This is a genomic window from Streptomyces sp. NPDC020362 (assembly GCF_040642095.1).
In the GTDB taxonomy this organism is placed as follows: Bacteria; Actinomycetota; Actinomycetes; order Streptomycetales; family Streptomycetaceae; genus Streptomyces.
In genome coordinates, this window is record NZ_JBFAET010000009.1 from 1 (window position 1) to 55113 (window position 55113).

The 55113-nt window shown below is 72.0% G+C and carries 53 protein-coding genes (1 of these 53 only partly in view); 21 read left to right on the forward strand and 32 right to left on the reverse strand.

Annotated features, from left to right (window positions below):
• Positions 1 to 89 precede the first annotated feature (89 nt).
• A complete protein-coding gene (locus AB0H32_RS06285) occupies positions 90 to 935 on the reverse strand; it encodes a hypothetical protein (protein WP_361115055.1) in 846 nt (281 codons plus the stop codon).
• Here AB0H32_RS06285 and AB0H32_RS06290 point away from each other — a divergent pair.
• A complete protein-coding gene (locus AB0H32_RS06290) occupies positions 934 to 1125 on the forward strand; it encodes a hypothetical protein (RefSeq protein ID WP_361115058.1) in 192 nt (63 codons plus the stop codon). The two genes, AB0H32_RS06285 and AB0H32_RS06290, sit on opposite strands and share 2 nt — an antisense overlap.
• A gap of 474 nt (positions 1126 to 1599) precedes the next feature.
• On the opposite strand, the gene AB0H32_RS06295 is transcribed toward AB0H32_RS06290, so the two are convergent.
• A complete protein-coding gene (locus AB0H32_RS06295; protein WP_361115061.1) occupies positions 1600 to 2340 on the reverse strand; it encodes a TetR/AcrR family transcriptional regulator C-terminal domain-containing protein in 741 nt (246 codons plus the stop codon).
• A 106-nt stretch (positions 2341 to 2446) separates the two neighbouring features.
• Here AB0H32_RS06295 and AB0H32_RS06300 point away from each other — a divergent pair, with 106 nt between their 5' ends.
• A complete protein-coding gene (locus AB0H32_RS06300; RefSeq protein ID WP_361115064.1) occupies positions 2447 to 3472 on the forward strand; it encodes an alpha/beta hydrolase in 1026 nt (341 codons plus the stop codon).
• A gap of 45 nt (positions 3473 to 3517) precedes the next feature.
• Here AB0H32_RS06300 and AB0H32_RS06305 read toward each other — a convergent pair whose 3' ends face one another.
• Positions 3518 to 4318 carry a helix-turn-helix domain-containing protein gene (locus AB0H32_RS06305; RefSeq protein WP_361115067.1) on the reverse strand — a complete coding sequence of 267 codons (801 nt, stop codon included), beginning with the start codon at positions 4316 to 4318 and terminating at the stop codon, positions 3518 to 3520.
• A gap of 24 nt (positions 4319 to 4342) precedes the next feature.
• Positions 4343 to 4978, reverse strand: coding sequence for a hypothetical protein (locus AB0H32_RS06310; protein ID WP_361115070.1), 636 nt, complete (start codon positions 4976 to 4978; stop codon positions 4343 to 4345).
• A gap of 87 nt (positions 4979 to 5065) precedes the next feature.
• On the opposite strand from AB0H32_RS06310, the gene AB0H32_RS06315 reads away from it, so the two are divergent.
• Positions 5066 to 5245: a DUF397 domain-containing protein gene (locus AB0H32_RS06315; RefSeq protein ID WP_361115073.1), complete on the forward strand. Its 180-nt coding sequence runs from the start codon at positions 5066 to 5068 to the stop codon at positions 5243 to 5245.
• Here AB0H32_RS06315 and AB0H32_RS06320 read toward each other — a convergent pair.
• A complete protein-coding gene (locus AB0H32_RS06320; protein ID WP_361115076.1) occupies positions 5223 to 7622 on the reverse strand; it encodes a tetratricopeptide repeat protein in 2400 nt (799 codons plus the stop codon). The genes AB0H32_RS06315 and AB0H32_RS06320 overlap by 23 nt on opposite strands.
• A gap of 87 nt (positions 7623 to 7709) precedes the next feature.
• Here AB0H32_RS06320 and AB0H32_RS06325 point away from each other — a divergent pair, with 87 nt between their 5' ends.
• The gene (locus tag AB0H32_RS06325; RefSeq protein WP_361115079.1) at positions 7710 to 8222 is read left to right on the forward strand and encodes a DUF2165 domain-containing protein; all 513 of its coding nucleotides are present in this window, start codon (positions 7710 to 7712) and stop codon (positions 8220 to 8222) included.
• Here AB0H32_RS06325 and AB0H32_RS06330 read toward each other — a convergent pair.
• The 3 genes from AB0H32_RS06330 to AB0H32_RS06340 form a co-directional block, all read right to left on the reverse strand.
• On the reverse strand, positions 8215 to 8781 hold the full coding sequence (locus AB0H32_RS06330) for a hypothetical protein (RefSeq protein WP_361115082.1): 567 nt from the start codon (positions 8779 to 8781) through the stop codon (positions 8215 to 8217). The genes AB0H32_RS06325 and AB0H32_RS06330 overlap by 8 nt on opposite strands.
• A gap of 69 nt (positions 8782 to 8850) precedes the next feature.
• Complete coding sequence (locus AB0H32_RS06335; RefSeq protein WP_361115085.1) at positions 8851 to 11436, reverse strand: bifunctional FO biosynthesis protein CofGH; 2586 nt, start codon at positions 11434 to 11436, stop codon at positions 8851 to 8853.
• A gap of 141 nt (positions 11437 to 11577) precedes the next feature.
• Positions 11578 to 12423, reverse strand: coding sequence for an LLM class F420-dependent oxidoreductase (locus AB0H32_RS06340; protein ID WP_361115088.1), 846 nt, complete (start codon positions 12421 to 12423; stop codon positions 11578 to 11580).
• Positions 12424 to 12603: 180 nt separating this feature from the next.
• Here AB0H32_RS06340 and AB0H32_RS06345 point away from each other — a divergent pair, with 180 nt between their 5' ends.
• Positions 12604 to 13995: a CehA/McbA family metallohydrolase gene (locus tag AB0H32_RS06345; RefSeq protein WP_361115091.1), complete on the forward strand. Its 1392-nt coding sequence runs from the start codon at positions 12604 to 12606 to the stop codon at positions 13993 to 13995.
• On the opposite strand, the gene AB0H32_RS06350 is transcribed toward AB0H32_RS06345, so the two are convergent.
• Positions 13988 to 14500, reverse strand: a complete 513-nt coding sequence (locus tag AB0H32_RS06350; RefSeq protein ID WP_361115094.1) for a PadR family transcriptional regulator — start codon at positions 14498 to 14500, stop codon at positions 13988 to 13990. The two genes, AB0H32_RS06345 and AB0H32_RS06350, sit on opposite strands and share 8 nt — an antisense overlap.
• 99 nt (positions 14501 to 14599) lie before the next feature.
• On the opposite strand from AB0H32_RS06350, the gene AB0H32_RS06355 reads away from it, so the two are divergent.
• Both AB0H32_RS06355 and AB0H32_RS06360 read left to right on the forward strand, forming a co-directional pair.
• The gene (locus tag AB0H32_RS06355; protein WP_361115097.1) at positions 14600 to 15160 is read left to right on the forward strand and encodes a hypothetical protein; all 561 of its coding nucleotides are present in this window, start codon (positions 14600 to 14602) and stop codon (positions 15158 to 15160) included.
• Positions 15157 to 16464 carry a carotenoid oxygenase family protein gene (locus tag AB0H32_RS06360; protein ID WP_361115100.1) on the forward strand — a complete coding sequence of 436 codons (1308 nt, stop codon included), beginning with the start codon at positions 15157 to 15159 and terminating at the stop codon, positions 16462 to 16464. Before AB0H32_RS06355 ends, AB0H32_RS06360 begins: the two co-directional genes overlap by 4 nt.
• On the opposite strand, the gene AB0H32_RS06365 is transcribed toward AB0H32_RS06360, so the two are convergent.
• From AB0H32_RS06365 to AB0H32_RS06380, 4 genes are read right to left on the reverse strand one after another with little or no spacing between them, the layout of a single operon-like run.
• The gene (locus AB0H32_RS06365) at positions 16461 to 16856 is read right to left on the reverse strand and encodes a hypothetical protein (protein ID WP_361115103.1); all 396 of its coding nucleotides are present in this window, start codon (positions 16854 to 16856) and stop codon (positions 16461 to 16463) included. The two genes, AB0H32_RS06360 and AB0H32_RS06365, sit on opposite strands and share 4 nt — an antisense overlap.
• Before the next feature lie 22 nt (positions 16857 to 16878).
• Positions 16879 to 17469: a protease inhibitor I42 family protein gene (locus AB0H32_RS06370; protein ID WP_361115106.1), complete on the reverse strand. Its 591-nt coding sequence runs from the start codon at positions 17467 to 17469 to the stop codon at positions 16879 to 16881.
• Between the two features lie 20 nt (positions 17470 to 17489).
• On the reverse strand, positions 17490 to 19121 hold the full coding sequence (locus AB0H32_RS06375; protein ID WP_361115109.1) for a peptidoglycan-binding protein: 1632 nt from the start codon (positions 19119 to 19121) through the stop codon (positions 17490 to 17492).
• Positions 19122 to 19131: 10 nt separating this feature from the next.
• Complete coding sequence (locus tag AB0H32_RS06380; protein ID WP_361115112.1) at positions 19132 to 19572, reverse strand: hypothetical protein; 441 nt, start codon at positions 19570 to 19572, stop codon at positions 19132 to 19134.
• 164 nt (positions 19573 to 19736) lie between these two features.
• On the opposite strand from AB0H32_RS06380, the gene AB0H32_RS06385 reads away from it, so the two are divergent.
• Complete coding sequence (locus AB0H32_RS06385) at positions 19737 to 20132, forward strand: nitroreductase family deazaflavin-dependent oxidoreductase (RefSeq protein WP_361115115.1); 396 nt, start codon at positions 19737 to 19739, stop codon at positions 20130 to 20132.
• Between the two features lie 6 nt (positions 20133 to 20138).
• On the opposite strand, the gene AB0H32_RS06390 is transcribed toward AB0H32_RS06385, so the two are convergent.
• The 6 genes from AB0H32_RS06390 to AB0H32_RS06415 form a co-directional block, all read right to left on the reverse strand.
• Positions 20139 to 21590, reverse strand: coding sequence for an aldehyde dehydrogenase family protein (locus AB0H32_RS06390; protein WP_361115119.1), 1452 nt, complete (start codon positions 21588 to 21590; stop codon positions 20139 to 20141).
• Positions 21587 to 23317 (reverse strand): D-aminoacylase, encoded by a 1731-nt coding sequence (locus AB0H32_RS06395; protein ID WP_361115122.1) that lies wholly within the window; start codon positions 23315 to 23317, stop codon positions 21587 to 21589. Before AB0H32_RS06395 ends, AB0H32_RS06390 begins: the two co-directional genes overlap by 4 nt.
• A 118-nt stretch (positions 23318 to 23435) precedes the next feature.
• On the reverse strand, positions 23436 to 24554 hold the full coding sequence (locus tag AB0H32_RS06400; RefSeq protein WP_361115125.1) for an LLM class flavin-dependent oxidoreductase: 1119 nt from the start codon (positions 24552 to 24554) through the stop codon (positions 23436 to 23438).
• Between the two features lie 101 nt (positions 24555 to 24655).
• The gene (locus AB0H32_RS06405) at positions 24656 to 25426 is read right to left on the reverse strand and encodes an SDR family oxidoreductase (RefSeq protein WP_361115128.1); all 771 of its coding nucleotides are present in this window, start codon (positions 25424 to 25426) and stop codon (positions 24656 to 24658) included.
• Between the two features lie 9 nt (positions 25427 to 25435).
• Complete coding sequence (locus tag AB0H32_RS06410) at positions 25436 to 26353, reverse strand: LLM class F420-dependent oxidoreductase (protein ID WP_361115357.1); 918 nt, start codon at positions 26351 to 26353, stop codon at positions 25436 to 25438.
• A 5-nt stretch (positions 26354 to 26358) separates the two neighbouring features.
• Complete coding sequence (locus tag AB0H32_RS06415) at positions 26359 to 27591, reverse strand: amidohydrolase family protein (RefSeq protein ID WP_361115131.1); 1233 nt, start codon at positions 27589 to 27591, stop codon at positions 26359 to 26361.
• A 189-nt stretch (positions 27592 to 27780) separates the two neighbouring features.
• Here AB0H32_RS06415 and AB0H32_RS06420 point away from each other — a divergent pair, with 189 nt between their 5' ends.
• The gene (locus AB0H32_RS06420) at positions 27781 to 30753 is read left to right on the forward strand and encodes a BTAD domain-containing putative transcriptional regulator (protein WP_361115134.1); all 2973 of its coding nucleotides are present in this window, start codon (positions 27781 to 27783) and stop codon (positions 30751 to 30753) included.
• Positions 30754 to 30959: 206 nt separating this feature from the next.
• Complete coding sequence (locus AB0H32_RS06425) at positions 30960 to 31184, forward strand: hypothetical protein (RefSeq protein ID WP_361115137.1); 225 nt, start codon at positions 30960 to 30962, stop codon at positions 31182 to 31184.
• Positions 31185 to 31268: 84 nt separating this feature from the next.
• Here AB0H32_RS06425 and AB0H32_RS06430 read toward each other — a convergent pair whose 3' ends face one another.
• The gene (locus tag AB0H32_RS06430) at positions 31269 to 32861 is read right to left on the reverse strand and encodes a FadD3 family acyl-CoA ligase (protein ID WP_361115140.1); all 1593 of its coding nucleotides are present in this window, start codon (positions 32859 to 32861) and stop codon (positions 31269 to 31271) included.
• Between the two features lie 98 nt (positions 32862 to 32959).
• Between AB0H32_RS06430 and AB0H32_RS06435 the strand changes: the two genes are divergently transcribed.
• The 3 genes from AB0H32_RS06435 to AB0H32_RS06445 are packed head-to-tail and all read left to right on the forward strand — an operon-like array spanning position 32960 to position 35301.
• The gene (locus tag AB0H32_RS06435; RefSeq protein ID WP_361115142.1) at positions 32960 to 34114 is read left to right on the forward strand and encodes a lipid-transfer protein; all 1155 of its coding nucleotides are present in this window, start codon (positions 32960 to 32962) and stop codon (positions 34112 to 34114) included.
• Positions 34115 to 34123: 9 nt separating this feature from the next.
• Positions 34124 to 34531, forward strand: coding sequence for an OB-fold domain-containing protein (locus tag AB0H32_RS06440; protein WP_361115145.1), 408 nt, complete (start codon positions 34124 to 34126; stop codon positions 34529 to 34531).
• Positions 34516 to 35301, forward strand: coding sequence for an enoyl-CoA hydratase/isomerase family protein (locus tag AB0H32_RS06445; protein WP_361115148.1), 786 nt, complete (start codon positions 34516 to 34518; stop codon positions 35299 to 35301). Before AB0H32_RS06440 ends, AB0H32_RS06445 begins: the two co-directional genes overlap by 16 nt.
• Here AB0H32_RS06445 and AB0H32_RS06450 read toward each other — a convergent pair.
• The 3 genes from AB0H32_RS06450 to AB0H32_RS06460 all read right to left on the reverse strand — a co-directional run bounded on the left by AB0H32_RS06450 (position 35298) and on the right by AB0H32_RS06460 (position 39372).
• Positions 35298 to 35933, reverse strand: coding sequence for a hypothetical protein (locus tag AB0H32_RS06450; protein ID WP_361115151.1), 636 nt, complete (start codon positions 35931 to 35933; stop codon positions 35298 to 35300). The two genes, AB0H32_RS06445 and AB0H32_RS06450, sit on opposite strands and share 4 nt — an antisense overlap.
• Positions 35934 to 36076: 143 nt before the next feature.
• A complete protein-coding gene (locus AB0H32_RS06455; protein WP_361115154.1) occupies positions 36077 to 38428 on the reverse strand; it encodes a PQQ-binding-like beta-propeller repeat protein in 2352 nt (783 codons plus the stop codon).
• Between the two features lie 212 nt (positions 38429 to 38640).
• Complete coding sequence (locus tag AB0H32_RS06460; protein WP_361115157.1) at positions 38641 to 39372, reverse strand: VOC family protein; 732 nt, start codon at positions 39370 to 39372, stop codon at positions 38641 to 38643.
• A gap of 122 nt (positions 39373 to 39494) precedes the next feature.
• Between AB0H32_RS06460 and AB0H32_RS06465 the strand changes: the two genes are divergently transcribed.
• Positions 39495 to 40142: a TetR family transcriptional regulator gene (locus AB0H32_RS06465; RefSeq protein ID WP_361115160.1), complete on the forward strand. Its 648-nt coding sequence runs from the start codon at positions 39495 to 39497 to the stop codon at positions 40140 to 40142.
• 151 nt (positions 40143 to 40293) lie between these two features.
• On the opposite strand, the gene AB0H32_RS06470 is transcribed toward AB0H32_RS06465, so the two are convergent.
• Positions 40294 to 40746, reverse strand: a complete 453-nt coding sequence (locus tag AB0H32_RS06470) for an Lrp/AsnC family transcriptional regulator (RefSeq protein WP_361115163.1) — start codon at positions 40744 to 40746, stop codon at positions 40294 to 40296.
• Between the two features lie 82 nt (positions 40747 to 40828).
• Between AB0H32_RS06470 and AB0H32_RS06475 the strand changes: the two genes are divergently transcribed.
• On the forward strand, positions 40829 to 41449 hold the full coding sequence (locus tag AB0H32_RS06475) for a LysE family translocator (RefSeq protein WP_361115166.1): 621 nt from the start codon (positions 40829 to 40831) through the stop codon (positions 41447 to 41449).
• A gap of 214 nt (positions 41450 to 41663) precedes the next feature.
• Here AB0H32_RS06475 and AB0H32_RS06480 read toward each other — a convergent pair whose 3' ends face one another.
• Entirely contained in the window at positions 41664 to 42140 is a 477-nt protein-coding gene (locus AB0H32_RS06480; RefSeq protein WP_361115169.1) for a nitroreductase family deazaflavin-dependent oxidoreductase, read from the reverse strand.
• The gene (locus AB0H32_RS06485; protein ID WP_361115172.1) at positions 42140 to 43324 is read right to left on the reverse strand and encodes an acyl-CoA dehydrogenase family protein; all 1185 of its coding nucleotides are present in this window, start codon (positions 43322 to 43324) and stop codon (positions 42140 to 42142) included. Before AB0H32_RS06485 ends, AB0H32_RS06480 begins: the two co-directional genes overlap by 1 nt.
• A 118-nt stretch (positions 43325 to 43442) precedes the next feature.
• Between AB0H32_RS06485 and AB0H32_RS06490 the strand changes: the two genes are divergently transcribed.
• The gene (locus AB0H32_RS06490; RefSeq protein WP_361115175.1) at positions 43443 to 44612 is read left to right on the forward strand and encodes an acetyl-CoA acetyltransferase; all 1170 of its coding nucleotides are present in this window, start codon (positions 43443 to 43445) and stop codon (positions 44610 to 44612) included.
• 10 nt (positions 44613 to 44622) lie between these two features.
• Here the strand turns inward: AB0H32_RS06490 and AB0H32_RS06495 are convergent, their stop codons facing one another.
• Entirely contained in the window at positions 44623 to 45615 is a 993-nt protein-coding gene (locus tag AB0H32_RS06495; protein ID WP_361115177.1) for a CorA family divalent cation transporter, read from the reverse strand.
• Between the two features lie 177 nt (positions 45616 to 45792).
• On the opposite strand from AB0H32_RS06495, the gene AB0H32_RS06500 reads away from it, so the two are divergent.
• On the forward strand, positions 45793 to 46461 hold the full coding sequence (locus AB0H32_RS06500; protein WP_361115180.1) for a pyridoxal 5'-phosphate synthase: 669 nt from the start codon (positions 45793 to 45795) through the stop codon (positions 46459 to 46461).
• A 134-nt stretch (positions 46462 to 46595) separates the two neighbouring features.
• On the opposite strand, the gene AB0H32_RS06505 is transcribed toward AB0H32_RS06500, so the two are convergent.
• The 3 genes from AB0H32_RS06505 to AB0H32_RS06515 form a co-directional block, all read right to left on the reverse strand.
• Entirely contained in the window at positions 46596 to 47459 is an 864-nt protein-coding gene (locus AB0H32_RS06505) for a GNAT family N-acetyltransferase (protein WP_361115183.1), read from the reverse strand.
• A gap of 16 nt (positions 47460 to 47475) precedes the next feature.
• Positions 47476 to 47871 (reverse strand): Zn-ribbon domain-containing OB-fold protein, encoded by a 396-nt coding sequence (locus tag AB0H32_RS06510; protein ID WP_361115186.1) that lies wholly within the window; start codon positions 47869 to 47871, stop codon positions 47476 to 47478.
• 67 nt (positions 47872 to 47938) lie between these two features.
• Positions 47939 to 48388, reverse strand: a complete 450-nt coding sequence (locus AB0H32_RS06515) for a DoxX family membrane protein (protein WP_361115189.1) — start codon at positions 48386 to 48388, stop codon at positions 47939 to 47941.
• Between the two features lie 285 nt (positions 48389 to 48673).
• Here AB0H32_RS06515 and AB0H32_RS06520 point away from each other — a divergent pair, with 285 nt between their 5' ends.
• The 4 genes from AB0H32_RS06520 to AB0H32_RS06535 all read left to right on the forward strand — a co-directional run bounded on the left by AB0H32_RS06520 (position 48674) and on the right by AB0H32_RS06535 (position 53844).
• Entirely contained in the window at positions 48674 to 49852 is a 1179-nt protein-coding gene (locus tag AB0H32_RS06520) for an NAD(P)/FAD-dependent oxidoreductase (RefSeq protein ID WP_361115192.1), read from the forward strand.
• 154 nt (positions 49853 to 50006) lie between these two features.
• The gene (locus AB0H32_RS06525; protein ID WP_361115195.1) at positions 50007 to 52253 is read left to right on the forward strand and encodes an acetate--CoA ligase family protein; all 2247 of its coding nucleotides are present in this window, start codon (positions 50007 to 50009) and stop codon (positions 52251 to 52253) included.
• Complete coding sequence (locus tag AB0H32_RS06530) at positions 52250 to 53194, forward strand: enoyl-CoA hydratase-related protein (RefSeq protein ID WP_361115198.1); 945 nt, start codon at positions 52250 to 52252, stop codon at positions 53192 to 53194. The genes AB0H32_RS06525 and AB0H32_RS06530 overlap by 4 nt, the downstream gene beginning before the upstream one ends.
• 41 nt (positions 53195 to 53235) lie before the next feature.
• The gene (locus AB0H32_RS06535) at positions 53236 to 53844 is read left to right on the forward strand and encodes a flavin reductase family protein (protein WP_361115200.1); all 609 of its coding nucleotides are present in this window, start codon (positions 53236 to 53238) and stop codon (positions 53842 to 53844) included.
• 347 nt (positions 53845 to 54191) lie between these two features.
• Here the strand turns inward: AB0H32_RS06535 and AB0H32_RS06540 are convergent, their stop codons facing one another.
• Both AB0H32_RS06540 and AB0H32_RS06545 read right to left on the reverse strand, forming a co-directional pair.
• Positions 54192 to 54491, reverse strand: a complete 300-nt coding sequence (locus tag AB0H32_RS06540; RefSeq protein WP_361115203.1) for a hypothetical protein — start codon at positions 54489 to 54491, stop codon at positions 54192 to 54194.
• 76 nt (positions 54492 to 54567) lie between these two features.
• Positions 54568 to 55113, reverse strand: partial view of an MFS transporter gene (locus tag AB0H32_RS06545; protein WP_361115205.1) — the final stretch only. 759 nt of this gene lie beyond the right edge of the window; only the last 546 of its 1305 coding nucleotides appear in the window; the start codon falls outside the window, past its right edge; it ends in the stop codon at positions 54568 to 54570.

Here is a 55113-nt window from a genome sequence, read left to right on the forward strand (position 1 = left end):
CCCGCGCGTTTTGCCGGCCCGGGCCCGCCGCCCTCGCCCGCGGGGCGGCGCCAGGCCCGGTGCTACGAGCAGCGCCTCCAGGCCCGGTGCTACGAGCAGCGCTTCCAGGTCTGGTAGAACGCGCTGGCGCTGGAGCGGGTGTCGGTGAACAGGGCGGCACCGGACGAGGAGCCGTTGCTCGTCAGCCGCACCTCGGTGTTCGGCAAGTTGAAGAGGTCCTTGAAGGTGCTGCCGTACCGGGCACCGGTGGCGCTGAACGTCTGCCGGCTGAACTTACGCAGCTTGACGCCGTACACGCGCTCGTTGATGTAGTCCGCGGTCGTCCCGTCGTAGTAGCCCGACAGACCGGACACGTTGACGGGTGACCAGCCGGAGCCGGCGGTCCGGTCGTACCAGTGGAACCCGACCTTTCCGGAGCTGTAGGTCATGTACTGCGAGATGACGTGACCGGTCTTCGTCGTGTGCCCGATGTAGACGGGCGGGTTCGGGTGCTGCGGGTTGAGGTACTCGTACCACAGCGACGCGCCCTGGAGGGTGCCGCCCACCGATGAGCCCGAGGCGAAGCCCTGCTGGATCAGCCTGCCGGAGTGGTAACCGCCGAGGCCGATCCACGGGGCCGCCAGCGTGCTGTTCGTGGCCCCGCAATTCCCGTAGTAGGTGGGGATGTTCTGGTCGTCGTAGACCTCGTTGTAGTTGGAGTGGCCGGTGGCCATGTAGCCGCCCCAGTTGCCGCTGTAGACGGCGAAGCGCGGTGACGACAAGGGGGACGAACCCAGGCACGGCACCGAGGGGACTGTCTCGCGGTATCCCTTGTACTTCGCCCGCCACGCCGTCAGCGCCTTCGGGCTGTCCGGGGCGTCGAAGCCGAACGCCCGTGCCGTCGCGGGAGCCGCTGTCTGCGGCCGGAAACCCTGGGGCGGGACGGTCGTCGTCATGGTCGCACCGCCCGGCAGACGGTACGTCAACTCCTTCCCCGCCGCGGCGCGGACGACTGCCGCGGCCGACGGCGACACGGTCTTCCCGTCGGCCCCGACCAGACGAGTCTGCGCGGGGCTGAGGGTTCTGCATCCCTTGGCCGGCGCGGAACGGGCCACCGGTGCGGCGTTCGCGGGCGTCGCCACGTAGGCGGCAGCCGCCACCACCATCGAGCTTGCGACGATCAGGACTTTCCGTGTACGAGAGCCTGCAGTTACCCGAGTGGGCCTCATGCTTCTCCTTCGGAACGGGAAGAGGACACCGGCAACCACGGCGCGTCCGCGCCGCAGCCGCTCGCTGATGTCGACAGGGACCAGGCGGCCCGACCGCCGATGGCGGTCAGGACCTCGTGGCCCGAACCCCTGCGGTTCCGAAGCCCATACCGACGATGAACAGACTGTTCACGCCACCCAACCCCCGTCGTGCGCATGAAACTTCCCCGCACGCCTGTGACTGGCCGGAACCGTGCGGTGAGCGCATCCTACGGAGCGTCAGGTAAAGCATGGGGCCACTTGTAGAAAACTTGTTCCCATCTCTCCGCGGGCAGCGAGAACCGGCGTCAGACCGAGCCGGAAGCCCCTGCCCCTGACGCCGAACCTGCCGTTCGGTACGGCGTCGGCGGGGTCATTCCGGCGCAGCCATGAGCGCTTCGACTCCGTCCAGGATCCGGCCGAGGCCGAAGTCGAGCGGATCGATGCCGGCCGGCTCGAAGGCGCCCTCGGCGATCGCCTTGGTGAGCGCCGGGAAGCGGTCCGCGTGCCGGGCGAGCAGTTCGCCGGTGAGGCGGTTCCACTCCCGGTCCCGCTCCTCGTCGTGGTCGGACATCTGCTGGGCGAGGTTGCGGACGAGACCGACGAGGAGCAGGAAGACCTGGTGGCGCCGGGCGGCGCCGAGGCCGGTCGGCTCCAGGGCGGCGAGCGCCGCATCCAGCCAGCGCAGCTGCTGCGGCCCCATGACCTGGCGGCGCATCGCGGTGGCGGCGAGCAGCCAGGGATGGGCGGCGTAGACCCGCGCGCACTGCCGCGTCCATTCCTCCACCCCCGCCCGCCAGTCCCCGCCCGGTACGCCCGACAGATCCGGGCCCTCGGCAAGCACGGCCTCCACCATCAACTCGACGAGTTCACTCTTCCCCGGGACGTACCGGTACAGCGCCATGGCGGACACCCCGAATCCGCCGGCCACCTTGCTCATGGAAACGGCGTCCAGGCCTTCGCCGTCGGCCAGTTCGACGGCGGCCGCGGCGATCTGCTGCGGGGACAGTTTCGGCTTGGGCCCGCGGGTGGGCTGCCCCTGTTCACCCCACAGCAGCGCGAGGCTCGCCCGCGGGTCACGCGCTTTGTCCTGCTCCTTGCCCCGGGCGGCCATGCGGTTCCTCCTCTTCGACTCCGGCGAAGCCCGTTGACTCCGCCCGCCAACTGTATATACCGTAAACACAACTGCTGATGACATAAACAGTTTAGGGGGAACACTCATGCTGCTCACCTATCGGGCCCTCAAGCGCGCATCGCTCGCGAAGAAGCTGCGCATCACCGCACCGAACGGCATCGACGAGGGGTCGTACGTCCGCATCGGCGGCATCGACCAGTGGATCTCCATCCGCGGCGATGATCTGTCGAACCCCGTCATCCTGGAGATCCACGGCGGCCCCGGCGCCTCCAACCTGATCTACATCCCGAGGACCCGCGCCTGGGAGCGGCACTTCACGATCGTCCGCTGGGACATGCGGGGTGCGGGCCGGACGTTCGCGGCGGGCGGCCCGTCCGGCCAGGGCGAGATGACGCTCGACCGCCTCTACGCCGACGCCCTCGAGGTGACGGAGTACGTCCGCGCCCGCCTGGGCGTCCCCCGGCTCCTCCTCGTCGCCAACAGCTTCGGCACGGTCACCGGCCTGCGCCTGGCCCGCAACCACCCCGAGCTGTACTCGGCCTACGTCGGCACCGACCAGAACGTCATCGGCGGCGGCCGCGACACCTCGTCCTACGAGGCGCTGCTGGCCCGGCTGGAGAAGGCGGGAAAGAAGAAGGAGCGGGCGAACGTGGCGGCCATGGGCCCGGACCGGGCGGCCTGGAGCGCCGAGCAGTGGTCGCAGTACGCGAAGACGGTGGTGACCACCGATCCGCTCACCTACGACACGATGAAGACGGTGGTGATCCGCTCACTCTGGTTCTCCCCGCTCCACACCCTGCGCGGAGTGCGCTCGTACCTGAAGGGCATGAACTTCTCCGAGCAGCTGGGCCCGCAGGCGATGACGATCGACGAACGAGCCGAGGGCACCACCTTCCGCCTCCCCTTCTTCCTCTTCCAGGGCGACAGCGACGTCCTGACCCCACCGGAGCCGGCCCGCCGCTTCTTCGAGGACGTCACGGCCCCGGTGAAGGACTTCGCCCTCATCAAGGGGGCCAGCCACTTCGCCTCGTTCCGGCACCCGGACCAGTTCCTGGAGCTGATGCTGGGCAGGGTGCGGCCGGTGGTGACGGGGGAGGCGGTGGATCGCTGAAAGGAGGTCAGGGAGGGGTCAGCCCTCGCGTGACGCACTCGGCGCTCAGGCAGCCGCCGTGGATGACACACGGCAATCGCGGCATCGGCCCGGGTGAGGTGCCCGGAAGGCGCGGTCGCAGCCGTCGCAGGTCTGGAGTGGGGATGGGCGGTGGTGTGTGGTGCGGGGTGGGGCGGCCGGAAGGTGCGGCGGCAGTTGGGTGGTGAGGCGGTGTTGCAGGAAGGCCGCCGGGTGCTTGATCGACCCCTGAGGCAGCCCGGCGGTGAGCGTACGTACGACGGCTGTGGGCGGCACGCCGCGCTCCAGCCACTTCGCGACAGCTGCTGCCAGGCGCTGTACGTCCCGCTCGGTGAGGAGCAGACGGGAGTCGGACGCGCGAAGCCCCGCGAGCAGGTCGGCGGTCTTGCGGGGCGGAGCGGGAGCCTTCGGCGGAGCGGGAGCCTTCGGCGGGGCATCGGCCGGCTCGGGGCCTCGGGCGGCTTCGGCCACTGCGAGACGCGGCCGGTTGTACGAGATCGAACGGGTCACCACCCGGCCCGATGGAAGACGCTCCTTCGGGCGGGCGTAGAACCCGTACTTCTCCAGCTCACGCAGGGCGGAGGCGATCCTGATCTCTCCCTCGGGCAACGCCTCCGCCAGCGCCTTGATGCCGACCGGGGTGCCCTCGGGCAGCGACTGGATGTAGCTCCCGATGCCCTTCGCCAGCGTGGACAACTCCGGGTGCTGGAGCAGTTCGTTGCTGATCACGGTGAAGTTGCGCTCGAGAGGTTCCTTCACATGGGTGACACCGGAGTGGGAATGCCGGGTCTTGGCACGCGGGGGCGCGCTAGGCTGCTCGTCAGTCACAGGGAAGCTTCTCTTCCTCGGTGATCAGGCCCTCGCACTGGGATGCCAGTCCCGGCGAGGGCCGATGCATGTCTGGGGGTTGCCTTCGCCGACGTTGCACCACAACTGTCCCGCCACGCCAGCTGCGTTGGGCATATTCACTCCGGCGAGTGATCGACGGGGGCGGTGGGGGTGGGTTCGGTTCTTTCCCCGGTTCTTTGGTCTTTTGCGTCGGGAGCCACCGGGTCCCGCCCCGCCGCGTCCCGGTGTGAGTTCTGCCCAGATCGTCTTGGTGTTGGCGGGGGTCAAGTCCACGCCCCAGCGGTGGGCGTGGGCCGCGACGATCAGTAGTCCCCGGCCGGTCTCCGAGTCCTGAGCGGCCGGGTCCTGGGCGCACGGGATCCGGTCGCCCAGGGCGTCGGTCACCTCGATACGGAGCGTGCCGTCGTCGCGCAGCTTCAGACCGAGCCGGAAGTCCCTTCCCCTGACCCGGCCGTGCAGCACTGCGTCGGCGGCCAGCTCCGCCACCACCTGCACCGCCTCCTCGAACGGCACACCCCGGTCGGCCAGATGGCGCTCCGTGAGGAGGTGGGCGAGGCGGGCGCCTCTGCGGGTCGCGGGACACACTGAAGGCCAGCCGTACAGCCGGGTGATCAGTGATCCCTGGGAAGCCCAGATCATGGAGATGCGCCATGGAATGGTCCGGGCCCAGGCGCTCGCGCCCCGGGAGTCACTGGCCTTCATCGAGAAAGTACTGGAGTGGAAGACATGACTGCCCTGGAGTGGTTCAAGAGCACCTACAGCGGCAACGACGGTCCTGAATGCGTCGAAGTAGCCATAACCCCCACCACCATCCACATCCGCGACTCCAAGGACAAGGACGGCGCCCGACTCGCCGTTACCGGCGCCACCTGGACGGAGTTCCTCACGTTCGCCGTGGAGAGTTGAGCACCGTGAACACCTCCGTGTGGCGGTCCATGGCCCACGGATAGTCCGGGACGAGTTCCAGCGCGCGGTCCAGTGCCACGAGTGCCTCGCGGTGGCGGCCCAGGTTGGCCAGGGAGGCGCCTCGGCTGGCGTGGGCGGAGGCGTAGTCGGGGTTGGCGCGCAGGGCGCGGTCGTACTCGGCGAGTGCCTCCTCGTCGCGGCCCGCGTTCCTGAGCGCGTCGCCCCGCACGCAGGCGATCCAGGGCGAGTCCGGAACGAGTTGCAGCGCGCGGTCCAGATCCGCGAGCTGCCGGTCGTGTTCGCCCCGGTCGCGCCACACCCGGGACCTGCTCGCCAGGGCCCATACGTCGTCGGGATCGATGTCCAGGGCCCGGTCCAGGTCGGAGAGCGCTTGGTCGAGGCGGCCCAGCGCGTACCGCGTGACGCCTCGGGACGCCCACGCCCCGCCGTAGCCCGGCTGCAGGGCCACGGCACGGTCCAGGTCGCCGAGCGCCGCGTCGTAGCGGCCCTGCTCGCGTCGGTACTCGCCGCGCGCGTAGAGGACCCTGGGGTTGTCCGGCGAGAGTTCCTCGGCGCGGTCCAGGTCCGCGACCGCGGACTCGTGCTCGCCGAGGTCGACGCGGACCAACGCCCGCCAGTAGTACGCTTGCCAGCTGTCCGCGTCGACCGCCATGGCCCGTTCGCACTCGGCGACGGCGCTCTCGTAGTCGGAGCGCTGCCTCAGCTCCCGGGCCCGCAGCACCCGCGCGAGCACCTGTGCCGATATGTCGAGACCGCCCCGGCCCAGGAGCAGGCCGAGCGCCTCGAAGATCCCCTCCCCCAGCGCGCCGAGCAGGTCGCGTCCCCAGGCGCGTACGGTTTCGTCGTCCGCGTCCTCGCCCGCCTCCACCAGGGTCTGCGCCCACCGGCGGGCCACCACCTCGCCCTCCTTGCAGGCGCCGGGCATGTCGTCCAGCACCAAGGGCAGTGCCTCCCGGGCCGGTACCGCGCACAGCATGTGATACGCCTCCGCCAGCCTCAGTTCCCGCCACTGCGCGTCCGCCCACAGGTCATTGACGGGCCGTCCCGCCGCCGTCTCCTCCCGCCACCGGCCGAACTCCTCCGCCAGCCGCCGCTGCCGCTGTGCCCAGCCCCGCGGCGACCGCCGGCGCTGCAGGCGGAGCATCGAGGCGCGTACGACGTCGTGGTACTGCGCCCGATCGCCGCGCTCGCTGACGAACGGCAAGCCCCGCAGCCAGTCGTACAGGGCCTCGGTCTCGGCCTCCGGTCGCTCCACCGCCGCCCGGAAGATGTCGGCGTCCAGTCTCCGGGGCAGCGCACAGGCCAGTGCCACGCCCCGCCGGACCGGATCCGGCTCCCACTTCAGGAAGCGCTCGACGGCCGTGGCGCTGGGGTCGCCGATGTCGTCCGGGTCGGCGGGGCGCTGTTCGGCCAGGGTGGACACCAGCAGGGGGAGCCCGCCCGTCAGGCGCAGTACCTCCGCGACGACCGGCTCGGCCACCACTCCCCGGTCCGCCAGCAGGCCCCGCGCCTCCGCCTCCGTGAACGGACTCAGCGGTACGTCCGTCATGAAATCCGCGAAGCCGGCCCAGCGGGCGGTGTCGAAGGGGCGCTGGCCGGCGGTCACCACGACCACGTTGGCGGGCAGTGCGCCGTGCCGGTCGCTCGTCATCGCCTCGTAGAGCCAGGTGTCCACGAAGGGCCCGATCCGCTCGTAGGTGTCGAAGAAGAGGACGATCCATGGCAGGGCGGTCGCCAGGTCCGCCAGTTCGTCCAGCAGCTTGGGGGTCAGCACCTGTTCCGGTGACAGCACGAGTTGCACGTCGTCCTGGCTGGCGAAGCGGGCGCTGAGGCCTCGTCTCAATCTGTCCGCGTACTGGGCGAGTTGAGCCGGGTCGACCGCGCCCACGAACGGTCCGGCGCCCGGTATCAGGCCCAGGCCCGCGAGTCCGGCCCGTACGGCGGTGGCCGTCGCCGGTGAAGAGCCCTCCGGCTCCAGCCCCGCCACCACCGCCTCGGCCTCGTGGCGCCGCTCCCGGTAGGCGGCCAGCGCGCGGTCGAACTTCTTCAACGCATGGCCCTGCCCGGCGAATTCGCGGCTCATCGCCGCCATCGCCTCCGGCACGCTCCCCACGCTCTCGTCCACGTACGCCGTGAGCGCGCCCCGCTCCCGGGCGATCTGTTCCAGCTCCCGGACCAGGAACGTCTTTCCGACACCGGCGTTGCCGTGGATGTGGAAGAGGAAACGGTGGCGTTCATCCTCGGGCGGAAGGTCCAAGTTCTGCCGGAAGGCGGCCCGTTCATCACCGCGCCCGACGAAACCGGCCCGCCTGCGCCGACCGATCAGCTCCTGCATCGACCGCCGTGCCTGCGCCATCCGTACGCCCTTCCCCCGACGCTCGCTTCTTCATTCTGGCGCAATGCCCACGCGATAACTCGCTCTCGGGCAGGGGAGAATTCAGCCATGACCACCACCCCCACCCGTAACTCGAGCCTCAGGCTTGCCGCCGGTGTGCTCACCGGCATACTCGCCCTCTACATCGCCCTGGTGGCCCTCGGGAACATCACCGACTTCGGGACCAACCAGCAGTTCGTACAGCATGTGCTGGCGATGGACACGACGTTCAAGGACGACGACCTGATGTGGCGGGCCATCACCAGCAAGGGCCTGCAGGACACCGCCTATGTCGCGATCATCGCGTGGGAGACGGTGGCGGCCCTGGTCCTGATCTGGGGGACGTATCTCTGGGCGCGGCAGCGGGACGACCTCGCCCGCCGTTTCTCCACCTACGGTCTGCTGATGCTGCTGCTCCTCTTCGGTGCCGGGTTCATCGCGATCGGCGGTGAGTGGTTCTCGATGTGGCAGTCGAAGACGTGGAACGGGCTGGACGCGGCGACCCGGGTGTTCCTGCTGAGCGGGGTGGCGTTGATCGTCAACCAGCTGCCGGGGCAGCGCGCGCAGGACCCGACTACTTGACGACCGTGACCTTGGTCCCCTGATCACCGAACGCCCACAGCGCGGCTCCGTCCTCCTTGTGGAGGCGGATGCCGCCCCGCTTCTGCCCGTCCGCCGGTGGCGGCGAAGCGCCGTCGAGGGCGTTGGAGAACGCTATGTTCACGCCGGAGACCTTGGTGAAGTACATGACGTGCTCGATCTGCACGCCGTCCGAGCCCTTGAGGGACTGGATGCGCAGCGTGACCGAGTAGCGACCGGGCTGCGGGCCCACCGTGCCCGGCCACACCGTGAACGTACGGTTCGCCTTCCCGGTCGCGTCCACCAGCCACACGCGCTTCTCGCCGAGCGAGTAGACGACCCGGCGGCCCGCGCCGGACTCCTCCGGGAGCTCGGGCGGCCCCGACGGCTCCTTCGGCCTGGCGGGCGCGTGGGCGCCCGCGGACGCCGACGCGCTGGGTTTGACCGTCGCGGCCGTGGGGTGCGGACCGTGGTCCGCCTGGACGGCGAGGGCGACGACGGCCGCGGTCGCCCCCGCGGTCAGACCGGAGACCCAGGCCCACGAGGGCAGTCGGGCAGCCACGGGTACGCATCTCCTCCGCTACGGGTCCCCTCTCGGCACGAGGGTCGGATCATCGTACTCAGTCCGGGCTCAGTCCAGGACAGGCAGCAGGTCGGGCAGGTGCCCGTCGGAGGCCTCCGCCGCCCGCTGCCGCTCCTCGGACACCTCGCCGTACAGGGTCGTACGCGGCTTGGCCGGGCGGCCGGCCGCCTCCGCCACCGCCACGAGGTCCCGGATCGACTTGTAGGAGCCGTAGGACGAGCCCGCCATCCGGGAGATCGTCTCCTCCATCAGCGTGCCGCCCAGGTCGTTCGCCCCGGAGCGGAGCATCTCCGCAGCACCCTCGGCGCCCAGTTTGACCCAGCTTGTCTGGATGTTGGGGATGTAGGGGTGCAGGAGGAGACGGGCCATCGCCGTCACCGCCCGGTTGTCCCGCGTGGAGGGGCCGGGGCGTGCGATGCCCGCCAGGTACACCGGCGCGTTCGTGTGGATGAAGGGGAGCGTCACGAACTCGGTGAAGCCGCCCGTGCGCTGCTGGATCCCGGCCAGTGTGCGCAGATGCCCGAGCCAGTGGCGGGGCTGGTCGACATGCCCGTACATCATCGTGGAGGAGGACCGGATGCCCAGCTCGTGGGCGGTGGTGATCACCTCGATCCAGGTGGCCGTGGGCAGCTTGCCCTTGGTCAGCACCCAGCGGACCTCGTCGTCCAGGATCTCCGCCGCCGTCCCCGGGATGGAGTCCAGCCCCGCCTCCTTGGCCGCGGACAGCCACTCACGGATCGACATGCCGGTGCGCGTCGCGCCGTTCACCACCTCCATCGGCGAGAAGGCGTGGACGTGCATCCCGGGGACGCGCTCCTTCACCGCCTTCGCGATGTCGAAGTACGCGGTGCCCGGCAGGTCGGGGTGGATCCCGCCCTGCATGCAGACCTCGACCGCGCCCACGTCCCACGCCTGCTGCGCGCGGTCCGCGACCTGCTCCAGGGAGAGGGTGTACGCGTCCGCGTCCGTGCGGCGCTGGGCGAAGGCGCAGAAGCGGCAGCCCGTGTAGCAGACGTTGGTGAAGTTGATGTTGCGCGTGACGATGTAGGTGACGTCCTCGCCCACCGCCGACCTGCGCACGTCGTCCGCCACCCGGCACAGCGCGTCCAGCGCCGGGCCGTCCGCGTGCAGCAGGGCCAGGGCCTCGGCGTCCGTGAGCCGCGTGGGGTCGTCGGCCGCCGTGCGCAGCGCCTGGCGTACGTCCGTGTCGATGCGCTCGGGTGTCATGCCGGGGGCGGCGGCCTCGCGCAGCGCCTCCCAGTCGCCGTAGACCTCGTCGAAGTCGTCGCGCCGGTCGGAGGTCCGGCCCTCGGTGTCGATCGTGCGGTGCAGGTCCGTGCGGCCGGCGGGCACGAAGACCTCCTCCGGCTCCTGCCACGGGTGCCCCTCGACCACTGCGTCCGGCAGGGCGAGGCCGGTCTGAGGGTCGGTCAGCGCGGCGACGTGCGGGCGCAGCCGCGGATCCAGCCAGGGCTCGCCGCGGCGGACGAACTCCGGGTAGACACAGAGACGTTCACGCAGCTCGAAGCCGGCGGCCCGGGAGCGCTCGGTGAGTTCCTCGATCTGCGGCCAGGGGCGCTCGGGGTTGACGTGGTCGATGGTCAGGGGCGACACCCCGCCCCAGTCGTCGATACCGGCACCGATCAGCCGCTCGTACTCGCTGTCCACGAGGTTCGGCGGGGCCTGGAGGCAGGCGCTCGGGCCCATGATGTGCCGGGCGACGGCCACCGTGGCGACCAGGTCGTCCAGTTCGGCGTCCGGCATGCCGCGCATCGCCGTGTCCGGCTTGGCGCGGAAGTTCTGGATGATCAGTTCCTGGATGCCGTGGTAGGACCGGGAGACCTTGCGGAGGGCGAAGAGGGACTCCGCGCGCTCCTCGTACGTCTCACCGATGCCGATCAGCAGGCCGGAGGTGAAGGGGACCGAGGAACGGCCCGCGTCCTCCAGCACCCTGAGCCGTACGGCCGGTTCCTTGTCCGGGGAGCCGTGGTGGGGGCCACCGGGCTCCGACCACAGGCGGGTGGCCGTGGTCTCCAGCATCATGCCCATGGACGGGGCGACGGGCTTGAGGCGCTGGAAGTCCGTCCAGGTCATGACGCCCGGGTTGAGGTGGGGCAGCAGGCCCGTCTCCTCCAGGATGCGGATGGAGATGGCACGGACGTAGGCGATGGTGTCGTCGTAGCCGTGCGCGTCCAGCCACTCGCGCGCTTCCGGCCAGCGGTCCTCGGGCTTGTCGCCGAGGGTGATGAGGGCTTCCTTGCAGCCGAGAGCGGCGCCCTTGCGCGCGATGTCCAGCACCTCGTCCGGGGACATGAACATCCCGTGGCCCGCCCGGCGCAGCTTGCCGGGGACGGTCACGAAGGTGCAGTAGTGGCACTTGTCCCGGCACAGTCGGGTGAGGGGGATGAAGACGCTCTTCGAGTAGGTGATGACGCCGGGCCTGCCCGCCGCCGCCAGGCCCGCGTCCCGCACCCGGGCGGCGGAGGCGACGAGATCGGTCAGGGCCTCGCCGCGGGCCTGGAGGAGCACCGCCGCCTCGGCGACGTCGAGGGCGACGCCGTCCCGGGCACGTTTGAGGGCGCGACGCATGGAGTTCTCGGTCGGGCCGGTTCCGGAGGTCGCGGAAGTCGTCATCCCTTGAGCATACGTTCGGGCTGATCACGGCGTGGGGCTCCGCCGAAGCCGCCGGGTCCGGGCAGGTGCGGTGCACGGTCACGTGCGGATTGCGGTGGCTTGTCGCGCAGTTCCCCGCGCCCCTGCCGGACGCGCCCCCGCCTACAGAAAGCTCGCGCAGTCGTCCAGCATGCGCAGCACCTCCGCCTCCCCCGCCGACGGCAGCTGGACCACCGTCTCCTCGATGCCCAGTTCGGCATGGTGGGCGAGCTTGCCGGGGGTGGGCAGCACGGCGTAGGGGACCACCTGAAGGGCGGACGGGTCGCGGCCCGCGTCCGCCCACACCGAGCGCAGCACCGGCAGCGATTCGGACAGCCCGCCGCCGCCGATCGGCAGCCAGCCGTCGGCGTACTCGGCGATGTGCGCGAACAGCTTGGGCCCTGCCGCCCCGCCGACGAGGGTGCGGGGGCCGACGACCGGCCCGCGCGGCTTCTGCACGGGTTTGGGGAACGCGAAGCTGGGCCGCACGCCGCCGAACTCCCCGTCGTGGCCCACCGGCTCCTCGGACCACAGCGCGCGCATGAGGCCCATCCGGTCCCGGACCAGCTCCCGGCGGGTGCGCCACTCCACCCCGTGGTCGGCGGCCTCCTCCACGTTCCAGCCGTAGCCGAGGCCGAGGGTGAAGCGGCCGCCGGAGAGGTGGTCGAGGGTCGCGATCTGCTTGGCCAGATCGATCGGGTCGTGCTGGGCGACGAGCGTGATGCCGGTGCCGAGGCCCAGTCGCTCGGTCACGGCGGCGGCCTGGCCGAGCGCGACGAAGGGGTCGAGGGTGCGGCCGTACTCGCGGGGCAGGTCGCCGCCGGCCGGGTACGGAGTCGTTCGCTCCACGGGGATGTGGGTGTGCTCGGGGAGGTACAGGCCGCTGTAACCCCGGACTTCCAGCTCGCGGGCCAGGCGCGTGGGGGTGATGGTCTCGTCCGTGAGGAAAATCGTGACGGCGATGCGCATGGGTCTTCTGTACCCGGTGCGGCTTCACATGTCGATACCGACTGGTCGGCACTGGCGCATGTGCAGGTGCCGACCGATCACCGTCGGCGGGTGCGGCTCGTACGTGGCTGGTCGCGCCCACGCGGCGGAGGCGCAAATTGATACTGTCCCGCGCCCCTCGGGGTGGCTTACGTTGGCGGTGTGACGACGTTGCGCGGCACTCTTGTACCGGGGTCACCGGACTATGTCTACGTACCCTTCGAAGTACCCTCCGGCACCCGTGAGTTGCACGTCTCCTACACCTACGACAAGCCCGCCGTCCCGGTCGGCACCCCCGGCAACGCCCTCGACATCGGTCTCTTCGACCCGCGCGGGACCGAGCTGGGCGGGCGGGGGTTTCGTGGCTGGTCGGGTGGGGCCCGGACCGAGTTCTTCGTGCGGGCCGACGACGCGACACCCGGGTATCTGCCCGGCCCGCTCACCCCCGGGACCTGGCACATCGCGCTCGGTCCGTACACCGTGGCGCCGCAGGGGCTGTCGTACGAGCTGACGGTCACGCTCACCGCGGGCGGGCCGGGTGAGACTCCGCGGCCCGTGTATCCGCCCGACCGGGCGGCCGGGCGGGGCCGTGCCTGGTACCGGGGTGACTGCCATCTGCACTCCTGGCACTCCGACGGGCGCCGCACCCCGGCCGAGATCGCGGCGCTGGCCCGTGCGGCCGGTCTGGACTTCATCAACAGCTCCGAGCACAACACGACCTCCTCGCACGCCCACTGGGCCGACGCGGCGGGCGAGGACCTGCTCGTGATGCTGGGCGAGGAGGTCACCACGCGCAACGGGCACGTGCTGGCCCTCGGGACCGGGCCGGGCACCTTCGTCGACTGGCGCTACCGGGCCCGGGACGGCCGCTTCGGGCACTTCGCGCGCCGGATCCGGGAGGCCGGGGGGCTGGTCGTACCGGCCCACCCGTTTGCCACCTGCGTCGGGTGCGCCTGGAAGTTCGGGTTCGGGGAGGCCGACGCGGTCGAGGTGTGGAACGGGCCGTACACGCCCGACGACGAGGTCGCGCTGGCCGCCTGGGACGCCCGGCTCGTCGCCTCGGTGCGGGAGAACCGGCGGTGGCTGCCCGCGATGGGCAACAGCGACGCCCACCGCGACCCGGACGTGGTCGGCATGCCGCAGACGGTCGTCCTCGCCGACGACCTCACCCGCGAGGCGATCCAGGAGGGCATCCGCGCGGGCCGCTCGTACGTGGCCGAGTCGCGGCAGGTGGCACTGGCCTTCACCGCCACCGCCGCGGAGGGCGGGCAGGCGGGTGTCGGCGAGCGGCTGGCGGTGCCCGCCGACACCCCGGTCACGGTCCGGCTGGAGGTGTCCGGGGCGCCGCGCTGCTCGGTCCGCTTCGTCACCGACCAGGGCGTGCTGTTCACCGGCGATCCGCTGCCGGTGGCGGGCCAGGGGGTCGTCGAATGGCGTACGACCCCGGCGTACGCGGCCTACGTACGGGCGGAGGTGCGCCACGAGACGGCCCTGGGCCCGGTCCCGGGAGCGCTGGCCGCGTTCACCAACCCCGTCTTTCTCGGCGCTACTTGATCTGGGCCGCGGCCCACTCGGCCCACTCCCGGCGCATCGCGTTGAAGCGCAGCCCGTACTCCAGGGCGATACGGCCGTGGACCGAGAGGTTGTCGTCGTCCCAGTCGATGGCGGCGTCGAGCTGCTTCAGCTGCTCGTACTCCTGCTCGGACATGTCGGCGAGGTCGGCCAGATAGCCGCGGGCCCGCTCGGGCGGCAGCACACCGAGGAAGAAGACGCGCAGCAGGAGGTCGCTGCGGGTGTTGCGCTGGGGCTTGGTCTCGGTCAGCCAGTGGCGCAGCTCGGCCATGCCCTCGTCGGCGAGGGCGTACTCCTTGCGGCCGCGCGGTCCCTGAGCCGCGACGGTGATCAGTCCGGAGCCCGCCAGCTTGGTCAGCTCGGTGTAGATCTGGCTCTGGGTCGCCGGCCAGACGTTGGCCAGGGAGGTCTCGAACCGCTTCAGCAGGTCGTACCCGCTGGCGGGGCGCTCCGAGAGCAGGCCGAGCAGTGCGTGTTTGAGGCTCATGGTTCCACCCTACCTTCCACATTCCACTGTTGACATGTCATGGTGCGACCTTCTACTTTTGACATGTCGGAACAGACACCTGAGACCGGGGGAAACCCAATGTCGTACCTGCGCACCTTCCTGCCATGGATCGTCTTCGCCGTCGTCCCCTCGGGGCAGTGGCAGTGGGGAGCCCTGGCCGCCCTGGCGATCGCCGTGGGGCTCATCGCCCAGGAGAAGCGGTCCGGCACCGGATTCGACGCACTGATCATCGAGACCGGCTCGGCCGCCTTCTTCGCCGTCCTCGCGGCCATCGCCTTCGCCGACCCGCACTCGGGCGTGCACAACTACTCCGCGGCTCTGTCCTCCGGCACCCTCGCCGTCGTCGCCGGAGTCTCGCTGGCCGTCCGGCGGCCGTTCACCCTGGGCATCGCCAAGCGCACCACCCCGCGCGAGTACTGGAACCTGAAGCCGTTCATCCGGGTCAACACCGTCATCACCGCCGTCTGGACCGCCGCCTTCGTACTGACCGCCGCCGTCCTCGCCGTGCTGGCCCACTCCGGTCACGCCCACTCGACGCCCGCGACCGTCGTCCAGATCGCCGGCTTCGCCGTCCCGATGGTCTTCACCGTGCGCTACGTCGCCCACGTCCAGGCCAAGGCCGGGCAGGTGGCCCGATGAGCTCGAAGCACCTCTCCGGCAACTACGCCCCGGTCACCGAGGAACTCACCGCGCACGACCTGCCGGTGACCGGCACCCTCCCGCCCGAACTGGCCGGCTGGTACCTGCGCAACGGCCCCAACCCGGCCGACGCGGCATCCGGGCACTGGTTCTTCGGCGACGGCATGGTGCACGGTGTCCGGCTCGAAGGCGGGCGGGCCGTCTCCTACCGCAACCGCTGGGTGCGCACCACCCGGTTCACCGACGGGGCGCGGATGTACGACGACCAGGGCAACCGGGACCTCACCGCCGGCCCGGCCAACACCCACGTCGTCCGGCACGCCGGCCGCACCCTCGCCCTGGTCGAGAGCGCCCTGCCCTACGAGCTGACCTGCGACCTCGGCACCGTGGGCCCCTACGACTTCGGCGGTCGGCTGCGGACCGCGATGACGGCCCACCCGAAGACCTGCCCGACCACCGGCGAACTGCACTTCTTCGGCTACGGCATGCTGGAGCCCGACCGCCTCACCTACCACCGGGCCGACGCCACGGGCGAGTTGGCGATCAGCAGGCCCGTGGAGGTGCCCGGGCCGACCATGCTGCACGACTTCGCGCTCACCGCCGGACACGTCGTCTTCATGGACCTGCCCGTCGTCTTCGACGTCGAACTCGCCCTGGCCGGCGGGACCATGCCCTACAGCTGGGACGACGGATACGGTGCCCGGCTCGGCGTCCTGCGCCGCGACGACCCGTACGGCGAGGTCCGCTGGTTCACGGTGGACCCCTGCTACGTCTTCCACTCGCTCAACGCCTACGACGCGCCGGACGGCACGATCGTGCTGCACGTCATGCGCTACCCGGAGATGTACCGGCGCACCGCCGGCGCCGGCACCGCGCCGCAGCAGGCCGTGCTGTGGAAGTGGACCATCGACCCGGTCCGCGGGACGGTGCGCGAGGAGCAGGCCGACGACCGTCCGGGCGAGTTCCCCCGCGTCGACGACCGGCTGACCGGCCTCGGCTCCCGCCACGGACACATGACGTCCGGCACCTCACTGGTCCGCTACGACCTGACGACCGGCTCCGCCACCGCGCACGACTTCGGTCCGGGCCGCACACCCGGCGAGGCCGCGTTCGCCCCCGCCGACGACGTGCCCGGCGGCCCCGGCTGGCTGGTGACCTACGTCCACGACGCCGCCACCGACCGCAGCGACCTGGTCGTCCTGGACGCCGGCGACCTCGCCGCCGAGCCGGTCGCCACGGTCCATCTGCCCGCCCGTGTCCCCTTCGGGTTCCACGGCAACTGGCTCGCCGACCGGGATGCCTAGGCCGTGCCCCCGCGGGTGGCCCGGCGCAGAGCGATGATCTCGGCGACCGCGTCCAGCCAGCGGGCGGCGCGCGTCTCGGCCTCCGGGGTGGTGGCGGTCTGCGCGGCGCCGGTCAGCCAGTCCCCAAGGATCTCGGCCGGCTCCCGGGACGGCAGCGGCTCGGGCAGCCCGGCCGCATACGCGAGGCCGCCGGAGCGGACGATCTCGGCGACGAACACCAGCGAGCGCGGCACTACGCCGAGCCGGTCCAGGGTCACCGCCGCCGCGACGGCACCGTCGCCGAACAGGGCCGTGCGGAAGGCGTCCTGGGTCAGGCCGTAGCGCAGCAGCATGGTGACGTCGGTGGCGGCCAGGACCTCGTCGTCGGTGCGGCTGTCGGGAGCAGGGGACATGAGGGCCTCGGTTCCGGTCCGGTCAGCGGACGGTGATCGTGAAGACGTAGAAGGCGGCGTGGGCGTCCGGAGTGCCGGTGGCGGTGGGGTACGGGGACGGGGACGCCGTGTCGTCGGGGGTGGGGCCCAGGGTCGAACGGTCGTGGGGGCCGGGGCCGGTGCACGTGCCCAGCGGGCAGTGCAGCAGTCGTACCGTGGTCCTGCCCTTGGCCAGGGCGGTGAAGTCGAAGGAGTGGGTGCCGCCGGTGCTGCCGTCGGCGCCGCTGCCGTCGCCGGTCTCCCGGTCGCCCCGGTACTTCAGCACGGCCGCGTCCGGCTCGGGACCGGCGAGGTACCAGTGCTCGCCCAGGGTCACCGCCGACGGGACGGTGAGGGAGAACTTCCCGCCCGGCTCGACGGTGACGGCCCGGTGCTCGATGCCGTACTCGGCGGCCTTGCCTGTCCCGCCGGTTGTGCCGGTCGCGCTGGGCTTGCCGGTCGATCCGGGCCCGGCGCTCCGGGCGGGCGTACCGGTGGGGCCGGGGTGGCCGGTCCCGCCGCCGTGGCCGCAGCCGGTGAGGGCGAGGAGACAGGCCAGGGCGGCCGTGCCGAGGAGCGGTGTGCGTGCAGTCATGGTCGGTCCTGAGCTGTTCTTCAGTCCTGGGGAAGGTGTACGGCGTACGCGTTGGGCAGCTGGTAGTCGCTGGCCTTGCCCATGCCGCCGTTGACGAAGTCGTCCTCGCTGACCCATGTGGTCCTGCCCCACGGGTTGTAGATCTCCAGCTTGTCACCCTCCTGGCCGATGATCATCATGGCGTGGCCGGACCGCTTGCCGTCCGTGTATCCCTCGACGCCGATGGGCACCGGCTTGCCCTCCGCCACCGCCTTCTCGATGTCCGGCAGGACGTTGCGCCGGGAGTCGGCGTCCCGGACCTCGTGCAGCTCGTAGGAGCTTCCGGTCTCCGGGCTGATCTCCTTGTTGACGACGTCGGTCTTGCCGGTCAGGTCCATGCCGTTCCAGTTGGCGCCGCCGTGGCCCTCCTGGTGCACCCGGTGCTGTTCGTCCACCAGGCGCCGCCGGAAGGCTGCCGGGTCGTCCTCCTGGCCGCTGGGGCCGCCGGTGAGCCCGAGGGCGAAAACCGGGTCGACCATGGCGCGGGCGGTGACGGTGGACGAGGCGACGCAGGTGCCCTCACTGCCGTCGCCGCCCTGGGCCCATTGCTGGCCGTCGAAACTCTGCAGGTCGGTGTTGACGTTGGCGCCGTTGCCGTCCGTCCCCTCGTCCTTGAGGCTGTCGCCCTTGGTGACGATCGGCGACAGGTGCCGCTGTAGCCAGGCCGGGTCCTTGCCGTGGATCTTGCCGTCGAACGTCTCGATGTCGGCGACACCGTGGCCCGCGGCGAGCGCCTTCATCAGGTACGCCTTCTCCTGCGGGGACTTCGCGTTCGCAAGGAGCTGGTCCATCCGGGTCCGGTCGGCCGGCGAGAGCTTGTCCATGGCCCGGCCGGAGCGCTCCAGGTCGCCCGCGGTGAGGATCTCGTTGTAGTCGGGCGCGCCGTCCTTGCCGCTGGTGTCGGCGAGCATCAGCCGGTCCACCGCGGTCAGCCGACCGGTGTGCATCTTCCCGGCGCGTGCCTCGGCCGCCCACTTGTTCAGGTCCCGGGCCGCTGCGCGCACGGCGTCGTCCGCGGCGACGGCGGCCTTGTGCATCAGCCCGACCCCGTCCGTGGCGACGGTCCGGGCCGTGTCGAGGGCCTTCTTCTTCTCGGCCTTCTCCTCGTCGGTCTCGATCAGGCGGCCGAGGTCGAAGAAGCTGTCCTTGGGGCCGAGTTGCTGCTTGGCCTGCTGCATCTTGGCGCGGCCGTCGGCGTCCTGTTTCTGCGCGTGCCCGAGTGCGTCGGCCAGCGCGAGCAGGGCCTTGGCGCCGCCCTCGAACGCGTCGGACATCTTGGTCGCGGCCCGGGCGGAGGCGCCCACCGCGTCGGAGGCGAGCACGCTCGTGTCGCCGACCCAGACCTCCGGCAGCCCCTTGCGGGCCACCTTGTTCGCCCGGTCGTGCACGTCCCCGGCCTTGTCGACCTGGCCGCGGTAGCGCTTGCCCAGCGATTCGAGGGTGGCTGTGTCGCCCACCGGCGCGACGACGAAGAGGGCGCCGTCGATCTGGTCCAGCAGATCGTTCTTGGACGCGGCCTTGGGGATGCTCCCACACAGATCGGCCAGCCAGGAACGGCGGCCGGCCGGGGTGCCCAGGGCGCCGAAGGGGTTCAGGTTCAGGAATCCCGTCATCGGCCGGCTCTCAGTAACCCGTCAGGGCCGACGGCCGCCCGCCGGGCGTCGGCATCGTGGTGACGGTGTTCGCACCGGTCGGCATCGTGGTGACACCGCTGCCCCCGGCGGACACGGGCATCGTGGTCATGCCGTCGCCGCCGACGGTCACGGCCTCGGTCCGGGTCGCCGCCGCGTGGTCGGCTCCCCCGTACGCACCCTTGGACAGGCGGACCTTGTCCGCGAGTTCGTGGAGTGCCGACTCCAGCGTGGACGCGTCGTCCAGCCAGGCCGCGGCGAACGCGTTGAACGCCTCCGCCGACTCGGCGCCGCCCAGGGCGTCCTGCGTGTAGCAGAGATCGGGGACGATCGCCTCGTGTATGTGTCCCGCGTCGTCGCCGGCGCCGTCCAGTTCCTTCGCCTGCCCGGACATGCCGGACTTGACCGTGTAGCCGTCCGAAGACGCGCCCATCACGTTCCCCCGTTGCGATAGTTCATGACCGCGGGGGAGGCTAACACGCGCCAGTCCTACGGACGTCCGCGCATCACCGCGTCCGCACGGGGCCTGCACAGCACCCACGCGGCCCCGGACAGGAACCGGACGCCACCCGCCCAGGAGAACAGGAAGCACGAGAGATGTCCCGCAACGCCGACCGCAAGCACCGCATCGTGACCCGCTTCCAGCGATACCTCGCCAACCCGCTCAACCGGCGCCTGCCCTTCCAGACCCTCCTGGAGACCACCGGCCGCAGCTCCGGCCTGCCCCGGCCCACGCCGGTGGGCGGGCGCCGGGTCGGGGACTCCTTCTGGATCGTCTCGGAGTTCGGGTTCAAGTCCCAGTACGTGCGCAACATCCAGGCCGACCCGAAGGTCCGCGTCCGCATCGGCGGCCGCTGGCACCACGGCACCGCCCACCTGCTGCCGGAGGACGACGCCGTGGCCCGTCTGCGCGCCCTGCCCCGCTTCAACAGCGCGGCCGTACGGGCCTTCGGCACCGACCTGCTGACGGTGCGGGTGGATCTCACGGACTGAGCCCGCTCACCCCGGCCACACGATCGCCTGCACCTCGCTGTACGCATGCAGGGCGTAGGAGCCCACGTCCCGGCCGACCCCGCTCTTCTTGAACCCGCCGAAGGGCGCCTCCATGTTGCGGCCGACCGTGTTGACCCCCACACCGCCGGCCCGCAGCCGCCGGGCCACCCGGAAGGCGCGGGCCACATCGCCCGACCAGACGTAGTCGATCAGGCCGTAGTCGGAGTCGTTGGCGAGGGCCACGCCCTCGTCCTCCTCGTCGAAGGGGATGACCGACACGACGGGCCCGAAGATCTCCTCCCGCGCCACCCGCATGTCGTTCGTGCAGTCGGCCAGCACGGCCGGGGCGACATGGAAACCCCGCTCCAGCGGCGGGCGTTCACCGCCGACGACCACCGTCGCGCCCTCCTTGCGCCCCAGCTCGACGTACGACTCCACCCGCGCCCGGTGCTCGGCGGAGATCAGCGGCCCCACGACCGTGCCGGACTCCCGCGGGTCGCCCACCTTCAACCGGCTTGCGTAGGCGGCGAGTTGTTCGACCAGCCGCTCGTACACCCCCCGCTGGGCCAGCACCCGGGTGGGCGCCGTGCAGATCTGCCCGCTGTAGAAGGAGAACGTCGTCCCGATCCCGGCCACCGCCGAGGCGAGGTCGGCATCGTCGAAGACGAGGGCCGCCCCCTTCCCTCCCAGCTCCATCAGCTGGCGTTTCATGTCCCGCCCGCACACCTCGGCGATGCGCTGCCCGACGGCCGTGGAACCGGTGAAGCTCACCATGTCGACGTCGGCCGAGGCGACGGCGGCCGCACCGACCTCCGTGGCGCGCCCCGAGACCACGTTCACCACACCCGCCGGTGCACCCGCCTCCTGCAGCGCCTCGGCCATCCGGTAGACGGACAGCGGGTCCTGCGGGGCCGGCTTCACGACCACCGTGTTGCCCATGGCCAGGGCCGGGGCGATCTTGCCGGCCGGGTTGGCCCACGGGTTGTTGTAGGAGGTGATGCAGGTGACGACCCCCACGGGCTGCCGCACCGCCAGCGCCCCCATCACCCCCGCCCTTCCCATCGGCCCCGCCTCGTTGATCTGCGGGGCCACGGCCCACTCGGCGGGCTCCACGGTGGCGTACCGGCGGAACCGGGCGGCGGCCACCCCGACCTGCATCGCCCGGGCCGTTCCCGTCGTCGCCCCGGTCTCGGCCTGCGCCAGGTCGGCGTACGGGACGAGCCGGCCGCGGATGATCTCCGCGGCCCGCCCCAGCACCGCCGCCCGCTCCTCGGGCCCGGTCCGCGACCAGGTCCCGAACGCCTCCCGGGCCGCCGCGCAGGCCTCCTCCACCTGCGCCACGGAGGCCTCCGGCGCCTGCCCGGCCGTCTCCTCGGTGGCCGGGTCGGTCACCGGGTAGTACCCGCCGTCCGGCTCGGCCCACGCACCTGCGATGAAGAGCCGCTGTCCGTCGCTCAATTCGTGCTCACCGTCCCGGTGTCGCGCCCGGACCGCAGCACCCTGCCCGGCACCGCGCCGCTCACGACGTCGTCCCGGATCGCCTCGACGCCGTTGACCCACACGGCCCGCACGCCGAGCGCCCTGGAGTCCAGCCGTGGGCTGTCGCCCGGCAGGTCGTGCACCAGGGTGGCTCGGCCCGCGTCGATCCGCTCCGGGTCGAAGAGGACCAGGTCCGCATGCCAGCCCTCCCGGATCCGGCCGCGCTCGCGCAGCCCGAAGAGCCGCGCCGGATCGTCGGTCAGCATCTTCACCGCCTGCTCCAGGCCGACCAGTTTGCGGCCCCGCAGACAGTCCCCGAGGAACCGGGTGGTGTACGGCGCCCCGCACATCCGGTCCAGGTGCGCGCCCGCGTCCGAGCCGCCGAGCAGCACGTCCTCGTGCTGCCAGGTCTCGGCGCGCAGGGCCCAGGAGGCCGGGTCGTTGTCGGTGGGCATCGGCCACAGGACCGTACGGAGATCGTCGTCGGCGCAGATCTCCACCAGGCAGTGGAAGGGCTCCTGCCCGCGCTCGGCGGCAATGTCCCGGACCACCCGGCCGGTGAGCCCTCGGTTGGCCTCGCTGTAGGTGTCCCCGATGACGTACCGCCCGAAGTTCGCGAGCCGCCGGAAGACACCCGCCTCCTTCGACCGGGCCCGCCGCAGCATCTCGCTCCTGACCGCGGGGTCACGGAGCCTGGCGATCCGCTCGGGCACGGGCAGTGCGAGGACCGGCCCCCACCCGGGGATGAGGTTCAGGGCGCAGAAGGTGCCCAGGGACATGTTCATCGGGGTGAGGATCGGCATGGTGAGCGCCACCACGCGCCCGCCCGCCTTCCGAGCCCGCTCACTGGCGCTCAGCTGCCGGGGCACCCGCTCCGGAACGCCCGCGTCGATGGTCAGGACGTTCCAGTTCAGGGGCCGTCCCGCCGCCGCGCTCATCTCCACGAACAGATCGATCTCGGCGTCGCTGAACTGGTCCAGGCACCCGGCGACGATCGCCTCGATCTGCGTGCCCTCGTGCTCGCCGACGGCCCGGGCCAGGGCGAGCAGCTCCTGCGGCTGGGCGTGCCGGGAGGCCACGGGCTGCCCGTCGCCGTCGGAGTGTGTGCCGGACTGGGTGGTGGACAGCCCCCAGGCTCCCGCGTCCATGGCCTCGTGGAACAGCCGGAGCATCTGCTCGAGCTGCTCCCCGCTCGGCTGCCCGCCGACGGCCTGCGGTCCCATCACGTACCGCCGCAGCGCACAGTGCCCCACCATGAACCCGGCATTGACCGCGATCCGCCCCTCCAGGGCGTCCAGGTACTCCCCGAAGGAGTGCCAGCTCCACGGTGCCCCCCGCTCCAGCGCGACCAGGGACATGCCCTCCACCTTGGACATCATCCGCCGGGTGTAGTCGGCGTCCTCGGGCCGGTCCGGGTTGAGCGGCGCGAGCGTGAAGCCGCAGTTCCCGGCGGCGACGGTCGTCACCCCGTGGTTGAGCGAGGGCGTGGCGTACGGGTCCCAGAAGAGCTGGGCGTCGTAGTGGGTGTGGGGATCGACGAAGCCGGGGGTGAGGACGAGGCCGGAGGCGTCCTCGGTGGTGCGGGACTCTTCGGTGATCCGGCCGACGGCGGCGATCCGGCCGCCGCGTATGCCGACGTCGGCGGTGTACGCGGGCGCACCGGTCCCGTCGACGACGGTCGCGCCCTTGATGAGGTGATCGAACACGGGCTGCCTCCTCAACTCCGTTGCGATGAGCGGCCTGAAGGAGCGCGGGCGGTATCGATATGCGGCTCCGCCGCCTGGGCGCGACCAGCCACGCACGACCCGCACGCTCCGACGGCGCTCACACGGCAGCCCGGAACCGCGAAGTCCGATGCACAGGATCCGTATCGATCTTCGGAATCACCTGCTCACCGATCAGCCGGATCGTCTGCAGCGTCTCCTCCTTCGGCACCCCCACCGGCAGCCCGAAGCTCAGCTGATCGGCCCCCGCCTGCTCCCACCGCTTGCACTGCCGCAGCACCTCGTCCGGGTCCCCGCAGATCAGCAGCTCCTCCTCGATGAGCAGCTCCACGAACTCCGGTGTGTACCGGGGGAGAGTCTCCGGCCAGACGGGGAACCCCTCGGGCCGCGGGAAGGTGTCGTGGTACCGGAAGACGAGCGAGGGCAGGTAGTGCAGGCCCCCGTGCACGGCGATGTCGATCGCCTCGGCATGGGTGGGCGCACAGATCGCCGTCGTCGTCACCATCACGTTGTCGTTCACGAAGTCCCCGACGGGTTCGGCGTTCACAACCGCCGTCTTGTACTGCTCCAGCACCCACTCCATGTCGGAGACCTTCTGGATGCTGAAGCCGAGCACGCCGAGCCCCTTCTTCGCGGCCATGGCGTACGACGGCGGCGACCCGGCCGCGTACCACATCGCCGGGTGCGACTTCCCGTACGGCTTCGGGAGCACCTTGCGCGGCGGGAGCTGCCAGTGCTTGCCCTGGAAGCCGGTGTACTCGTCCTGGAGCCACATCTTCGGGAACTCGGCGATCGTCTCCTCCCAGATCTCCTTCGTGTGGTTCATGTCGGTGATGCCGGGCAGGAAGCCGAGGATCTCGTGGCTGCCGGCGCCCCGGCCGCTGCCGAACTCGAAGCGCCCCTCGCTGAGGTGGTCCAGCATGGCGACCTTCTCGGCGACCTTCACCGGATGGTTGACCTGGGCGAGCGGGTTGAAGATCCCGGAGCCCAGGTGGATCCGCTCGGTGGCGTGGGCGAGGTAGCCGAGGAAGACGTCGTTGGCGGAAAGGTGCGAGTACTCCTCCAGGAAGTGGTGCTCGGACGCCCAGGCGTACTTGAAGCCGGACTTGTCCGCCTGGATGACGTACTCGGTCTCCTCCATCAGTGCCTTGTGCTCGGCCAGCGGGTCGGTCTCGGCGCGCTTGCCCACGTATCCCTGTACAAAGAGCCCGAATTCCACGGCGGGTCACCGTCCCTGGAGTATTTCTGACGTACCGTCAGATGCTGTTGGTTGGCCGACTGTCGCACCGGCCGCCGCGACCGTCAATAGCTGACACTGCGTCAGATGATGCTGACCCCCGCCAGCCATCCCCCGTCGATCACGAACGGCTGCCCCGTGATGTACGAGGAGTCGTCCGAGGTCAGGAAGAGGGCGAGCCGGGCCACCTCCTCGGGCTGTCCGACCCGCCCCAGCGGCACGAGCCTGCGGTACAGCTCGTCCAGCGCCCGGCTCATCTCCGCCGGGTCCGCGTCCGGGTCCAGCCGGGCCGGGTTGGACATCGGGGTGTCGATGGCGCCCGGGCAGACGGCATTGACCCGGATGCGGCGGCCCGCCAGCTCCAGTGCGGCCACCCGGGTCAGCCCGAGCACGGCGTGCTTGGTGGCGGCGTAGGTCCCCACGGCCGCCATGCCGGTGAGCGCGGTGTAGGAGGCGGTGTTGACGATGGTCCCGCCGTCCGCCATCTGCGGCGCGACGCTCTTCATGCCCAGGAAACAGCCGACCTGGTTGACCTGCACGACCTGCATGAACTCGTCCAGCGGGGTGTCCACCAGCGCGTTGAAGCGCAGGATGCCCGCGTTGTTGACCAGCCCGTCGATGCGCCCGTACGCCTGCTTGACGGCGCCGACGGCCTCCCGCCACCCGTCCTCGGAGCCCACGTCGAGATGGACGTAGAGGGCCCCTATCTCCTTGGCCAGGGCCTCCCCCTGGTCGTCCAGCACGTCCGCGACGACGACCCGCGCGCCCTCCTCACGGAACAGCCGCGCCTCCTGTTCACCCTGCCCGCGTGCCGCCCCGGTGACGATGACGACCCGCCCGTCCAGCTTGCCCATGTCCGCTCCTCAGTCCAGCCGGGGCGCGACCTCGGCCCCGAACGCGGCGATCTGGTCGATGAGTTCGCTGCGGCTCCGGCTGCGGAACCGCACCTGGATCTGGTGCACGCCCATCGCGCGGTACGCCCGCAGCGACTCGGCGATCTGCTCGGGCGCCCCGGTGAGGGTGCGCCTCCCCACCTCCCAGCCGGCCGGGCCGACGTACAGCGGCTCGGTGATGGCCCCGACGGTGAGGGGCGTCCCGATGCCGTGTTCCTCGCGCAGCCGCCGCAGCCGGTCGATCCGAGCGGGCAGGCGGTCCCGCGGGTCCCCCTGCGGCAGCCAGCCGTCCCCCTTGAGCGCGGCCCGGCGGACGGCGGCCGGCGAGGAGCCCCCGACCCAGATCGGGACGTGCTGCTGCGCGGGCCGGGGCCGCTGTCCCAGGCCGGCGAAGTCGTACAGCTTGCCGTGGTGCTCGGGGAACTCCTCGGGCCCGAGCGCGGCCCGCAGCGCGTCGATCGCCTCGTCCAGCACGGCCCCGCGCCGCTCGAAGTCCACCTGGAGGACCTCGAACTCCTCGCGTACGTGCCCCGCCCCCACGCCGAGGATCAGCCGCCCTGCGGAGAGGTGATCGAGAGTGGCGTACTGCTTGGCGCTGAGCAGGGGGTGCCGAAGGCCCACGACGGCGACGTGGCTGAGCAGCCGGACGCGCTCGGTGACGGCGGCGAGGTGGGCGAGGGTGGCGACCGGGTCGTACCAGACCGTGCTCATCGCCGGGGCCAGCCGGCGCGGGACGGCCACGTGGTCGCAGACGGCGAGGTAGTCGAACCCGGCACCGTCCACGGCCCGGGCGATCCCGACCAGGTCGGCGGGCCCGCCGGCGGCCTCCCAGTCCTCGGTGTAGAGGGTGCTCTGCGACTGGACCGGCAGCTGGATGCCGTAGGCCAGGCGGCTCACCGGGACCCCTGCCACAGCCCGTCCCCGGTCAGCCCCAGCAGCTCGATCGCGTTCCCCCGGACGATCCGCTCCACCACGTCGGCCGGCAGGTGCCCCATCTGCGCCTCGCCGACCTCACGGGACTTGGGCCAGGTGGAGTCGGAGTGCGGGTAGTCCGTCTCGTACAGGACGTTCCCGACGCCGATGGAGTCGAGGTTCCGGAGCCCGAAGGCGTCGTCGAAGAAGCAGCCGTAGACATGCCCGGCGAACAGCTCGGACGGCGGCCGGTGGACCTTCTCGGCGACCCCGCCCCAGCCGCGGTTCTCCTCCCAGACCACGTCCGCGCGCTCCAGGATGTACGGGATCCACCCGATCTGCCCCTCGGCGTACATGATCCGGAGATTCGGGAAACGTTCGAACTTGCCGCTCATCAGCCAGTCCACCATCGAGAAGCAGCAGTTGGCGAAGGTGATGGTGGAGCCGACGGCGGGCGGGGCGTCGGCGGAGGTGGAGGGCATCCGGCTGCTGGAGCCGATGTGCATCGCGACGACGGTGCCGGTCTCGTCGCACGCCGCGAGGAACGGGTCCCACTCGTCGGTGTGGACCGACGGCAGGCCCAGGTGCGGGGGTATCTCGGAGAAGGCGACGGCCCGTACGCCGCGGGCGGCGTTGCGCCGGACCTCCTCGGCCGCGAGGCGGGCGTCCCACAGGGGGATGAGGGTGAGGGGGACGAGCCGCCCGTGCGCCTCGGGCCCGCACCACTCCTCCACCATCCAGTCGTTGTAGGCGCGGACGCAGAGCAGGGCCAGGTCCCGGTCCCGGGCCTCGGTGAAGGTCTGGCCGCAGAAACGGGGGAAGGTGGGGAAGCAGAGCGCCGACTGGACATGGTTGACGTCCATGTCGGCGAGCCGCTCGGGAACGTCGTACGACCCCGCCCTCATCTGCTCGTAGGTGATGACCTCCAGCCGGATGTCGTCCCTGCTGCAGCCGACGGCGGTGTCGAGGCGGGTCAGGGGCCGGTGCAGATCCTCGTAGACCCACCAGTCGCCGACGGGACCCTCGCCCCCGGGCTCGCCCATGACGGGCTTGAACCGCCCGCCCAGAAAAGTCATTTCCTTCAGAGGGGCGCGGACGATGCGCGGCCCGGCGTCCAGGTATTTCTTCGGGAGCCGGTCCTGCCAGACATGCGCGGGCTCCACCGTGTGGTCGTCGACGGAGATGATCCGGGGGAAGTCGCTCTGGGTGTCCATGGCGCTCACCGTAGCGCCGATCTGACGACCCGTCAGCTGCTGGTGTCGGACGACCATGTGCGAAGACCGTGTGAGGACCTTGTGTGCTGAAGTGCGCCTGCCTGTGATCGGTGTCTCCCACGGCTGACGCAACCGCCCTGAACAAGGCAAACTGACGGGGTTGTTCGTGATGCCTAGGGGGGCGAACGCATGGACGGTGGACCGCGAGTGCCTGAGCAGCGGCGTCCCGGCTCCGCGGCCGTCGCGGAGCCGGCGGCGTTGCGCTTCAGCGTGCTCGGTCCGGTACGGGCCTGGCGCGGCGAGGAGACGCTGAACACCGGCTCCCCTCAGCAGCGCGCCCTGCTCGCCGCCCTGCTGCTGCGCGAGGGCCGTACGGCGACGGCGGCGGAACTGATCGACGCGCTGTGGGGCACCGAGTCGCCGTCCCAGGCGCTGGCGGCGCTTCGGACCTATGCGTCGCGGCTGCGCAAGGTGCTGGACCCCGGGGTCCTGGTGAGCGAGTCGGGCGGCTACGCCGTGCGCTCCCTCGGCGAGGGCGCGCTGGACCTGGCGGTGGCCCAGGAACTGACGGCGGAGGCGGAGAAGGCGCGCGGCGCGGGAGACCTGGGCCAGGCGCGCGAGGTGCTCAAGCAGGTCCTGGGCCTGTGGGACGGCGAACCGCTCGCCGGGGTCCCCGGCCCGTACGCCGACGCCCAGCGCGTCCGCCTGGAGGAATGGCGTCTCCAGCTGCTGGAGTCCCGCCTGGACATGGACCTCGAGCAGGGCTGCCACGCGGAGGCGGTCTCGGAACTGACCGCACTGACCGCCGAACACCCCCTGCGTGAGCGCCTGCGCGAACTGCTCATGCTGGCGCTGTACCGCAGCGGCCGCCAGGCGGAGGCGCTGGCGGTGTACGCCGACACGCGGCGCCTGCTGGCGGAGGAGCTGGGGGTGGACCCGCGGCCGGGCCTGCGGGAGCTGCAACAGCGCATCCTCCAGGCGGACCCGGCCCTGGCGGAGCCGTCCGCTCCGGTGGCCGAACCCTCGGTGGTACCGGTGCGCCCGGCCCAGCTTCCGGCGTCCGTCCCCGACTTCACGGGACGTTCCGCGTTCGTCTCCGAGCTGAGCGAGGTGCTGGCCTCGGCGTCGGAGGCGGCCGCCGAGGGCAGGGTCATGGCGGTCTCGGCACTGGCCGGGATCGGCGGCGTGGGCAAGACGACCCTGGCGGTCCACGTCGCCCACCGGGCCCGCCCGGCCTTCCCGGACGGACAGCTGTACGTGGACCTGCAGGGCGCGGGCTCGCGCGCCGCGGAACCCGAGACGGTCCTCGGCTCCTTCCTGCGCGCCCTGGGCACGGCGGACTCGGCGATCCCCGACAGCCTGGAGGAGCGCGCCGCCCTGTACCGGTCCGTCCTGGACGGCCGCCGGGTCCTGGTCCTGCTGGACAACGCGAAGGACGCGGCCCAGGTACGGCCGCTGCTGCCGGGCACGGCGGGCTGCGCGGCCCTCGTGACCTCCCGGGTCCGGATGGTGGACCTGGCCGGGGCCCACCTGGTGGACCTGGACGTGATGTCCCCGGACGAGGCCCTCGCCCTGTTCACGAAGATCGTGGGCGAGGAGCGGGTGGCCGCGGAGCGGGAAGCGGCGCTGGACGTGGTGGCCGCGTGCGGCTTCCTCCCGCTGGCGATCCGCATCGCGGCCTCCCGGCTGGCGGCCCGCCGCACCTGGACGGTGTCGGTCCTGGCCGCCAAGCTGGCGGACGAGCGCCGCCGGCTCGACGAACTCCAGGCCGGCGACCTGGCGGTGAAGGCCACCTTCGAGCTGGGCTACGGCCAGCTGGAGCCGGCCCAGGCCCGCGCCTTCCGCCTGCTGGGCCTGGCCGACGGCCCGGACATGTCCCTCGCCGCCGCGGCGGCGGTCCTGGACCTTCCCCCGGAGGAGACGGAGGACCTGCTGGAGTCCCTCGTCGACACCTCCCTGCTGGAGTCGGCGGCGCCGGGACGCTACCGCTTCCACGACCTCGTCCGGCTCTACGCGCGTGCGTGCGCGGAGCGGGACGAACAGCCGACCGGGGAGCCGGAGGCCGCGATGTCGCGGTTGCTGGACTTCTATCTGGCGACGGCGGCGGGGGTCTACGCGATCGAGCGGCCTGGGGACCGGCTGGTGGACCACATGGAGTCCACGGCTTATCCGGCATTGGCCTTCAACGACCGGCACGCGGCCCAGGACTGGTTGTACGCAGAGGCAGCGACGCTGCTGGCATGTGTGCGGCAGTTCGCGCAGTCCGGGACACTGCTTCGGGCCATCGACCTGCTGTGGGTGACGCTCGACCTCAGCGAATCCGGGGCCAACTCCAAGGGGTACGAGACTGCGGCCATCTCCCTGCTCGAAGCGGCAAGGTCGGATGCCGACAAGCGCGCGGAGGGGCGCGCATCGGTGGTTCTCGCCGCCACCTACCACCTGTCCGGGCGATTCACGGAGGCCGACGATGCCGCCCGCGAGGCGTTGGAGCTCGGCGAGTCTCTCGATCATCCTCTGGCGCGCTGCTGGGCGGAGAACGCGCGCGGCGCCATAGCCTTCTATCAGAGCCGTCTCCTGGATGCGGAAAAGCACCTGGAACAGGCCCTGGCGGACTTCCGGGCCTGCAAGGACCGGGCCGGGGAGGCAAGCGTGCTGTGCAACCTGTCCCGTATCCACCTCGCGTCCGGACGTCCTCGCAGCGCCGTGTCGCTCGCCGAGCAGGGGGTCGAGACGTACGCGGCCCTGGGACACGCCCTGAAGGGGGCCAACGGCCGCTATGCCCTCGGCATGGCGCTGACTCAGAACGGGTTGTACTCCGAGGCCGCGGATCGCCTGCACGAGGCTCTCGGGGTCTTCCGGGAGAGCCGGCAACGCCTCTGGGAAGGCATGACCCTCCTCAGGCTCGCCGAAGTGGACATGGCGGCCCAGCGCCCCGCCCAGGCCTCGGCCAACGCCGAGGCCGCCCTGACCGTGCTCCGCGGGATCGGTGGGGAATGGCGGCGCGGCAATGTCCTCACCGTTCTGGGACGGGCGCTCAACGGGATCGGGCAGCCGGGCAGGGCTCAGGTGTGCTGGGAAGAGGCACTCTCCATCTACGACGCGCTCGGCTCGCCCGAGGCCGAAGCGGTCCGGGCGCTGCTGGCGCCGGCGACTGCCGTGTGAGTCCGCCGCAGCGTTCATCGTTCGTTTATCGCCGCGCGGCACTCTCTTGTTGTCGATCCGTCGCGTCGGGGGGCAGACGGACCACCGGTGAGGTCGCCTGATCAACGATCTACTGTTGGGCGACCAGTTGGCTCGTCCGGCCGTTCATCGGGGGAACGGCCGGACGAACCACACACGCGAGTTCAGCATCCACGGAGGGAAGCACCATGAGCGATGCCACCAAGGACCCGGTCGTCGACCCGGACAACATCCACATCACCAGTGGTGAGGATGCCGGCACCGTGAAGCCGGACAACATCCACATCACCGACGCCAAGGCCACCGGCCCGGGCAAGGTCAGCACGGACAACATCCACATCACCGACGCCAAGGCCACCGGTCCGGGCAAGGTCAGCACGGACAACATCCACATCACGTCCGAGCCCGCCTGATCCGGGCACGACGGGGGGATCGGCCGCGGCGGCGCGGAGGGGGAGCCGTCGCGGCCGAGGTGTGTCCAGGGGGAGGTTGCGGGCTCAGCGGGCCCGCAGCTCCCCCTTCACCACTTTCCCGCTCGCGTTCCTCGGCAGTTCGCCCACGAACTCCACCACCCTCGGCACCTTGTAGTTCGCCATCTCCCGCCGCGCCCAGGCGATGAGGTCGTCGGCGGTCAGGACCGTGCCCGCCCTGCGCACCACGTACGCCTTGCCGACCTCTCCGAGGCGCGCGTCGGGTATGCCGATCACCGCCACGTCGGCCACATCCGGGTGCACGCCGAGCAGTTGCTCTATCTCCGCCGGGTACGCGTTGAAGCCGCCGACGATGAACATGTCCTTGAGGCGGTCCGTGATGCGCAGGTTGCCCGCCTCGTCCAGGACACCCACGTCGCCCGTGCTCAGCCAGCCGTCGGACGAGACGGCCTCGTCCGTGGCGGCCGGGTCCTCGTAGTAGCCCCGCATGACGTTGAAGCCCCGGACCAGGACCTCGCCCGGGGTGCCGGGCGGCACCGGTGCGCCCTGCGGTCCGGCCACCCTCACCTCCGTATGGGGGATCGCCCGTCCCGACGTGGACGCGATCACCGACGGGTCGTCGCCGCGGCGGCACATCGTCACGATGCCGCTCGCCTCGGACAGGCCGTACGCGGTCAGCACCGTCTCCACGCCCAGTTCGCCGCGCAGGCGTTCCACCAGTCGCAGCGGCACCACGGCCGCGCCGGTCACCACCAGGCGCAGCGCGGACAGATCGTGGGTGTCCCGCAACGCGTGGTCCAGGAGCGACTGGTGCAGTGTCGGCGGGCCCGGCAGCACCGACACCCGTTCCGCCGCGATGTTCGCCATCGCCGTGTCCACGTTGAACACCGGTTGCGGGATCATCGTCGCCCCGCGCATCAGACAGGCGATCACCCCGGCCTTGTAACCGAAGGTGTGGAAGAAGGGGTTGACGATCAGGTAGCGGTCCGTGCTGCGCAGGCCGGCCAGATCCGCCCAGATGTCGTAGGCCGTCAGGGTCTGCTCGTGGGTGATCATCGCGCCCTTGGGGCGGCCCGTCGTCCCCGAGGTGAAGACGATGTCCGACAGGCAGCCGCCGTCCAGCATCCCCTCGCGGTGCCGCACTTCGGACTCGCCCACGCCCTCCCCGCCGGCCAGGAAGTCCTTCCAGGTGCAGAAGTCCTGGGGTGCGTCGTCCGACAGGACCACCGCCTGCCGCAGCGCCGGCAGGTCGGGGAGCGGGTGCCCGGTGCCGCCCGGGGATCCGGCCGCCCGGCGCAGCGAGGCCACGTACGAGGTGCCGAGGAAGGTGCCCGTCACGAACAGCAGCCTCGCCCCGCTGCGGCGCAGCACGTCCGCCGCCTCCGCCCCCTTGAAGCGGGTGTTCAACGGCACCAGCACCGCTCCCGCCGAGACCGCGCCCAGTGCCGCGACGATCCAGTCCAGGGAGTTGGGGGCCCAGATCGCCACCCGGTCGCCCACCTGCACGCCGCTCGCGATGCAGGCCGCCGCCGCGCGCTCCACCCGCGCACCCAGTTCCGCGTACGTGATCCGGGTACGGCCCTCCACCACCGCCTCGGTGTCCGCGTACCGCTCGGCCGACGACCGCACCAGACGCGCAATGGTGCCCCAATCGCTCACTGCAGACCTCCCCCACACACATAGCTGACTGTCCGTCAGATTAGCTGTAACCTGACGGGCTGTCAGCACGAGTGGGGCCTCGCAGAGGGGGGTTGGCCATGTCGGGAACGGGCTTGAAGGACGCCACCGCCATCGTCGGGATCGGGCAGTCCGCGTTCGCCAAACGGCTGCCCGAGGACGAGAGGACGCTCGCCTGCCGGGCCGTCCTCGCCGCGCTCGACGACGCCGGGATCTCCCCCGGCGAGGTCGACGCCCTCGCCTCCTACACCATGGAGGAGACCGACGAGGTGGAGCTGGCCAAGGCCGTCGGGTTCGGGGACCTCACCTTCTTCAGCAAGGTGGGGTACGGGGGCGGCGGATCCTGCGCCACCGTCGCCCACCTCGCCGCCGCCATCGCCTCCGGACAGGCCACCGTCGGTGTCGCCTGGCGGTCGCGCAAGCGCGGCAGCGGGGCGCGGCCCTGGACGAACACCACGGTCCAGCTGCCCACTCCGGCCCAGTGGACCCGGCCCTTCGGGCTGCTGCGGCCCGCCGACGAGATCGCGATGCTCACCCGTCGCTACATGCACGAGTACGGGGCCACTCGCGACCACCTGTTCAATGTCGCCCTCGCCTGCCGAAACCGGGCCAACCAGAATCCCGCGGCCGTGATGTACGAACGGCCGCTCACCCGCGAGATGTACATGACCTCGCGGTGGATCAGCGAGCCGCTGTGCCTCTTCGACAACTGCCTGGAGACGGACGGGGCCCTCGCCTGCGTGGTCGTGAGCAAGGAGCGCGCCCGGGACTGCCGTCAGAGCCCGGTCTACGTCCACTCCGCCGCCCAGGGGCTGCCCGCCCAGCACCACGGCATGGTCAACTACTGGAACGACGACCCGCTCACCGGCCCGGCCTGGACCGCCGCCCGCCATCTGTGGAAGCACGCCGACCTCACACCCGAGGACGTGGACGTGGCGCAGATCTACGACGCGTTCACCGCCCTGATACCCCTCTCCCTGGAGGGGTACGGCTTCTGCGGAAGAGGGGAGGGCGGGGCCTTCACCGAGCAGGGCGCCCTGGAGATCGGCGGGCGGTTGCCCATCAACACCGGTGGCGGCGGTCTGTCCGAGGCCTATGTGCACGGCTTCAACCTCATCAACGAAGGGGTGAGGCAACTGCGCGGCAGCAGTACCGCGCAGGTTCCCGGGGCCGCCACCTGTCTGGTGACGGCAGGCGAGGGCGTCCCGACGTCCGCTCTGTTGCTGAGGAGTTGAGGTGGCCTCATGCTGAATCCCGTCATCGACACCGACGGCGCCCCCTTCTGGGAGTACGCCGCCCGCGGCGAGCTGCGGGTCCAGGCCTGCGCCGACTGCGGCGAGACCCGTTTCCCGCCCCGGCCCTGCTGCCCGCACTGCCAGTCCTTCGCGAGCGAGTGGCGGCCGGTCCCGGGGCGCGGGCGCGTGTGGTCGTACGTCGTGCCGCATCCGCCGCTGCTGCCCGACTACGCGGAGCAGGCGCCGTACAACGTCGTCGTCGTGGAGCTGGAGGAGCTGCCCCGGATACGGCTCGTCGGCAATCTGGTCAGCCGCGCCGGGGCGCCGCTGGATTCCCTCGATCCGCAGCGCATCAGGATCGGCGCCCGGGTCCAGGCGGTGTTCTGCGACGGGCTCGTGCAGTGGGTGCCGGCGTGAGCGCCGTCCGGCTCTCGGCCGACAAGGACACCGGCGTCGCCGTCGTCACCCTGAACCGGCCCGAACGGCTCAACGCCGTCGACGCGGACATGGTCCGGGAACTCGTCGGGGTGTGGCGCGCGTTGCGGTTCGACGACTCGGTGCGGGCCGTCGTCCTCACGGGGGCCGGGGAGCGGGCCTTCTGCACCGGCATCGACCGGGACTTCGTGGTGCCTCAGCCCTCCTCCCCGTACATGCAGGACGATCCGCTGCTGACGATCGGGCCGAAGGCGAACGACCTGTGGAAGCCGGTCGTGGCCGCCGTGCAGGGGATGGCCTGCGGCGGCGCCTTCTATCTGCTCGGCGAGAGCGAGTTCGTCGTCGCCGACACCACGGCCACCTTCTTCGACCCGCACACGACGTACGGGATGGTCAGCGCCTACGAGTCCGTGCTCATGGCGCACCGGATGCCGTACGGGGAGGTCGCGCGGATGATGCTCATGGGGAGCGCGGAGCGACTGTCCGCACGGCGCGCCCACGAGATCGGGCTCGTGTCCGAACTCACCGATGGGGGGCGGGCGCTGGAGGCGGCCGTGCGCTGTGCCGGTGTCATCGCCGGGTCTCCGGCGGACGGGGTGCAGGGGACCGTGCGGGCGCTGTGGGCGGCCAAGGAGGCCGCACGTGCGCACGCGTTCGCACAGGCGCCGCATCTCATCGCACTCGGGAACCTGCCGGGCGGGCGGCAGGCGGAGCTGTTCGCCGGGAGGCGGCCGGAGTACCGGCTGCGCTAGGGCCTGACGTCCGCCTCGGGGTCCGCCTGGCAGTGGTCGACCGACGACAGGAAGCGCCGGCCGAGCGTCACCCGGGTGGTCGCCTTCCCCCGCGCGGGCACGGAGACCGCGACCGAGGCGTTCTTCAGCAGCTCGGCGCCCTGGGCGTCGTAGAAGGTCACCCAGGTCTGGAACTCGGCCCTGCGGCTGTTCGGGTTCGTGACCTCGACCGTCGCGTACGGCCGCCGGCCGGTCGCGCAGCTGATCAGCTTCGCCGTCCCGTCCTGCAGCGCACTGCTGCCGCTGCCGGTCGCGGTGGAGGTGGGGCGGTGGGTGGGGCGCCGGTGGTAGGACCCGCCGGTGCTGCCGCTCGTACCAGTGCTGCCGTGGCTGCCGCTCGTACCAGTCCTGCCGTAGCTGCCGCTCGTACCGCTGCTGCCGTAGGAGTCGTCGTCCGGGCCTCCGTACGAGCCGCCGCCCGAGGTGGAGGACGAGGACGACGTGTCGTGATCCTGGTGGGAGCTGCTGCAGCCTCCCCCGCCGCCCCCGCCGCCGTGGCGGCTGTGGTGCCGTCCGGTCGAGAACCCGGTCAGGCTGAGCACCACGAAGGTCAGTACGGCCGTGAACCTGAGCGTGCGCGTCCGTGCGAACATGCGATCAGCCTATCCACCGCCGATCGGCCCCTCCGCCGCCCTGGCACCGCCTGGCGGGCCGTCGGCGCCGGGAGTAGCGTCAGCCGTGGGCGGCCGCCGTCTGGAGCCCTTCCGTGTACACCGGTACGACGGCCGTCACGCACTCACGCCGTGCGGGCCGTGCCCGTTCCCTTCTCCGCGTCCAGCGCGTACACGCACCGGTCCTTGCTGCACGCGTACACCACCCCGTCCCGGACGACCGGCGAGCCGGTGATCTCGCCGCCCGTGGCCAGCTTCCACCTGAGCCGTCCGTCGTCGGCCTTCAGCGTGTACAGCAGGTGGTCGGTGGAGCCGAAGTGGATGCGGCCCTCGGCGACCGAGGGGGCGCCGACGACATCGCCGCCGGCCTGGAAGCGCCACTTGGGGGTGCCCGTGACCGCGTCCAGGGTGTAGAGGCCCTTGCCGCTGCCCACGTGGACGTGTCCGGCCGCCACCAGGACCGGCTCGATGGAGGAGCGGGCCTCGGTGGCGATGCGCCAGCGGTCGCGGCCGTCGGTGGCGTCCAGGGCGTAGACCGTGCCGAGGTAGTCGGCCAGGTAGACGCCCCCGCCGGTGACCGCCGGGCCCGGGGCGTAGGCCGGTGGGCACAGGAAGACCGCGGGGGCCTCGAAGTGCCAGCGGACCATGCCGCTCGCCACTTCGACGGCCAGGACACGGGAGCCGGCGGAGATGTAGACGTAGCCGTCGGGGGCCGGGGCGATACGGACCGGGACGCCGCCGCAGGAGGCCGCGTCACCGATGGGGTACGACCAGCGCTCCTCGCCGGTGCGGGCCTCCAGGGCACGCAGCCGGGCGTCCTGCCAGACGTAGACCGTGCCGTCGTGGACGGCGGGGCCCGCCTCGGGGGACTCGAAGTCGGTCTGGCAGCCGCTGATCTCCCACAGCTTCTGGCCGTTGGCGGCCTCCCAGGCCTGGACTCCGCCGCCGCGGGTGCCGGTGACGACCGTGCCGTGGTCGGCCTTCAGGGAGTACACCCAGGCGTCGGTGGACAGCCGCCACAGATCGGTGCCCTCGCGGGCGTCCAGGGCGAAGAGGGTGGGGCCGTCGGAGGCGTGGATGCGGCCGTCGGCGACCGCCATGGACCAGGCGACGTCCCGGGTCTTGAAACGGCGGCGGCCGGTGGCCACGTCCAGGGCGTGCACCTCGAAGGAGGTGACGTAGACCAGATCGCCGTCGACGGACGGGGTGCCCCAGACGTCGTTGGACATCCGGAAGCGCCAGGGGCGCCATCCGGTGGCCGTCTCCGGGGGTGCGGCCGGGACGGGCGCCACGCCGGGGTCGGCGCCGTTGACGCCGGGGCGGGGGCGGGACCAGCTGGCGACCAGACCGGCCTCCGGCGGGGGTGCCTTGACGGCGGCGGCGCGGGCGTCGGCGACGCGCGGGCCGGGGCCGATGGGCACCTGGGCGCCGGCCAGCCGGACCGGGCCGGTGTCGGGGGCGCCCGCCGCGCCGACCGGTGCCGGGGACTGGACCGCGGGGTCGTAGGACGGCAGCGGCGGGACGGCCGAGCGTCCGCCGCTGCGGGGGCCGGACGAGGCGGGGGCGGGCTTGGCTGCGGGGCGGCCGCCGCGGCGGCCCTCGATGAGGGCGACCGCCTTCTCGGGCAGCCAGGCGGAGGCGGTGCCGCTGTCGTCGGAGCCGGAGCCGAAGAGGTGGGGGGCGAGCTGGGCCTGGAGATCTGCGGGGCTCGGGCGGCCGGGAGCCTCCATCTGCATACAGACCTCGATGAGCGGGCGCAGCTCGTCGGGCAGGCCCGTGAGGTCCGGGCCCTCGCGCAGCAGCATGAAGACGGTCTCGACCGGGTTGGCGCCGTGGAAGGGCGGGTGACCGGTGGCGGCGAAGACCAGCATGGAGCCGAGCGAGAAGACGTCGCTGGCGCCGGTGACGCTGCGGGAGTCCTTGGCCTGCTCGGGGGACATGTATGCGGGGGTGCCGACGGCGACGTTCGTCATCGTCAAACGGGTGTTGGAGACGCCGGAGGCGATGCCGAAGTCGATCACCCGGGGTCCGTCCTCGACCACCAGGACGTTGGACGGCTTCAGGTCGCGGTGGACCAGGCCGGCGCCGTGGATGGACTGCAGGGCCTCGGCCACGCCCGCCGCGAGCCAGCGCACGGCCTGGGCCGGGAGCGGCCCGCACTCGTTCACTATTTCCTCTAGTGAGGGCGCGGGAACGTAGGCCGTGGCCAGCCAGGGCACGGCCGCGCGCGGGTCGGCGTCGACGACGGCAGCCGTGTAGAAGCCGGAGACCGCGCGGGCCGCCTCCACCTCACGGGTGAAGCGGACCCGGAAGAGCTGGTCCTCGGCCAGCTCCGTGCGGACCGTCTTGATCGCCACGCGCCGGCCGGATGCCGAGCGTGCCAGATAGACCAGCCCCATGCCGCCGGCGCCCAACCGGCCCAGCACCTCGAACGGCCCGATCCGCCGCGGATCGTGCTGCGTCAGCTGATCCACCACTTGCCTGCCACCTCCCCGTACGAGCCGCGCCACCCTACATATGTACGCGGCCGAAGCGCAGCGTCTCACCACAGCATCACCGAGGCGGCACGCACCCCGATTCTTCCTGGCCGGGCGGCCGGTGGCGAACCCAGTGATAAATCGGGGTGTCTCATGCCGAATGGGTCTGAATATGACCGAAAAAGGTCATTTCCCAGCCGTCCTCCCGCGCATCACCGCTGGAGTACCGCGAACGACGCCCCCTGATTGTCGGTGACGACCGCCACGCGCCCGTACGACGCCTCGAAGGGCGGCACCTGGACCCGCCCGCCGAGCCGCTGCACGGCCCCGAGGGAGTCGTCGAGGTCCGTGACCCCGAAGTGGGCGAGGACGTGCGGGGGCATCTCGGCCGGGAAGACCTCGGAGACGTCCGCGCGGCCGAAGTCGGGTTCGGCGTCGGCGCCGAACAGGGCCTCGTGGAAGAGGCCGCCGTAGAAGGCGTTGGCCGCGGCGGTGTTGCGGGTGTACAGCTGGGCCCAGACGAACGTGCCCGGCTCGTGCCACCGGCCGAACCCGGCGTGACTGCCCGGCTGCCACAGGCCGAACACCGCGCCCTCGGGGTCGGCGGCCAGGGCGTAGACGCCTAGGTCGTCGAGGGGCACCGGGGCCGTGACGAGCTGACCGCCGGCCGCGGTGATCCGCCGGGCCATGGCCACGGCATCGGGCGTCGCGAAGTACACCGTCCAGACGCTGGGCAGCCTGCCGTCCGTCTTGCGGGCGAGCGTGGCGACGGGCTCGTCGTCCAGCCGGGCCCATACGGAGGAGCCGTACGCCTCCCCGGGCTCGGAGAAGGTCCACCCGAAGAGCTCACCGTAGAACCGCTTGCCCGCTTCGACGTCGGGGAGCTGGGCGTCCACCCAGCAGGGGACGCCCTCTGCGTACACCGATGCCCTGTTTTCGGCCATGCCGTCAAAGTAACCGCGCCGCGCGCACCCCGCAGACCAGCCACACCACCCTCGGCCCACCCATGCACCCCATTTGCAGTCGGCCGAATCGCGCTCCGATCACCCCTCGGTAAGCTGACGGCATGACAGGACAAGTGCGTACCGTCGACGGCCGCGTGGCCGGCCGGCGTGGGCAGGCGACCCGGCAGAAGCTGCTCGACTGCCTCAGCGAGATGCTCAGCTCCTCCCCGTACCGGGACGTCAAGGTCATCGATGTCGCCCGGAAGGCGGGCACTTCGCCCGCGACCTTCTACCAGTACTTCCCGGACGTCGAGGGCGCCGTGCTGGAGATCGCCGAGCAAATGGCCGCCGAGGGCGCCGGGTTGACCGCCCTGCTCGAAGGGCGCTCCTGGGCCGGCAAGGCGGGTTGGCAGACCGCACAGGAACTCGTGGACGGATTCCTGGAGTTCTGGCGGAAGAACGACGCGATCCTGCGGGTGGTGGATCTCGGCGCCGCCGAGGGGGACAAACGGTTCTACAAGATCCGAATGAAGATCCTGAACTCGGTGAACAACTCCCTGGCCGACTCCATCGCGGAGCTGCAGGCCAAGGGCAGGGTCGACAAGGACGTGAACCCGGCCGCGATCGCCGGCTCGATGGTCGCGATGCTCGCCGCGGTGGCCGCGCACCAGAAGGGCTTCCAGAGCTGGGGCGTCAAGCAGGCCGAACTCAAGCCGAACCTGGCACTGTTGGTGCACCTGGGCGTGACCGGCAAGAAGCCGACGAAGTAGCGGCCCCTTTTTCCAGGTTCCCGACTCCCGGGTCGCCCCGGGTTCCCGACTCCCGGGTCCCGTTTCCCGGGTCCCGAGGTCCGGGGTTCCACGGTTCCAAGTCCTGTCTGGCAGGCGGTGGTTCACACGCGGTGAGCCACCGCCTGTGCCGCTATGCGGGCAGCGGCCGGTCCCGCACCACGTGCTTCATCACCAGCGTCGAGGTCAGGCGCTGCACGCCCGGCAGGGTCGCCAGGCGCTCGTCGTACAGCCGCTGGAAGGCGGCGAGGTCGGCCGTGGCCACCCGCAGCAGGTAGTCGGGCTCGCCGAACAGCCGCTGGGCGTCGAGCACGTGCTCCAGCTCGCTGACCGCCCGCTCGAACTCGGCGACCGTGTCCCGGTCCTCCTGTCGCATGGAGACGAAGACCAGCGCCTCGAAGTTCAGCCCGAGCGCGGTCGGGTCGACCACCGCGCGGTAGCCCTCGATGGCGCCGGACCGCTCCAGCTCACGCAGCCGCCGGTGGCAGGGCGAGACGCTCAGGCGCACCCGGGCGGCCAGCTCGGTCACGGTCAGCCGCCCGTCCTGCTGCAGCTCGGCAAGGATTTTCCGATCCACGTCGTCCATGAAGAAGATATTTGCTCAGAACATGTGATCATGGGCAAACTTCAGGAACACTTTCGGGCCATTCACGCCTAATGTCCCCAGCATGGACTCGGGACTGCTCTTCTCCTTCCTCGCCGTCGACCTGCTGCTGGTGTGCGTGCCGGGCGCCGACTGGGCGTACGTCATCGCGACCGCCCTGCGCGGCAGCTCGGTGCCGCGCGCGGTGACGGGCCTGGTCTCGGGGTACGCCCTGCACACGGTGCTGGCGACGGCGGGCCTTGCGGTGCTGGTCGCGGGCTCGCCCCGGCTGCTGACCGCACTGACGGTGGCGGGCGCCGGCTACCTGCTGTGGCTGGGCTGGAGCGTGCTGCGCCGCCCGGCCGTCCCGGGGGCCGCCGACGAGGATCCCGGCGCCGACCGCCGGCTCTTCCTGCGGGGTGCCACGATCAGCGGCCTGAACCCCAAGGGCCTGCTGCTCTACCTGTCCGTCCTTCCCCAGTTCCTCACCCTCACGGGCGCCCATCTGCCCGTACCCGCGCAGACGGCGGCGATGGGCCTGCTCCACATGGCGTGCTGCGCGGCCGTCTACCTGACCGTGGGCGCACTCGCCCGCGCCCTGCTGGCGGCCCGCCCGGCAGCGGCCCGCGCGGTCACCCGCACCTCGGGCGCAGCCATGCTCGGAATCGGCGCGTTTCTGCTGGTGGAGCGGCTGGCGACGCTTTAGCTCCGCCGGGGACCGAGGGCGCCTGGGCCCGTAAGTCGTCCGCGGCACCTCTGTGGCTGGGCGCGCCCGCGCGGTGGAGCCGCATATCGGTACAGCCCCGCGCCCCTGCGGAGCTGCAGTGCCGTCGGCCGGGACCCGCAGGCCCTCGCGGACGGGAGCAGGGCTGCACCCCCTCATGGCCGGTGAACCCCCGGTCCCCGTCCCCGCGCGCGGGCTACCGCGGCGTGAGCCGGAAGAGGCGGATCTCCCGCGTCACCCGCCCCTGGTACGTGGCATACGGCGGCCAGAACGCCAGGAGGGCCTTCCACGCGGCGGTGCGCTCCTCCCCCTCCAGGAGCCGGGCCGTGACGGGGATGTCCCGGCCCTTCCAGCTGATCGAGGCGTCCGGACGGGCGAGCAGGTTGTGGGTCCAGGCGGGATGGTCGGTGCGGCCGAAGTTGGAGCCGACCAGGAGCCAGCCGTGCCCGTCCGCCTCCGGCATGCAGGCCAGCGGGGTCCGCCGCGCCAGCCCGCTCCTCGCCCCCGTCGAGGTGAGGATCACGCCCGGCAGCAGCTGCGCGCTGAGCAGCACCTTTCCCCGGGTCAGCCGGTGCACGGCCCGGTCCAGGGCCGGGACCACGTGCGGGGCGACCTTCGCGAAGGCCCGGGTCGCGGACACCTTCTGCACGAACCGCACGCCGGGTCCGGCCATCAGACCGCCACCTCCCCGCGCGCGAACAGCCCGGCGGCCTCGGCGGCCCGGTCCCGCAGCCGGTGCACCGGCCCGAACAGCAGCTCGTCGCCGGCCGCCCGCTTGAAGTACAGGTGGGCCTCGTGCTCCCAGGTGAACCCGATCCCGCCGTGCAGCTGGATCGCCTCCCCGGCCGCACACCGCAGCGCCTCCAGTGCCTGCGCGAGCGCGAGCCGGCCCACCCCCTCCCCGTTCGCGGTCGCCCAGGCGGCGTAGTAGGCGGCCGAGCGAGCGGCCTGCACCGCCACATACACGTCCGCGAGCCGGTGCTTCACCGCCTGGAACGAGCCGATGGCCCGCCCGAACTGTTCCCGCTGTCCGACGTACTCGACGGTCCGCTCCAGCGCCCGGTCGGCGGCCCCCACGGCCTCGGCGGCGAGCACGGCGGCGGCGGTGTCCCCGAGTGCGGCGAGCACGGGAAGCACGTCCGCGTCGGCGGCGCCCAGCAACTCGGCGGGCACGTCCCGCAGTTGGACGCGCCCCTGCGGGCGGGTCGCGTCGAGCGCGGTCTGCCGGGCCCGTACGACCCCCTCGGCGTCCCCCGCGACCAGGAAGAGCAGCGTCCTGGACCGCGCGAACCCGCCGGTGTGTGCGGCGACCACGAGCAGCCCGGCGCTGTGGCCGTCCAGCACCTGGTCGACCTGGCCGTACAGCCGCCACCCGTCGGCGCCGTGCCGGGCCTGCACGCCCCCCGCCCGGCCCCCGCCGGCCCACTCACCGCCGTTGCCGCCGGTCAGGGCGAGGGCGGTGGTGAGGGCGGGGCCGGGGACGGCGAGGGTGGCGGTGCGGGTGCCGGCGGCGAGGCGGGGCAGCAGCTCGGCGCGCTGCGCCTCGGTGCCGAGGGCGAGGATCAGCGGGGCGGCGAGGACGGTGGTGGCCAGCAGCGGGGAGGGGGCGAGGGTGCGTCCCGCCTCCTCGCAGGCGAGGGCGAGTTCGGTGACCGAGCAGCCGACCCCGCCGTAGGCCTCGGGGACCGCCAGCCCCGGCAGGCCGAGCCGGCCGGCGAGGGCGGACCACAGGGCGGGGTCGTACCCGGCCGGGCTGTCCACGGCGGCCCGCAGTCCCTCGGCGCCACAGCGTTTGTGCAGCAGCTCGCGCAGGGTGCGGCGGATCTCGTCCTGCTCGGCGGTGAGGCGCGTGTCCATGGCTGATCCGATCCCTCCGAACCTGATCTGACGATCCGTCATGTTAGGCCGGGCGGAGAGGGAAGCACAGGGGCACGACACTGCCGCGCGGCGCCATATCTGATGTACCGTCAGATTCATGAAGCCCGGGAACCGGAAAGTCGCCGTGGCCGGGGTGGCCCTCTCCGACTGCGGCCGCGTGGACGAGGCGACCCCCTACGCCCTGCACGCCCAGGCGGCCCGCCGCGCCCTCGCGGACGCGGGTCTGGACCGCGCCGTGGTGGACGGCTTCGCCTCGGCGGGCCTCGGCACGCTGGCCCCCGTGGAGGTGGCCGAGTACCTGGGCCTGCGCCCCACCTGGGTGGACTCCACCTCCGTCGGCGGCTCGACCTGGGAGGTCATGGCGGCGCACGCGGCGGACGCCATAGCGGCGGGCCACGCGGACGCCGTCCTGCTGGTCTACGGCTCGACGGCGCGGGCCGACATCAGGGCGGGCCGCAGGACGGGAAACCTCTCCTTCGGCGCACGCGGCCCCCTCCAGTTCGAGGTCCCCTACGGCCACACCCTGATCGCCAAGTACGCGATGGCCGCCCGCCGCCACATGATCGAACACGGTACGACGATCGAGCAGCTGGCCGAGGTGGCCGTGCAGGCGAGGGCCAACGCGGCCCTGAACCCGGAGGCGATGTTCCGCGAACCGATCACGGTCGACGACGTCCTGTCCGGCCCGGTGATCGCCGACCCCTTCACCAAGCTGCACTGCTGCATCCGCTCGGACGGCGGGGCCGCGGTGCTGCTGGCGGCCGAGGAGTACGTACGGGACTGCCGCAAGCCCCCCGTGTGGATCCTCGGCACCGGCGAGCACCTCTCCCACGCCACGATGTCCGAGTGGCCGGACTTCACGGTCTCCCCGGCCGCGGTGAGCGGCCGGCTCGCCTTCGAGCGGGCCGGGATACGCCCGTCCGAGATCGACTTCGCGGAGATCTACGACGCCTTCACCTACATGACCCTGGTGACCCTGGAGGACCTGGGCTTCTGCCGAAAGGGCGAGGGCGGGGCGTTCGTGGAGAAGGGCCGTCTGCTGGTCCACGGCGGTGAGCTGCCGTTGAACACGGACGGGGGCGGGCTCTCGGCCCAGCACCCCGGGATGCGCGGGCTGTTCCTGCTGGTGGAGGCGGTACGGCAGCTGCGCGGAGAGGCCGGTGAGCGGCAAGTGCGACGGCCGGGCGGGGAGTTGCCGTACCTCGGTGTCGCCTCCGGCACGGGGGGCTGGTTCTGCTCCTCGGGGACGGTGGTGCTGGGCCGGTGACGGGGTCGGCTCAGCGATCGTCCGTGCCCTCCTCGTCGCGCAGTCTGCGCCAGATGCGGGTGCGGTGCAGCACGTAGAGCGCGACGCACACGACGACGACCTGCAGCCCGATGGCGAGCAGCCAGAAGACGGCCTTGCTCTCCAACTCGTCGGTCAGGTAGGTGAAGTTCATGCCGAAGAACCCGGTCAGGAACGACAGCGGCAGGAAGATCACCGACACGATGGCCAGCCGGTTGATCACCGCGTTCTGCTCCCCGGAGACGAGGGTGGAGTAGCTGGCGAAGGCGCGCCGGGAGGCGTCCTGGAGGGACTCGATGTCCGTGTGCACCAGCCTCGCCGTGTGCTGGAACTCGTGGGCGAGCCGCTGGCGCTCCTCCGGGAGGCTGCTGTTCATCATCATCCTTCGGGTGAACATCTCGTCGACCACCTGGAGGTAGGGCAGGAGGGAGTGGTGCAGCAGGGCGGAGTGCCGTCGCAGCTGTGACAGCCGGTAGACCTGGTCGGGGCGTCGTCCCTCGAACATCTCGTCCTCCAGTTCCTCCACCAGCAGCAGGTCCTGCACGGCGGACCGGCGGTAGGTCGCCAGGGCCTCCTGGAGCAGCAGGAAGAGCACGGCCACGGTGTCGGAAGGCCGCTCGCTCCGCAGCTGCGCGGTGATGCTCTCCCGCAGGCCGGCCTGTCCTCGGTGCACCGTGAGGAGATACCGCTCGGTCACCAGGGCATGGACATGAGCGACCTCGCCCCCCTTGACCACGGGTATGACGAAAGTGGCCTGGTCCCCGAGGAACTCGGCCCGCGCGGGTTCGCCCTCCCTGCCGAGCCAGGTCAGCTCCTCCGCCTCCAGGCCGAGCTGGTGCGAGACCGGCGGCGCCTCGACCGGCGGCTCCTCGGACAGCTCGACGTCGACGAGCAGGAAGCCGGCGGTGGCGAGCCGTTCACGGGCCTGGGCCACGCCCGTACGCGTGACGGTCCCCTCCGGCATCGACACCACCGTTACGATCATCGCCCCTCTCCGTCGGTCCCGGCGCCCACCGTCCCAGCGTGCGCACGGCGCGGTGGCCCTGCACCCGGAGGCACTCGCGTGCCTCGCCGCGTGCGCCCGGACGGGTGACGGACCGGCCTCGCCGCCGCGGACCGTGGGGATGGCCGCGGTTCCGGGCGGCGAGGCGATACTCGGCCCATGGCACAAAAGGATCTCCACGAGATGCTGCGTTCGCTGCGGGTCTGGTCGCCCGAGGTGACGCAGCTGCGCCCCTTCGATCCGGACACCGCGCCGCCGACGCCCCTGCTCCTGTTCACGAGCTGGTTCGCGGAGGCGGTGGAGGCGGGGCAGCCGGAGCCGCACACGATGTCGCTCGCGACGACGGACGAGGACGGCCGGCCGGACGTGCGGATCGTGATGCTGCACGGTGCCGACCCGGAGGGCTGGTCGTTCGCCACGCACGCCACGAGCCGCAAGGGCCGGGCGCTGGACGCCCACCCCTATGCGGCCCTGGCCTTCTACTGGCCGGTGCTGGGGCGCCAGGTGCGGGTGCGGGGGCCGGTGACGTCGGCGCCCTGCGAGGAGAGCCAGGCGGACCTGCACGCCCGTTCCACGGGGGCGCTGGCGGCGGCGCTCACCGGACGGCAGAGCGAGCAGCTGTCGTCGGTGGAGGAGCTGAGGCAGGCCTCGGACGCGGCGTGGGAGAGGGCACGAGCGAATCCGGCCGAGCCCTCGCCCACCTGGACGCTGTACCGGTTGCGACCGGAGGTGGTCGAGTTCTTCCAGGGGGACGCCGAGCGACGGCACGTACGGCTGGAGTACCGGCGCACCGGATTCGGCTGGAGCCGGGGTCTGCTCTGGCCGTGACGCCGGCCGCCTGGGTGCCGGGCCCCCGTCGTCGGTCCCCGGACTCCCGACCGTCAGCCCCCGCCCCCACCGTCAGCCCCGGACTCGCGACCGTCAGCCCCGAACCCCGCCCTCGGCCGGGGCCTCCCCCGCCGTCAGTCCCCGAACTTCCACACCGTGAAGTCCGCCACGCCCCGGTACCCGATCCGCTGGTAGAGCCCGTTGCTCGTGGGATTCGCGAGGTCGGTGAAGAGGAGGACCTCGGCCGTCCCGGACTCGAGGGCGGCGCGGCTCACCTCGGCGGTCACCGCGCCCGCGTAGCCGTGGCCGCGCCGGTCCGCCGGGGTGTACACCGGAGCCACCCGCACCTGGCCGGCCGCCTCCGGGGTCACCCCCGCCATGGAGACGGGGGTGCCGTCCGGGGTCTCCCAGAGGGTGACGCCGCCGTGTCCGATGCGGGCGTCGGCCCAGCCGCCCGGGTCCTGGTTCACGGGCTCCCCGACATCGGCCATGAACGAAGCCTTCCAGCGCACCAGCAGATCCCGGTCGGCCGGCCCGGCGACCCGCGCCCGGCCCTCGGGCACCGGCTGCGGGATACTCAACTCCGCCAGCCGGTACAGCCGTTGGTCCTTGTGGATCCGGCCCGTCGTGCCGGTGCGCCGCTGCCAGGCGGCCGCGAAGGCGGCCGCCGCGTCCCGTTCGCCCGAGACTCCGGCGACCGGGTGGCCGAGGTCCGCCAGCCGGGCCGCCAGTGCTTCGGCCTCCCGCGTGCCCAGCGGGGTGAGGTGGACCGGGAAGGGCGGGGTGTGCAGGAGCGTCGCCAGGACCGCACCGCTCTCGTCCTCGAGCGCCCCGAAGAGCGGCGCCTGCCCGCCGAACAGGTCCAGCCCCCGGGTGCGCAGCGCGTCCGTCACCGTCAGCGGCACCGTGTGCAGGGCCGGCCGGGAGCCGAGGAAGTCACCGGCACGGGCGAGGAACTCGTCGAGGTCGTGGGTCAGGTGCCAGGCATCCGGATGCATGCCTGCATGATTCCGGTCAGCCTCCGGGCCTGAACACCGGTTTTCCCTCCCGGAACGTCACCCGCAGCGCCATCCCGGCCGCCAGGTCGTCCGCATCGCACTCCACCAGCTCCGTCATCATCCGCGGTCCCTCGGCCAGGTCCACCACCGCGGCCACGTACGGGGTGCGGTCGCCGAAGGGCGGGAGGTCGTTGCGGTGGACCGTGGACCAGGTGTAGAGGGTCGCGCGACCGCTCGCCTCCTCCCAGGTCACCTCCTCGCTCCAGCAGTGCGGGCAGAACTCGCGGGGGTAGTGGTGGGCCCGGCCGCAGGGCCCGCAACGGCGGACCAGGAGCCGGCCCTCGGCAGCCGCCTCCCAGTAGGGGCGGGTGAAGGCGTCGGGCTCGGGGACGTCGAAGCGTGCGGTGCTCATCGCAACCACCCCGAGGCCTGTGTCGCAGCCGCCGGGCCACCTGCGACCGGCCCGCCCGGTACCGGCATCAGAACCACCCCAGTGCCGCGTCCAGCGACCACGTCTGCCACGCCATGCCGAAGAAGCCGACCAGCGAGATCATCGCCATCATCGAGTTCTGCCCCTGCTCCGCCCAGTCGTGGATCATGAGGACGAAGTAGAGGACGTTCAGGACCAGGCCGCCCAGCAGGGCCACCGGGGTCAGGAACCCCAGGATCAGACCGAGCCCCAGGGCGAGTTCGGCGTACGCCACGATGTACGCCATCAGCTTCGGCCGCGGTTTCACCACCGTCTCGAAGCCCGCCCGCACCGGGGCCCAGCGGTGTTTCGCCGCCACGTCCGCCGCCCAGGCGATGCCCGCCCCGCGCTGGAACCAGGCCTTCTTGTCCTTGTGCCGCCAGCTCTCCAGCCACCACAGGCCGAGGCCTATGCGCAGCACCGCGAGCCACTCCGCGCCGTCCAGCCAGATCGCGTCCATGACATCTGACGGTACGTCAGATCAATCGGAAAGCCGAGGGGTCCGCCGTCGATCGACCGTGCGTCCGGCGCGGGGCTGCGGCTCTCCCGCGGATCCCGTAGGCACAGGAAGGGCCGATGCCCCGCCGACGCCGGCGAGGACCGCGCTGTTCGCGCATCACTTCCGACGATCCGAGGCGGCTACGACACCTGATCTACGCACACCTCCCACAGGCGTGATCAATCCGCAACCAATTCCGGTCTTGACCGAGACCCATCAACCGGGTGGGTGATTACGCTCCCGCTCATGGCCGCCTCCCGTCCCGCTCCCGTACACCTCTCGTCGACCCCCGCCGACCGGCCCGTCTACGTCATCGGCGCCGGACCCGGCGGGCTCGCCGTCGCGTACGCGCTGCGCGCGCGGGGCATACGGGCCGTGGTGCTGGAGAAGGCCGACCGGGTGGGCGCCTCCTGGCGGCGCCACTACGACCGGCTCCGCCTGCACACCACCCGCCGGCTGTCCGCCCTGCCGGGGCTGGCGATACCGCGGAGGTTCGGGCGCTGGGTGTCCCGGGACGACGTGGTGCGCTACCTGGAGAAGTACGCCGAGCACCACGAGCTGGAGATCGTCACCGGCGTGGAGGTCTTCCGCATCGAGCGGTCCGCGGACGGCGAGGGCTGGCTGCTGCACGCCTCCGGCGGGCGGGAGCTGACCGGCAGCGCGGTGGTCGTCGCCACCGGCCACAACCACACCCCGAGGGTGCCCGGGTGGCCGGGCCTGGACGGCTACGGCGGAGAGTTCCTGCACGCCGGCACGTACCGCAACGCCGAGCCGTACGCGGGCCGGGACGTGCTCGTCGTCGGCGTCGGCAACACCGGCGCCGAGATCGCCGTCGACCTGGTGGAGGGCGGGGCCGCGCGGGTGCGGCTGGCCGTGCGGACCGCCCCGCACATCGTGCGCCGCTCGTCCTTCGGCTGGGCCGCCCAGTACACGGGCGTGCTGGTACGGCGGCTGCCGGTGCGGCTCGTCGACCGGCTCGCGCGGCCCGTGGCGAAGCTGAGCACGCCGGACCTTTCCGCGCACGGCCTGCCGCGCCCGGACACCGGGCTGTACAGCAGGGTGCGGGAGGGCGCCATCCCCGTCCAGGACGTCGGCCTGATCGACGCCGTACGGAAGGGGAAGGTGGAGATCGTGGCCGCCGTCGAGGGATTCGAGGACGGGAAGGTGATCCTCGCCGACGGGAGCCGTCTCTCGCCGGACGCCGTGATCGCGGCGACGGGCTACACGCGGTCACTGGAAGGGCTGGTCGGGCATCTCGACGTGCTCGACGGACGCGGGAGACCCGTGACGCACGGATCCCGTACCCCGCAGAACGCGCCCGGCCTGTACTTCACCGGGTTCACCAATCCCATCAGCGGGATGTTCCGGGAGCTGGCGATCGACGCGGAAAAGATCGCCAAGGCGGCCGCCAAGCGGTTCACGTAGCCGAACGGCGGCCAGGGCGCCGTAACTTTGCCGTTCCGACCCGTTCCTGACGCTGTGTCAGTTCAGTAATCTGACACTGCGTCAGTTGAATGCTGTCCCCACAGTGAGTCCCACAGCGCCGTACCGGCGCTGTCACACAGGAGCGGGCGGAACGATGCTTGGATCAACCCACGGCACCCTCACCACCGACTCCCGCCGGGCCCGGGTCATCGCCTGCGGCGAGCAGCGGCCCGGCCCCGCCGTCCACGGCCGGGCCGACTCCATGGACGGCGGGGACGGCGGGGCCGACCTCGACGTCAGCGGGCGGCCGCTGTATGCGGACGTACCGGATCTGGCACGGTTCTTCCGGCCCGAGTCCCTCGCCGTGATCGGCGCCTCGGACGCCGAGGGACGGCCGAACACCGGGATCACCCGGCAACTGCTGGCCTGGGCCGAGCGGGTGGGGGCGCGGGTGCATCCCGTGCATCCGGCCCGGTCGTCCGTGTTCGGCATCCCCTGCGCCGCCTCGGTCGCCGACCTGCCCGAACAGGTCGACCTGGCCGTGCTGCTGGTGGCCGACCCGCTGCCGGTGATCGAGGAACTGGCCGAGGCGAAGGTGAAGTTCGCCGTGGCCTTCGCCTCCGGGTTCGCGGAGACGGGCACGGAGGGGGCCGAGGCACAGGAGCGACTGGCCCAGGCCGTACGGCGGTCGGGGCTGCGGCTGCTCGGGCCGAACACCAACCTGAACGCCTTCGAACGGTTCCGGGACGACCTGGACGGCCCCGCGATCGCGCTGATCACCCAGTCCGGACACCAGGGCCGCCCGGTCTTCTCGCTCCAGGAACTGGGCATCCGGCTCTCCCACTGGGCGCCGACCGGCAACGAGGCCGACCTGGAGACGGCCGACTTCATCTCCTACTTCGCCGAGCAGCCCGAGGTCGGCGCCATCGCCGCCTACGTCGAGGGGCTGAAGGACGGCCGCGCCTTCCTGCTGGCCGCCGACCGCGCCGCCCGCCGCAGGGTGCCGGTGGTCGCGGTGAAGGTGGGCCGCACCGAGGAGGGCGCCCGTACCGCCGCCACCCACACCGGCAAGCTCACCGGCGCCGACGACGTGGTGGACGCGGCCATGCGGCAGTACGGCGTCGTCCGCGTCGACGGCCTCGACGAACTCCAGGACACGGCGGCCCTGCTGGCACGGGCACGGGCCCCGCGGGCCGAGGGCGTCGTCGTCTACTCCATCTCGGGCGGCACGGGCGCCCATGTCGCCGACCTCGCCGCCGGGGCAGGACTCCGGCTGCCCGGACTGTCGCCGGACAAGCAGGCCGAGCTGCACCAGTGGATCCCCGAGTACCTGAGCGTGGCCAACCCGGTGGACAACGGCGGCCACCCGGTCGGCGACTGGCGCGGCCGGAAGATCATCGACGCGATCCTCGCCGACCCGGCGGTCGGGGTGCTGATCTGCCCGGTCACCGGCCCCTTCCCACCGCTCAGCGACCGGCTCGTACGCGACCTGGCCGAGGCGGCCGAGGAGACGGACAAGCTGGTGTGCGTGGTGTGGGGATCGCCGGTCGGCACCGAGCCGGCCTACCGGGAGGTCCTGCTCGGCTCCACCCGCGTGGCCACCTTCCGCACGGTCGGCAACTGCCTCACCGCCGTCCGTGCCTGGCTCGACCACCACCGCTTCGTGAGCGACTACCGCTCCCCCTTCGACGAGGCCCCGCGCACCCCCTCCCCCTCCTTCCGCAAGGCCGAGGCCCTGATGCGCCCCGGCCAGCAGCTCAGCGAACACGGGGCCAAGCAGCTGCTGCGCGCCTACGGCATCCGGGTGCCGCGCGAGCAGCTGGTCACCAGCGCGGCCGCGGCCGTACGGGCGGCCGCGCAGGTCGGCTATCCGGTGGTGATGAAGGCGTCCGGCGCGCAGATCGCCCACAAGACCGAGCTGGGCCTGGTGAAGATCGGCCTCACCTCGGCCAGCCAGGTCCGGGACGCCTACCGCGAGCTGACCGACATCGCCCGCTACGAGGGCGTCTCGCTGGACGGTGTGCTGGTGTGCCAGATGGTCGAGCAGGGCGTGGAGATGGTCGTGGGGGTGACCCACGACAAGCTGTTCGGGCCGACCGTCACCGTCGGTCTTGGCGGGGTGCTGGTGGAGGTGCTGCACGACGCCGCCGTGCGCGTTCCGCCGTTCGGCGAGGAGCAGGCCCGGGACATGCTCGCCGAACTGCGCGGGCGGGCCCTGCTGGACGGGGTCCGGGGGCGGCCGCCGGCCGACCTCGACGCCCTCGTGGAGGTCGTCCTGCGCGTCCAGCGCATGGCACTCGAACTGGGCGGCCAGGTCGCCGAGTTGGACATCAACCCGCTGATGGTGCTGCCCCGCGGGCAGGGCGCGGTGGCACTGGACGCGCTGGTGGTGTGCCGGTGAGCGGGGACGCGGTACGCCATGAGGCCCACGGTCAGGTCGCGTACGTCACCCTCGACCGTCCCGAGGCCCTGAACGCCCTCACGCCCGGGGACCGGGACCGCCTGATCGCCCTGCTGGAGGAGGCGTCGGCGGACCCGGACGTCCGGGCCGTCGTCCTCACCGGCACGGGGCGCGGCTTCTGCGCGGGCGCGGACCTGCGCGGGGGTGGGGGCGGCGCGGGTGGCGCGGGCGGTGGGGGTGGCGCGGTTGGTGGGGGCGGCGCGGGTGGCTTGGAGAGCGCGGGTGGTGGGGGCGGCGCGGGTGGTGGAGGCAGCGCGGGTGGCTTGGAGAGCGCGGGTGGTGGGGGCGGCGCGGGTGGTGGGGGCGGCGGGGAGCGCATCCCGGGCGACGTGTCCCGCACGCTCCGCCTCGGCGCCCAGCGGCTCATCTCCGCCGTACTCGACTGCGAGAAGCCGGTGATCGCCGCCGTGAACGGCACGGCGGCCGGGCTCGGCGCGCACCTCGCGTTCGCCTGCGACCTGGTGCTGGCGGCCGAGTCGGCCCGCTTCATCGAGGTGTTCGTGCGGCGCGGCCTGGTACCGGACGCCGGCGGGGCGTACCTGCTCCCCCGGCTGATCGGCCCGCACCGGGCCAAGGAGCTGATGTTCTTCGGGGACGCGCTCCCGGCGCCGGAGGCGGAACGGCTGGGGCTGGTCAACCGGGTCGTACCCGACGCCGAGCTGGAGAAGACCGCCCGCGCGTGGGCGGCCCGCCTGGCCGCCGCCCCCACCCGTTCCCTGGCCCTGACCAAGCAGCTGGTGAACGCCTCCCTCGACGGCGACCGGGCCGCCGCCTTCGCGGCCGAGGCTGCCGCACAGGAGATCAACATGACGACCGAGGACGCCCGGGAGGGCCTGCGGGCGTTCGTGGAGCGCCGGGAGGCGGAGTTCCGGGGGCGCTGAGGCTTCCTATCTGACGTAGTGTCAGTTTCAATGGAGGTGTGATGGGACACGCAGGGGCGGCGGCAGCCGCCGTCCGTTGGTTCAGGTCGGCCGCGGCACCCGGGCCCGTGGAGGCCCTGCCGCGCCCCGAGTTGCGGTGCGTCCACGAGGACGAGCGGGCGCCGGTGGACCAGGCGGAGTTCCGGCGCGTGCTGGGGAACTTCGCGACGGGCGTCACCGTGGTGACGGCGCCGCCCACGGAGGGCTCGCCCTCCCCCGCCGGCTTCGCCTGCCAGTCCTTCTCCTCCCTCTCCCTCGACCCGCCCCTGGTCTGCTTCATGGTCGGCCGTACGTCGACCACCTGGCCGCGCATCGCCAGGGTCGGCGCCTTCTGCGTCAACGTCCTCGCCGCCGACCAGGGCGACTTGTGCCGGGCTTTCGCGGTGAGCGGCGCCGACAAGTTCGCCGGAGTGGCTTACGACGCGGCACCCGTCTCCGGCGCCCCGCGCCTGACCGGCGCCGTGGCCTGGATCGACTGCACCGTCCACACAGTGCACACCGGCGGCGACCACCTGATCGTCGTCGGCCGGGTGAACGCGCTCGGCGCCGACGGCCCGGACGAGCCGCTGCTCTTCCATCGGGGGCGGTTCGGGCGTCCGGCTGCGGACTGAGCGGGCCGCCGTCAACGACTCCTGCCACGGAGAAGGGTGCACCTGCGCCCGCCCCGCGGCGAACTGTGACCGTGAGCGGCTCCCGCTCGCGGCAGTACCACTGAAGCCCGACGCCACGCCCCGATACTCCGGATGCGGTGAGCCGTTCCTGGGCGCTTGGCGTCTTGGGCAGGTCGTGGGCCTGCACAACCCCTACATCTGCGGACGGCCGAAGAAAGACGGTTCCCCTGCGAGTGGAAACCGACGCGGCATGCCTGCCCCTACCACCCAACACCAGAAGCTCCGGTCAGTTGAGGCCCTGGGCTCGATCGAGGCAACGTTGCGACCGCCGCGCGGCCGGTGGGCGCTCAGTCGTGGACGGTGTCGCCGTCCCAGATCGCCTCGACCGCGGCCACCCGGCCCGGGCAGGCGGTGGCGCGGGCCGCGAGCGAGGGGACGTCGAGCGGATCGGGCGGCGTGTACCGCACGCGCTCGCCGAGCACCTCGTAGCGCTGCAGGACCACCTGTTCCGCCTCGCGCAGGCCGAGCCCCAGCGGGCGCAGCGCCTCACACACGGTCTTGATCGCCATGATCCGCCGGTCGCGCAGTACGTTCTCGTCGGTCTCCTGGCGGGTCCGCTCCTCCAGGTAGGCCCACCAGCCGCTCATCGGGCCGCCCCGGGGCGTGCGAAGCGCGTCATGGGCCGAACGTACCGCGGCGAACCCCCTGTCCGCACAGGCGTTTTCAGGAGACGGCGACCGCGGGCGCCGACGGGTGTCGCCTGATCACCAGCGCCATCAGGGTCGCCGCCGCGCACAGGGTGCCGGAGGCGTACCAGACCATGTCGTAGGAGCCGAAGACGTCCCGGGCGACGCCGCCGAGGAAAGCGACCAGGGCCGCGCCGACCTGGTGGGAGGCGAGCACCCAGCCGAAGACGATGGCGCTGTCCTCGCCGTACTGCTCCCGGCACAGGGCCAGGGTGGGCGGGACGGTGGCCACCCAGTCGAGGCCGTAGAAGACGATGAAGAAGATCATCGGGGGGTGGACCGCCGGGCCCAGCAGCATGGGGAGGAACAGGAGCGATATGCCGCGCAGGGAGTAGTAGACGGCCAGCAGGCGGCGCGGTTCGAAGCGGTCGGTGAACCAGCCGGAGGCGATCGTGCCGACGACGTCGAACACGCCGATCACCGCGAGCAGCGAGGCCGCTGCCGTCACGGGCATGCCGTGGTCGTGGGCGGCGGGCACGAAGTGGGTCTGGACCAGGCCGTTGGTGGACGCCCCGCAGATCGC

Excerpts from the sequence above, each read along its gene's own strand:
- AB0H32_RS06290 (WP_361115058.1), top strand. The coding sequence starts at position 934 with ATGGTCGCACCGCCCGGCAGACGGTACGTCAACTCCTTCCCCGCCGCG.
- AB0H32_RS06285 (WP_361115055.1), bottom strand. The coding sequence starts at position 935 with ATGACGACGACCGTCCCGCCCCAGGGTTTCCGGCCGCAGACAGCGGCT.
- AB0H32_RS06295 (WP_361115061.1), bottom strand. The coding sequence starts at position 2,340 with ATGGCCGCCCGGGGCAAGGAGCAGGACAAAGCGCGTGACCCGCGGGCG.
- AB0H32_RS06300 (WP_361115064.1), top strand. The coding sequence starts at position 2,447 with ATGCTGCTCACCTATCGGGCCCTCAAGCGCGCATCGCTCGCGAAGAAG.
- AB0H32_RS06310 (WP_361115070.1), bottom strand. The coding sequence starts at position 4,978 with ATGATCTGGGCTTCCCAGGGATCACTGATCACCCGGCTGTACGGCTGG.
- AB0H32_RS06315 (WP_361115073.1), top strand. The coding sequence starts at position 5,066 with ATGACTGCCCTGGAGTGGTTCAAGAGCACCTACAGCGGCAACGACGGT.
- AB0H32_RS06320 (WP_361115076.1), bottom strand. The coding sequence starts at position 7,622 with ATGGCGCAGGCACGGCGGTCGATGCAGGAGCTGATCGGTCGGCGCAGG.
- AB0H32_RS06325 (WP_361115079.1), top strand. The coding sequence starts at position 7,710 with ATGACCACCACCCCCACCCGTAACTCGAGCCTCAGGCTTGCCGCCGGT.
- AB0H32_RS06335 (WP_361115085.1), bottom strand. The coding sequence starts at position 11,436 with ATGACGACTTCCGCGACCTCCGGAACCGGCCCGACCGAGAACTCCATG.
- AB0H32_RS06340 (WP_361115088.1), bottom strand. The coding sequence starts at position 12,423 with ATGCGCATCGCCGTCACGATTTTCCTCACGGACGAGACCATCACCCCC.
- AB0H32_RS06350 (WP_361115094.1), bottom strand. The coding sequence starts at position 14,500 with ATGAGCCTCAAACACGCACTGCTCGGCCTGCTCTCGGAGCGCCCCGCC.
- AB0H32_RS06355 (WP_361115097.1), top strand. The coding sequence starts at position 14,600 with ATGTCGTACCTGCGCACCTTCCTGCCATGGATCGTCTTCGCCGTCGTC.
- AB0H32_RS06360 (WP_361115100.1), top strand. The coding sequence starts at position 15,157 with ATGAGCTCGAAGCACCTCTCCGGCAACTACGCCCCGGTCACCGAGGAA.
- AB0H32_RS06365 (WP_361115103.1), bottom strand. The coding sequence starts at position 16,856 with ATGTCCCCTGCTCCCGACAGCCGCACCGACGACGAGGTCCTGGCCGCC.
- AB0H32_RS06370 (WP_361115106.1), bottom strand. The coding sequence starts at position 17,469 with ATGACTGCACGCACACCGCTCCTCGGCACGGCCGCCCTGGCCTGTCTC.
- AB0H32_RS06375 (WP_361115109.1), bottom strand. The coding sequence starts at position 19,121 with ATGACGGGATTCCTGAACCTGAACCCCTTCGGCGCCCTGGGCACCCCG.
- AB0H32_RS06380 (WP_361115112.1), bottom strand. The coding sequence starts at position 19,572 with ATGGGCGCGTCTTCGGACGGCTACACGGTCAAGTCCGGCATGTCCGGG.
- AB0H32_RS06385 (WP_361115115.1), top strand. The coding sequence starts at position 19,737 with ATGTCCCGCAACGCCGACCGCAAGCACCGCATCGTGACCCGCTTCCAG.
- AB0H32_RS06405 (WP_361115128.1), bottom strand. The coding sequence starts at position 25,426 with ATGGGCAAGCTGGACGGGCGGGTCGTCATCGTCACCGGGGCGGCACGC.
- AB0H32_RS06415 (WP_361115131.1), bottom strand. The coding sequence starts at position 27,591 with ATGGACACCCAGAGCGACTTCCCCCGGATCATCTCCGTCGACGACCAC.
- AB0H32_RS06420 (WP_361115134.1), top strand. The coding sequence starts at position 27,781 with ATGGACGGTGGACCGCGAGTGCCTGAGCAGCGGCGTCCCGGCTCCGCG.
- AB0H32_RS06425 (WP_361115137.1), top strand. The coding sequence starts at position 30,960 with ATGAGCGATGCCACCAAGGACCCGGTCGTCGACCCGGACAACATCCAC.
- AB0H32_RS06435 (WP_361115142.1), top strand. The coding sequence starts at position 32,960 with ATGTCGGGAACGGGCTTGAAGGACGCCACCGCCATCGTCGGGATCGGG.
- AB0H32_RS06440 (WP_361115145.1), top strand. The coding sequence starts at position 34,124 with ATGCTGAATCCCGTCATCGACACCGACGGCGCCCCCTTCTGGGAGTAC.
- AB0H32_RS06450 (WP_361115151.1), bottom strand. The coding sequence starts at position 35,933 with ATGTTCGCACGGACGCGCACGCTCAGGTTCACGGCCGTACTGACCTTC.
- AB0H32_RS06460 (WP_361115157.1), bottom strand. The coding sequence starts at position 39,372 with ATGGCCGAAAACAGGGCATCGGTGTACGCAGAGGGCGTCCCCTGCTGG.
- AB0H32_RS06465 (WP_361115160.1), top strand. The coding sequence starts at position 39,495 with ATGACAGGACAAGTGCGTACCGTCGACGGCCGCGTGGCCGGCCGGCGT.
- AB0H32_RS06470 (WP_361115163.1), bottom strand. The coding sequence starts at position 40,746 with ATGGACGACGTGGATCGGAAAATCCTTGCCGAGCTGCAGCAGGACGGG.
- AB0H32_RS06475 (WP_361115166.1), top strand. The coding sequence starts at position 40,829 with ATGGACTCGGGACTGCTCTTCTCCTTCCTCGCCGTCGACCTGCTGCTG.
- AB0H32_RS06480 (WP_361115169.1), bottom strand. The coding sequence starts at position 42,140 with ATGGCCGGACCCGGCGTGCGGTTCGTGCAGAAGGTGTCCGCGACCCGG.
- AB0H32_RS06485 (WP_361115172.1), bottom strand. The coding sequence starts at position 43,324 with ATGGACACGCGCCTCACCGCCGAGCAGGACGAGATCCGCCGCACCCTG.
- AB0H32_RS06490 (WP_361115175.1), top strand. The coding sequence starts at position 43,443 with ATGAAGCCCGGGAACCGGAAAGTCGCCGTGGCCGGGGTGGCCCTCTCC.
- AB0H32_RS06495 (WP_361115177.1), bottom strand. The coding sequence starts at position 45,615 with ATGATCGTAACGGTGGTGTCGATGCCGGAGGGGACCGTCACGCGTACG.
- AB0H32_RS06500 (WP_361115180.1), top strand. The coding sequence starts at position 45,793 with ATGGCACAAAAGGATCTCCACGAGATGCTGCGTTCGCTGCGGGTCTGG.
- AB0H32_RS06505 (WP_361115183.1), bottom strand. The coding sequence starts at position 47,459 with ATGCATCCGGATGCCTGGCACCTGACCCACGACCTCGACGAGTTCCTC.
- AB0H32_RS06510 (WP_361115186.1), bottom strand. The coding sequence starts at position 47,871 with ATGAGCACCGCACGCTTCGACGTCCCCGAGCCCGACGCCTTCACCCGC.
- AB0H32_RS06515 (WP_361115189.1), bottom strand. The coding sequence starts at position 48,388 with ATGGACGCGATCTGGCTGGACGGCGCGGAGTGGCTCGCGGTGCTGCGC.
- AB0H32_RS06520 (WP_361115192.1), top strand. The coding sequence starts at position 48,674 with ATGGCCGCCTCCCGTCCCGCTCCCGTACACCTCTCGTCGACCCCCGCC.
- AB0H32_RS06525 (WP_361115195.1), top strand. The coding sequence starts at position 50,007 with ATGCTTGGATCAACCCACGGCACCCTCACCACCGACTCCCGCCGGGCC.
- AB0H32_RS06535 (WP_361115200.1), top strand. The coding sequence starts at position 53,236 with ATGGGACACGCAGGGGCGGCGGCAGCCGCCGTCCGTTGGTTCAGGTCG.
- AB0H32_RS06540 (WP_361115203.1), bottom strand. The coding sequence starts at position 54,491 with ATGAGCGGCTGGTGGGCCTACCTGGAGGAGCGGACCCGCCAGGAGACC.